The following is a 57,671-nucleotide window of genomic DNA, read 5'->3' on the forward strand; positions in this document are numbered from 1 at the left end:
TCTAAAAGTCCCTTTGGGAGTAGAAATTCCATCAACTGTCTATAGCTCTGATCCAAGTTTGTTGCTTCTTTAATGAGTTGCAAAGCAACAAATTTTTAGCATTCCCCCCAAGAATTCAACTTGATCCAAAAAATATGCAACTATCAATAATCCCCACCAATATCCCAATACAAAAAAGACCTCCAGATGATTCATCTGAAGGTCTTTAATCTTTTACCAAACCAGGCGGTTTATTTTGCGGACCAGACGGGACTCGAACCCGCGACCTCCGCCGTGACAGGGCGGCATTCTAACCAACTGAACTACTGATCCTTACACCCCGTTTCTCTATGTCGGGGGTGCAAATATATGCACTTTTATTCCAATTGCGCAAATTTTTTATATAAAAATCTTTCCGCTCCTGTAATCTCCATCTTTTCTTTAGCTTTACATCCTCCGGGGGCAAGAGCCTAAACGCTCTGTTTTTTAATTATGGATCGTATGCCATCAGATGAAGAAGTGCTGATCAAAATGAAGCAGGGAGATGAATCCGCGTTCTCAACGATCTACCGTCAGTACCATGCTTCTCTATACATATACCTATTACGGTTTTGCAAAATTCCTTCACTGGCAGAAGACCTCGTCCACGACGTATTTCTGAAAATCTGGGAAATCAGAGACCGTATCAATCCTCAATTGTCTTTTTCAGGATACCTGTACCGCATTGCCAGGAACCATGTAATTAAAACCATCGATAAACTGGCTACCGACCAGGCCATGCGCGAACAACTCTTCTCCCAACTCAATGAACCTGTCTCCGCTTCTCCCGAACAAATGGTTCGCGCCAAAGAATATGACAGGCTTTTTCAGGAAGCATTGGAACAAATGCCGCCACAACGCCTGAAAGTATTTCAACTCTGCCGCCAGGAAGGTAAGAGTTATGACGAAACTGCCGCATTACTCGGTATCTCCAGAAACGCAGTCAAAAAACATATGGTGTTAGGCATGCGCTTCATCTATGAATATGTACACCGCTATGGCGATATCATGGTTGCCGTTTATGTGGCACAGAAAATATTACCATAAGGCCCTCCAGCTCCCTCTAAGAAGAATCCCTCCACGTAATTCAATTCCCTCTTCAAAAAAAAAATAAAAAATATTTTCCTCCCGAGGTACCCTCAACAATTATTTCCGGATATTATATACAGACACCTATAATAACTGTATGTCATCAACCACGGAACATTACGAAAAACTGCTCACCAAATACCTTGACGGTCAATGTAATGCAGCTGAAACAGCTGAGCTGTACAACTGGCTACAAGCCTCCGGCTCTCACCGTGCGCTGTTAAAAACCATGCAGGAGGAATTTCAAAAAGCCCTCGAATCCCGGCAGGGAATTCCCGTGGAGGTTTCCGATCGCATCGAAACCAGGCTCCTCCAGTCTATCTCAAAAACAAAAACCAAACTCAGCAACCTCTGGTACTACGCCGCTGCTGCATCTATCGCTGCTGCCGTACTCCTCTTTATATTATTAAAACAACCTGCTCCCGCGTTAACCACACAGCCAGCTATCGCTGCCACTGCTATCACACCAGGCACCAACAAAGCCATCCTCACCCTCTCCAACGGCTCCACCGTCATCCTCGACAGTGCCGGCAATCAGGTCATCGCACAAGGTGCTACCACTGTATTACAAAAGAATGGCCAGTTGCAGTATGCTTCCAAAGCAAACAATGAGGCAACTGTTTATAACACACTCACCGTGCCCAGAGGAGGACAGTTCAATATCATCCTCCCAGACGGTAGCCATGTATGGCTCAATGCCGCCAGCAGCCTCCGTTATCCCATCTCCTTCAATGGAAAGGACAGAAGAGTGGATATTACCGGCCAGGGATACTTTGAAGTTACTCCCAACGCCAAACAACCTTTCATCGTCCAGGTCAATAACATGGAAGTACAGGTACTTGGTACCAGCTTCGACATTATGGCCTATTCAGACGAAAAAAGTGTAAATACGACCCTCATACAGGGTGCGGTAAAGGTGAATGACAAACGCCTCTTCCCCGGCCAGCAGGCCCTGATGGATCCTACTACCGGCAATATTACGATCCGTGAAGCAGACGTAGAACAAGTGATTGCCTGGAAAACCGGGTTCTTTGAATTTGATAATGCCCGCCTGTCAGACATCCTTCGACAGCTCTCCAGGTGGTATGATATAGATATTAATTACAAACAAACTGCGAACGAAAAATTGCTCGGCGGACGTATCAGCCGAAGCCTTCCCCTGTCTGATATCCTCCATATGCTGGAAGCAAATGGACCTGTATTTGAACTTGTTGGAAGAAAATTAACTGTTAAATAAGGCTGGTATTCCACGTAAAAACACCAGTTATTTTAAAACCTAAAACAACGTTATGGAAGTAGCTGAGACAATCTAACAAAAGTGTGCCCTATTCATAAAAAACCGGAAGCGCTTGCAACACTCCCGGTAAATAATGTCTGGGCCCAAAAAGAAAACAACATCCCGTTACGAATTATTGATTTCAAATTCCCAAACACTACAAAAGTATGGATTTTAACTTATGTGGTAGGGCTTCCTATTCCCGGAAGCACTCATCAACCAAAAAATATTTCGGAATCCACGTCTTCCGAAGTCAAATTTTACTCGTTATGAAACTGACCACCTTTTTGTTGCTCGTGGCTTGCCTGCAGATCAGCGCAAAAGGATTATCACAGCAAATATCCCTGTCTGAAACTAAAGCACCCCTCAAAAAGGTCTTAAAATCAGTAGCACGTCAGGCAGGTATTTCCATCGTTTATGATGAAGATTTGCTGGCTACAGCACATCCTGTTACGATAGAGGTAAAAAATGTCCCTGTACGCCAGGTGCTGGACATGGCTCTCGCCAACCAACCTTTCTCTTATGTTGTAGATGGCTCCCGGATTATTGTAAAGAGTCTGCCTGCATCGCTACCTGCTGCTGACACAACTATCACGGTTTCCGGCCGCATCACTGACGAAAAAGGTGAACCGGTTCCCGGTACCAGTATCCGCGTCAAAGACAGTAAAAGTGGTACGATCACCGATGCTAACGGATCCTATTCGCTCAAAGTACCTACAGGCGCCACCCTTATTGTGAGCGCTGTCGGCTTTGATCCTATCTCCTGGTCCGTGACTAAGCCATCTATGAGTTTTACACTGAAAGTGTCTCAGACAGCGCTTACCGAAACTGTGGTGGTAGGTTATGGTGTGCAAAAGAAAAGCGTGGTGACCGGCGCCATCTCCAGCGTGAAAGCTTCTGACCTGGAAAGCCAGCCTGTTACCCGCCTCGAAGGTGCCTTACAGGGTCGTACCTCCGGTGTTACCATCGCTGCCGGTTCCGGTCAGCCAGGTTCCAGCGCTACTGTTCGCGTGAGAGGTCTGACTACCTTCAATAATAACGATCCGCTGTATGTGGTGGATGGAGTAGTCGTTGACAATGGTGGTATTGGCTACCTGAACCAATACGATATTGAATCTATCGAAGTATTGAAAGACGCCGCCTCCCAGGCTATCTACGGTGCCCGTGCTGCTGCCGGTGTAATCCTCGTAACAACCAAGAAAGGCAAGGCAGGTACCCTGCAGGTTAACTACAACGGTTACTATGGTACCTCAGAACCTGCACGTAAACTGAAGCTCCTGAACGCTACCCAGTATGCTACCCTGCGCAACGAAGCATCTGTTGCTGCCGGCAATGGTATCGTGTACGCTGATCCAGCATCTTTAGGTAAAGGTACTGACTGGCAATCTCTCATCTTCAACAACAGTGCTGCCCGCCAGAACCATGAAGTGAGTGTAAGCGGTGGAAATGATAAGTCTACTTTCTATTCCTCTTTCGGTTACCTGAAACAGGATGGTATCGTAGCGACCGATATCTCTAAATATCAACGTGTCAACCTGCGCCTGAACTCTACACACAAGATCTCGAAATACGTGACCTTCGGCGAAAACGTTGGCTACGCTTACGACAAAGCCCTGGGTGTTGGTAATACCAACAGTGAATTTGGTGGTCCGCTCAGTTCCGCTATCAACCTGGATCCAACCACACCCGCTGTGATCACGGATCCCGCTGTAGCTGCTGCAGCTCCTTATAACAATGCCGGTATCCGCCGCGACAAGAACGGCAACCCTTATGGTATTTCCAGCGCGGTAGGACAGGAGATCACTAACCCGCTCGCCTATATCTCCACGCGCCTGGGTAACTATGGCTGGTCTCACAACATCGTAGGTAATACTTACCTGGAAGTGGTGCCCATCAAAGGACTGAAGCTCCGCTCCACACTTGGTTCCAAAATTGCTTTCTGGGGATCTGAGACTTTCACGCCCATCTCTTACCTGAACTCATCTACCATCTCTTCCCGTACTTCTTTTTCACGTAATCAGAATTCAGGATTTGCATGGAACGTTGAGAATACCGCATCTTACACAAAAGATATCAATAAGAACTCTTTCACCATCCTCGTGGGTCAGGGTGCTTATATGGATAACCGTACCAGAGCAACCACCGTTACTTTCTACGACGTGCCTGCCAACACTTTTGAAGATGCAAGCATGAACTTTAAAGTAGCCTCCGACAACCGTACTTCCGATGGTAGTGAGGGTGCTGACCACAGGATATCTTCTCTCTTTGCCCGTGTGAATTACGCTTATGACGAGAAATACCTGGTAGAAGGTATCGTACGTCGTGACGGTTCTTCCCGCTTTGGTGCCAATAATAAGTATGGTATCTTCCCTTCCTTCTCTTTGGGATGGAATATCTCTAAAGAAGGTTTCTGGCCACAGCAGAACCTCGTAAACTTCCTCAAACTGAGAGGTGGTTACGGTGTGGTGGGTAACGATAACATTGGTGACTTCGCTTACCTGTCTACCATCGGTAGCGGCAGAAACTATGCCTTCGGTAATTCCGGTAGTTACCTGATCGGTTACAGCCCCAATGCACCTTCTAATCCTGATCTGAAATGGGAGTCTACCAGCCAGGCTAACATCGGTTTTGAAGCCACTGTATACAATGACTTCAATGTGACCTTCGACTGGTATAAAAAGGTGACGAAAGATATCCTCCAGAACCCACGCATCCCTTCATACGTAGGTGCGATCTCTAACCCTGCTGCAAACGTAGCTGATATGGAGAACACCGGTGTGGAACTGGAAGTAGGCTATCATAAAAAACTGGGTGAAGTAAACCTGTCCGTGAATGCGAACGTTTCTTATACAACCAACAAGGTAACAAACCTCGGTACCGGTATTAATTACCTCTCCGGTGGCCAGAACTTCCAGTCTTCCAGCTATCCTATTACCCGTACTGCTCTGGGCCAGCCGCTGAACAGCTTCTTTGGTTTCAAAACCAATGGCATCTTCCAGACACAGGCAGATGTTGATAACTATGTAAGCAAAGCAGGTGGTAAAATTCAGCCTGATGCAAAACCCGGTGATTTCCGTTGGGTTGACACCAATGGCGATGGGGCAATCACTGAAACAGACCGCCAGTTCCTCGGTAACCCTACGCCTACCTGGACATATGGTGGTACAATCAATGCCGCTTACAAAGGTATAGACGTTGTTGTATTTGTACAGGGTGCTGCCGGCAACAAGATCTTCCAGGGCCTTCGCCGTCTGGATATCCTCAACGCCAACTGGCAAACCAAAGCCCTGGGTCGCTGGACCGGCGAGGGTTCTACAAACGATTATCCAAGGCTGATATCTACTGATCCTAACAGGAACTTTACCAATCCTTCCGATTTCTACCTGGAGAATGGCAGCTATTGCAGGATTAAATCTTTACAACTGGGTTACTCCATTCCCAACACCATTACAAAGAAAGTAGGTATTGAGAAATTCAGGGTATATGTAATGAGTGAAAACCTGCTCACCTTCACGAAGTACACCGGTTACGATCCTGAAATCGGAGGTGGCGTATTCAGCATCGACAGAGGTATCTATCCTCAGGCAAGATCATTCATGCTGGGTATTAACGCTACTTTCTGATAAACTGATAAAAGCAAATTACAATGAAGAAGAAATACATTCCACATATATTGACGTTCGCTATAGGCCTGCAACTGATGAGCGGCTGTAGCAGTAGTTTCCTTGAAGTAAAGCCAAAAGGTACCAACCTCGAAGCGAACTATTACAAAGATCAGACAGAGGCTTTCAATGGCCTGGTGGCTATCTATGATGTAGTAGGCTGGCAGGGTGGTAACTATGTCACCAAAGTTGGTGCGATGAACGCAGGTTCTGATGATCACTACGCTGGTGGTGGCGGTGCCAATGACGTAACAGCCTTCCAGGTATTCTCCAATTACACACTTACGCCCGACCAGGGACCGCAGGATGAACTCTGGAAGAAAGGTTTCTCCGGCATCTTCCGTGCCAATACCCTGCTGGAGAAGTTGCCTGGTGTACCCATGGATGCAGCAACCAAAGCCCGTTATACAGCAGAAGCAAAGTACCTCCGTGCCTTTTTCTACTTTGACCTGGTACGTCTGTTCAAAAATATCCCCCTCTTCACAAAGCCTGTTTCTACCAGTGAAATGTACAATGTAACACAGGCTACTCCTGAAGAAGTATACAAACAAATTGAAACAGACCTGCAGGACGCCATTGCAGAAACCAATCTGCCGGACCAGGTACCAGTCGCTACAGAAGGCGGCCGTGCTACCAAAGGTGCTGCCCATGCACTGTTAGGTAAAGTATACCTGTATGAGAAAAACTATACGGCTGCTGCCGCAGAACTGGCAGAAGTAAATGGTACAAATCCGGGTGCTATCAATGCCAAATATGGTTACAGACTGTTGACCAACTTTGCCGACCTCTGGAAGTCTGACAACGGCAGTAAATTCAACAGCGAGTCTATCTTCGAAGTGGCGTTCACATCAACTTCCGCCGGCTCCTGGGACTGCGTAGGCTGTACTGAAGGGAATGTACTGAACATCATGGTAGGCCCGAGAGGTTACAAAGCGCTGAAAGCAGGTGCGCCTGATTATGTATCCGGCTGGAGTTTCCTCGTGGTAACAAAGGAACTGTTTGATGCCATTCACTTTGATCCCCGTTATCACGCTACCGTTGCTAACCTGGATAGCTTACAGGCCAATGGTATCGCGAGCTATGAACCCGGTTATAAAAACACCGGTTATTTCCTGCAGAAGCTCATTGGCTTTAACTATAATAAAACAACCGGTGGTGGTAATATTGAGTTGAACTTCCCACAGGATCTGTACGAGATCCGCTTAGCCGATACCTACCTCATGGAGGCTGAAGCACTCGTAAAAGGTGGACAGGGCAGTGGCCCGGGTACCCGTGCTTACCAGTTGCTGAATGCAGTACGTGCACGTGTAGGTCTGACTGCCATAGAAGCGACTGACGACAACATCTTCAATGAAAGAAGACTGGAACTGGCAGGTGAAGGTCATCGCTGGTTCGACCTGGTACGTACCGGCAGAGCGGCTTCCGTATTAGGACCCCGCGGCTTCATTGCCGGTAAAAATGAGATTCTGCCAATTCCATTGTTAGAATTGGAAAATACCAAGCTGGAGCAAAGTAAAGAATGGGGAGGAACTAAATAACATATCAAACTGCATTACATGAAACGCTATATAGGTACTTTGGCAGTGGCAGCTATGTTGTCCTGCGTTATACCGGCCTGTACGCCGGAGTCATCTACAAAGGAGCTGGGGCCTTTGCCTACTGCTTCTTTTACCGCTACACCATTATCGACTAATCCGAATAGGGTAGTGGTGACTTCTACCACCCAGGGTGGCTTTATCTGGAAGTGGAATGTCAGCGACGGGACCACTGCCACAGGGGCATTCGACACACTGCATTTCTCCAAAGCAGGAGAATATACCGTGCAGCTCACCGTTTTCACCAAAGGTGGGTATGCGACGACTGCACAGAAAATCAACATTGCAAACAATGCTCCGACGAAAGACCTGTTGAATGCAACAGACTGGACGATCCTGAATACGGGGGGTACACAAACAACGATTACCAATACCAATGGTTCCATTAATTTCTCCAATACCGGTAATACAAATGGAGCCATCTTCCAGAAGGTGACCGTCAAAGCTCACACGCCTTATACCCTTGTTGCAAACATCAAGGGAGCGGGTGCGACCAATAGCTGGCTGGAAGTATATTGCGACACTGTTCCGCCGGTACAGGGTAAAGATTACGGTGGAAAAAAATTCATCGCTATGAATACCTGGTCCGGTTGCGGTACAATTCCATTTGATGGGAACATTGCTGAAATAGGTTGCGATGGCGACGGAAAAGGCAAGAACGGATATATGGAGTTTTCCCAGGCCGGCAATGTGTGGATCCTCATTAAAGGAGGCAGTTCCGGCGGTACATTGGGTACCGGCGGTATGACACTTTCCGGCATTCAATTCCTCGAAGAACAATAATTCACTATAGGAGACAGCAGCGAATAGCTGCTGTCTCTATAATACCACGCTTATGCTCGCAAGATATCTCCCTTTTTTTCTCCTGCTCATCTTCACATCCTGCTCCGGCAAGGGGAGTACTGATACCACCACTACCGGTCCCGCTACACCAGGTACACCCGTTGATAGCGGCTGGACGTTTGAATCCACTCCTGTCTGGGCAGATGAATTTAACTACACGGGCGCACCCGATGTCTCCAAATGGGGCTACGACCTGGGTGGCAGTGGCTGGGGAAATAATGAACTGGAATATTACACCAATAGCACCGACAACGCCAGTGTGGCAAACGGTGTACTGACCATCACTGCCAGGAAAGAAACCAAAGAAAACAGGAATTACACCTCTGCAAGAATGGTGACCACCAATAAAGGGGACTGGCTCTACGGTCGCTTTGAAATCAAAGCAAAGCTCCCCGCTGGCAAAGGAACCTGGCCCGCCATCTGGATGCTGCCCACTGACTGGGCATATGGCGACTGGCCTAAATCAGGTGAGATCGACATCATGGAACATGTAGGGTACGATCCCGGCAATGTGCATATCAGTGCTCATACAGAAGCTTATTACTTCAAAATAAATACCCAGAAGACAAGTACTAAAAAGGTCGATAACGTTTTCAGTGAATTTCATACTTACAGACTGGACTGGACGCCTTATGCACTCAGGGGGTATATTGATGACATGCTGGTATTCCAGTTTGTAAATGAAGGGAAAGGATATGCTGTATGGCCGTTTGACAAACGCTTCCACCTCCTTCTCAACCTCGCTGTAGGTGGTGATTGGGGCGGTGCACAGGGGGTAGACGACAGCATCTTCCCGGTAGCTATGGAAGTTGATTACGTGAGGGTATATAAAATGAAAAATAAATGAGACTACACCATATATGCTTCTCCCTGCTATTCTGCTTTGCCAGTTGTAAGGGAGGGGGTAATGATACTACGAACATCATCGTGCCACCTCCTACGGGAGACTTACCGACTGATGTCACCTTTTGGTTGACCAAATCAGATAAAAGTGTGCTGCTGAAAAAGCAAAATGTCAGCCTGCTCTTCAAAGATACGGTGAATGTATACCCGACTATCAAAGTAGACGACGGTACCACTTATCAAACCATCGATGGCTTTGGATACTGTCTTACAGACGGCAGCGCTACGCTGATCAGTAAATTACCTGCTACCACGCAGGATGCTTTGCTCAAAGAACTGTTCGGCACAGATAGCACATCCATCGGCGTGAGCTACCTCCGGGTAAGTATCGGTGCCTCAGACCTGAGTGCTACGACATATACCTACGATGATATGCCGGCAGGTCAGACGGATGTAAACCTGGATCACTTCAGTATCGGAACACAGCAATCCGACCTGATGCAGATATTGAAAAAGATCGTCGCCATTGCGCCAAATATTAAAATACTGGGCTCTCCCTGGTCTGCACCTGTATGGATGAAAGACAATGGAAGCTTTGTAGGTGGCAGTCTGAAGCCTGAGTATTACGCAACCTATGCACAGTACTTCGTTAAATACATTCAGGCGATGAAAGCGGAAGGTATCACCATCGATGCCATCACTCCGCAAAATGAACCTTTACATGGGGGCAATAATCCCAGCATGGTCATGCAGGCTGCGGACCAGGCAACATTTATAAGAACGGCTTTAGGTCCCGCATTTAAATCAGCTGGTATTACGACGAAGATCATCTGCTACGATCACAATGCCGACAGACCTGACTATCCCGCTACAGTACTGCAGAATGCAGGTGCCAAACCCTATGTGGATGGATCTGCATTCCACCTGTATGGCGGTGATATCAGTGCATTGACGCAGGTGCACAACGCATTTCCCGATAAAAATATATACTTTACAGAGCAATGGGTGGGTGCCCCCGGTGATTTTGCCTCAAACCTGCAATGGCATATGACAAATCTCATCATTGGCGCTACCCGCAACTGGAGCCGGAATGTGCTGGAATGGAACCTGGCCTCCGATCCTAATTACGATCCACATACTGCAGGTGGTTGTAGTACCTGTATGGGTGCGCTCACCATCAGTGCCGACGTTACGAGGAATGTATCTTATTATATTATAGCACATGCTGCAAAGTTCGTGAAACTCGGTTCCACACGGATCGCTACCAATGTTACCAGCCAGCTGGACAATGTGGCGTTCAAAACGCCTGACGGGAAAAGGGTATTAATTGTAATCAACAATGCCAGCACTCCCCAGTCGTTCAATATCCAGTTCAATGGTAAGGTCGTCACACCCACTTTGACGAATGGTGCGGTAGGTACTTATATCTGGTAAGATGAACACGTTTAAACTGGTAATAATTATAACCATGAAAAGAGCAATTTTGGCTGGACTGTTGCTGGCCACTTACGCTGGCTATGCAAAAGGCCCTCAACCGGGAGATTCCCTTTCCCGCAAGACGGTAACTGTATACACGACAGCCGCAGGTACAAAGTTAAGACTATCAGCTACGGACAAGTTATCGTTCACCCCCGCAAAGCAACCGCTGGAAACAGAGGTCTGCATCTTTGTAGACCCTGCAAAATCGTTCCAGACCATGACTGGCATTGGAGGGGCACTGACAGATGCAGCTGCAGAAGTGTATGCAAGACTTCCGAAGGAGAAGCAGTCGGAGTTACTGAAAGCTTATTTTGATCCCGTGAATGGTATTGGTTATACGTTGGCCCGTACCAATATAAATAGCTGCGATTTTTCGAGCGACAGCTATACTTACATTGAAGAAGGAGACAGCACGTTGAATACCTTCAATGTAAAGCATGATATGACTTACCGCATACCATTTATCAAAGCAGCGATTGCAGCGGCAGGTGGTAAGCTGCCTCTTTTTGCAAGTCCATGGAGTCCGCCTGCATTCATGAAAGATAATGGAAGCATGTTGCATGGGGGTAAACTATTGCCGCGTTATTATCAGGCATGGGCAAATTACTATGTGAAATTTATTAAAACATATGAATCACTCGGTATTCCGGTATGGGGTTTAACTGTACAGAATGAACCGATGGCTAAGCAGATCTGGGAGTCCTGCAACTTTACTGCTGAAGAAGAAAGAGATTTCATCAGGTATTATTTAGGCCCCACCCTGCAGCGCGCAGGTATGAGCACGAAGAAGCTGATTGCCTGGGATCACAATCGTGACCAGATCTATCAGCGTGCCAGCACGATTCTCGAAGACCCGGTTGCTGCAAAGTATGTATGGGGTATCGGCTATCACTGGTATGAAACATGGACAGGCAGCACCATGGAATTTGAGAATGTACGCAAGGTGAAAGAAGCATTTCCTGACAAGAACCTCATCTTCACAGAAGGCTGTGTAGAATCGTTCAAACTGGATAAAGTAAATGACTGGGCACTCGGTGAGCGATATGGTTCTTCTTTGTTGAATGACTTCAATAATGGCACCGTAGCATGGACAGACTGGAACATCCTGCTGGATGAAAAAGGTGGTCCCAATCACGTCGGTAACTTCTGTTTTGCCCCTGTGCATGCAGATAGCAAAACAGGTGACCTGATCTACACCAATTCTTATTATTACCTGGGGCATTTTTCTAAATTCATTCGCCCGGGAGCAAAGCGTATCATTGCTTCTTCCAACAGAACTGACCTTCAGACAACTGCTTTTGTAAATAAAGACGGGAAGATGGTGGTAGTGGTGTTGAATACAAGTGATAAGGAGCTGGATTATAAGTTGTGGATCAAAGGTAACGGTGCAGCTGTTAAAAGCCTGCCTCATTCAATAGAGACACTGGTTGTAAACTAATAAAATCAACCGGGAGATAAAGAAACACAAAGCCCCGTCTCAACCGAGACGGGGCTTTTACTATTGAATACATCACATGACCTTAGTTCTTATCCCACCATAAGTGAGTAGCTGCATTATCAGCATTACCCAACAGTGAAATGCCTTTATTCAGTTCTGTTGCATTGGTATTGTACTCCTGTTGTGGATAAGGCAAACGTCTTACACCACCAGCATCCGTTACCACACCAGCGCTTTGATTATGCGCTACAGGGAATAACTTAGGATACCCTGTTCTTCTGTGTTCTGTCCATGCTTCCTGGCCTTCAGGGAACATCGCAATCCATTTCTGTGTCATTACACGCTCCATCTTCACCTCAGGAAGAGCAGCCTCATCCCACTGAATTGTAATAGTAGATTGTGCCGCAATATCATTGCTGCTATTCTTAGGATCTACATAAGCCGCCGGCTTACTGGTTGCATCACTCAGGTAAGCTGGGGCAGCAGCTGCAACACCCCATTGTGTCATGGAAGTGGTCACACCCTGGTTATACATTTCCTGTGCCGTACCACCGGCATTCGCCCACCCACGCAGCGCAACTTCCGCCTGCAGGAAATATACTTCAGCAGCCGTCATGATCTGTACAGGTGTAGACAGTGAAAATGCACTACCTAATGCAGAATAGCCGATATAATCATCTTTCGTGTTAGCACTGGTTACCGCGCCTAAGCGAATACCGATGTATTGAGAAGGTATGTTTTTGTCTGTAGACATTCCTAAATAAGCACCGATCCTTGGGTCATTATAACCTTTCAGGTAACAGGCAATGTCAGCACCGATGCGGGTATCGCCCCAGTTTCTGTCGATATATACCAGTGGGTTGGTAAAGCTACCTCCCACCTGTACAACCATGTTCCCACTGTTAGCAGTGATCACACCACCATTGGAAGGATTCAGGGCTTTCTCTGCCTGTGTCTGTGCAGTGGAAGCATCAGCCTTCACAATATGCATTGCCAGTCGCAGCCGCAGTGAGTTGGCAAACTGCAACCACTTAGTGAAGTTTCCATTGTAGACCAGGTCAAAGTTCGCAAAAGAGAAAGGCAGTGTTTTACCACTATTGATAAAGCTCTGCAGGTTAGTGGTGGCAGTATCCAGCTCGAGGAAAAAGCGTTTGTAAATTTCTTCCTGGCTGTCATATGGCAGATCCGTTTTGGAACTACCTGCCTGGCTGTATGGAATAGGACCGTAGATGTCCGTTACCCGGCTCATACCTGCTACCCGTATAATCTGTGCCACCGCCCATACAGCAGGATATGCCGTATCAATACGGTTAGAACGCAGTTTAGAGATAGGCGACATGATATTCAGGTAACCTACTTTGAAAGCTTCCCCATTCCAGCCGGTCATCATAAAATAGTTGGTGTTGTTCCGGCCACCATTGAATGGGTTCGGTGACATAAAATAACCAGAAAAGAGATCCGCATTCAGGTTCTGCTGTACCTGGTAGGAGTTGGGATCACCACCACCCGAAAAGTTGATGATAGAACGCTCTGCCTGCAACAGGTAAATACCTACGTCATTGAAGTCAGGTTTTAGCTGACCGGTAGATACACCGGTATTATCCGTATTGTATTCCTCAAAGTTCTTGGTACAGGCGGTAGCACCGAAAAGCAGTACCGCAATAATAATATAATAACGTTTCATTTTTTTGATCAGTTTTTACTGTTAGAAAGTAGCATTCAGACTCAGACCATAGCTGCGCAATGCAGGCTGCATGAAAATATCTACACCAGATAAACCATTTGCAGTAGACATGGTCAATTCAGGATCAAACGGTGCTTTCTTATAGAAATAGATCAGGTTACGTCCTGTCAGGGAGAACTTCAGTGCCTTGATAAATACATCTTTCAGTGGAACTGTATAACCCAGAGCTACCTCGCGCAGGCGAACGGTTGTTGCGTTGTACATATATTCTCCGGAAACAGCTTCACGGCCACCTATAGTAGAATACCAGGTCTGTGCAGCAACAGAAGTCACTGCGTTGCCATTCGGATCAACCCCGTTTATTTTTACACCACCGGCGTCTCTTGCATCACCGGATGCTTTAGATACACCGTACAGGTCCATCATAGACTGGGTCACAGACATTACCTGGCCACCGAATTTACCATCGATCAGCATAGAGAGGGTGAAGTGTTTATAGCCCAGGTTGTTGTTCCAGCCCAGTTGGAATTTAGTGTTGGAGTTACCAATGTACACCATATCGCCGGTCTGCTTGATAGGCGTACCGGCTGCGTCTACCATGATCCTGCCTTGCTGGTCTCTCTTCAGTACAGTACCGTAGATGTCGCCAAATGAACCACCTACTTTGAATTTAGACGCATAGTTGGAACCGGAAGCACCTGTCAGGGTAAAGTAGTCTACACCATCAGCCAGTTCAATGATCTTATTCTTGTTGGTGGCGAAGTTCACACCGGTATTCCAGGTGAATTTACCATCGCGTAATACATCGTAACGCACCACTGCTTCCACACCCTGGTTCTGGATGTTACCAGCGTTGATATAATAAGAGTCATAATAAGAAGCCTGGCTGGCAGCGATCTGCAAAGTCTGGTTCTTAGTATTGGTTTTATAATACGTTGCATCCACGCTCAGCCTGTTGTTGAAGAAGCGCCACTCGGTACCGAATTCCAGTGAATTTGTTTTCTCTGGTTTCAGGTCAGTGAAGGGAGCGGTGGTATTACCGATGATGGATCCACCTGCACCCAGCGTATTCTGTGCAGGGAAAGACTGGTAGGCTAAAGGTGCATTACCTACCTGGGCATAAGAACCACGCACTTTGGCGAAGCTCACCCATTCAGGTAATTTGGTTACAGAACTCAGGATGACATTAAGACCGACTGAAGGATAGAAATAAGAATAGGTTGGCGTAAAGGCCAGGTTGGATGACCAGTCATTACGGGCAGTCAGATCCAGGTAGAACCAATCTTTGAAAGAGATGTTAGCACTTCCGAATACAGACTGGAACTGGCTGTGGTTGTTTGGCAGCGTACCGGAATTGGCTGCATTCATCGCAACAAAATTTTGCAGCGTGAAGATGTTTGGAATATGCAGGCCCTCTTTACCGGAATTGAATTTCTCTCCGGTGGTTTTTACATCACGGATGGCACCGCCTACCACACCTGTTACACGCCAGTCTTTACCGATAGGCACATTGAAGTTCAGCAACAGGTCACCGTACTGTTGGTTGGTCGTGAGGTTCTGGTATACATACCCACCGCTGGAATCTGCTACGTAAGAGGCGTTGTCAGCATATACTTTCTGGTCATACACGTCATTGATCCTGTCAATGCTTCCTCTTGCCTGGATATTCAGGTATTTATTGATTTCATATTTCAGGCTTGCATTCAGCAGGATACGGTTCCTGTTCAGCTGATTAGGATCGCGGTACAGGATCCACCATGGGTTCTGCTGTACGTCTTCATGAAAAGGCCAGTTCTGTACCATCAACCCGTTTCTGCCCGGATCAGCTACTTCAAAGTTATGTTTGTACTGAGACAGGTTGCTGCCACGAGGGTAGAGGTACAAGCCAGTCAGTGGGTTGAAATAGAAGCCGGAGAGCGGTGTATTATCAATCTTCTGGGTGATGTAGTTTACATCAGCTTCAGCAGTCAGCTTATCGTTCAGGAATTTACCTGTTTCTTTAAAGCTGATGTTATTACGACCCAGTTTATTGGTCGGCTGAATACCTCTTGCGCTGGTATTCGCATAAGAGAAATAAGTCTGGGTCTTCTCAGTACCACCAGCCAGGCTGATAGCGTTGGTTACGTTATTGCCAGTCTGGAAGAAGTCGTCCAGGTTATTATGTGCCTTCGTAGTCAGTTTATCACCCCAGCTCTGGGTGCTACCTTCTTTTGTCTGGCCATAAGAATGCTGGAATTCCGGTTTGTAAGCTGCCTGGCTCAGGGTAAGACCAGAAGAGAAGTTGATGGTAGTACGACCTGCTTTACCACTTTTGGTAGTAATCAATATCACTCCATTTGCACCTTGGCTACCATACAGTGCAGCAGCAGAAGCACCTTTCAGGATAGAGATGCTCTCGATATCTTCAGGGTTCATGTTAGAGATAGGGTCACCACCATCATAAGCGGTACTACCACCATATGCACTGTTGGGCTGGTTCGTGAGGGTATTGTTCATAGGCACACCATCAATTACATAGAGTGCCTGGTTATTGCCCAGACCAGATTTAGCACCACGCAGTATCACCTTTGCAGAACCACCTACCCCGGAAGAGCTGCTGGAGATAGTCAGACCAGCTACCTTACCGTTCAGGGTATTCATCAGGTTGGGATCTTTGGCTTTGGTCAGTTCCACACCGCTTACCTGTTGGGTAGCGTAGGTGATAGATTTCTCAGAGCGCTTGATACCTAACGCAGTCACCACCACAGTACCCAGTTGTTTGTTGCTTTCAGCGAGTTTGATAGTCAGGTTGGTATTGCTGCCAACGGTGATTTCCATTTTGTCGAAGCCGATGTAGCTGATGACCAGTACATCAGTCGGTTGAACATCCAGGGAGAAGTGGCCGCTTGCGTCGGTCATAGCCCCTCTGGTAGTACCTTTTACCTGGATACTCACATTCTGCAGCGGATGCCCAGCAGAGTCAGTAACAGTACCAGTGACAGGAGTTGCAGCAGGGGGAGCGGGGGCCGGGGCGACTTCCCGGATCGCTTTTTTGGGACTGATCACGATGATCTTGTCCATAATGGAATAAGTCAATGCTTTGTCGTTCAGGCACTTATCCAGTACGTCGGTCAGGTTTTGTCCCTGTGCATTGATATTAATAGTCCCTTTGCCGTCCAGCAATTTGGCATCGTATACAAATTCATAGCCTGTCTGCTTGCTGATGGCGTTGAACACTTCATACAGTGAAAGGTGTCTTCCTGAGATGCTGACAGTTTGGGAATAGGTTTTAGCAGATAGCTGGAGTGTAAATATCAGCGTTAAAATGGCAGTTAATTTCATAACTAACAACAGTTTTCTGTGCAAAAGACTCACTCCTCCGCGGGAGGGAGTTTTGCATGAAGCGCATAGTTCCATACTTTTGTTTCCTGGCTTTTTTAGTTAATCAAATTTTTCTTGAGTCAAAGAGAAATTGGTAGCCATGTTGCCGGGTTCCGATGGCAGTCGGGCCCGGTTTTTTTATATCAGACGTGGCAGCGTCATTTACAAATCGTGGTACCTTTTCATTACTGTTCACATAATAGTGATACGCTCTACGTGGTCATAACGGAATTGGTTTAAAAATTGACAATATATATTCCCCCCTTTAGCCGGGATGATTAGTGCGACGTGGCGGGTGAAACGGTCACATTGTGGCCATTCACCTCAAAATGAACCCTTTGGGTAGCTTCGAGTGCTTTGAGCAGTTTACCGGCATCTTCCCTGCGGGAGATAACACCTGTCAGGTCAATGTCGGATACATCCCCGTTGTAAGCCACATCCATATCATACCACCTGGATAGCTGTCGCATAATGGTTTTGATATTGGTACTCCTGAAGCGGAACTTCCCATCTTTCCAGGCAAGGGTTTGTTCCAGGTCAGCCGGAGCGATGGCAAAGGTGTTGTCTGCCAGGCTGGCTTCCAGCCCGGGCTTCAATACATTTTTCTGGTTGCCGTGCTCAACCTGCACCGCGCCGTCAACCAGGGCAGTTTTCACCATTTGTTCATCGGCATAGGCCATGATGTTGAAACTGGTGCCCAGTACTTTTACCGTCATTTCTTTCTCAGCAGCCTTCACCAGTACAGAAAACGGGTGATCGGACTGCCGGGTGACTTCGAAAAATGCTTCGCCGGTAATGCTTACCTGTCTTTCCTTTCCGGTAAATGCGGTCGGGAAGCGGATGCTACTGGCGGCATTGAGCCAAACCTTGCTACCATCGGCAAGGGTGAGCTGATATTGGCCTCCGTGAGGGGTAGTGACGGTGTTATACATCACTTCACTGCCTCCGTTTGCCTGGTAACTCAGGTTACCATTGGTGTTGCTGATCTGTGTATTTCCCTGTTGAGCAAGGGCGCCGTTAGCAGCGCTGTCGAGAGGGATCTGAGTACCATCAGCGAGGGTAAGCATGGCTTTGTTTGCGCCCGGGGCCAGTACCTGCGTTTTAGCAAGGGTAGGGGCCTTCTGCGTGTCTTTCTTCTTATATATAAAGCTCGTGGACAATATAATACCGGCAGTTACAGCGGCTGCGGCATAGCGGTAGAAACGGCGTTTGTTATTGACAACAGTCATGGTATCAGGTTGTTCCGCCTGAAAAATAGCCTCGAGTATAGCGGCATGGTCCTCATTTTCCCAGCCGGCAGCAGGAACACTGCCTTGCAGGGATTCAAGGATGTCAGCATGCAACAGGTCGTCATGCCCGCCATGCTGAATGGCATTGAACAGACGATCTCTTTCGTCTGAGGTAAGGACGTTCTGCTTATACTTGTCAAGCAAGAGTTTTAATTCCTGTGCTGTCATAATGGTAAAGACGACGATGAAGAATAAAAGGAGTAATCGGAAAGAAAAAAAAATTAACTTTTTTTCTACATAGCAGGTGGAAGGGGAGACCTATATACTTTTCCTGACAAAATTTCTCACCGTTTGCAGGGCGATCTGCATTTGTTTTTTCACGGTATGGATGGATATGTTGAATTTATTTGATATCTCTTCATTGCTAAAACCATCTTTCCGGGCGATATACACCTTTTTCCGCTCCGGGGGTAACGCTGCAATGGCCTTTTCCACGATCACAGCATATTCCCTGTCCTTCACCCTGTAATCGGTGTCATTCACCATCACCGGCTGTTGCTGGAACAGGCGATCATAGGCCTTCATTCGCACGGCATGCTTTTTCAGGCCATCGAACACATGATTACGGGTGAGTATAAATAAATAGTCAGAAAAATCGTTGATTTCAGGCAAAACTTCCCTCTTCAGCCAAATCTTTAAAAAAACCTCCTGCACTACTTCCCGCGCCGCCAGGTTGTCTTTAAGATAAAGCATGGCCACATCAAACACCTGTTTACTATATTGATTAAAGACAAGTGTATAAGCAGACTGGCTTCCTTCTCCTATCTGCCGCAATAGATCCCGTTCCTCCTGTTTGAATGAATCTTGCAAAATTCAATCGTTTGAATGCTGTAATTCCTCGCTAAAATTAGGAAGTTAGCCCGGATATGCCCAAATATTTATTTTTTTAGTATTAATGGAAATATTAATTGAACGTGCGGTAAGTGCTGTGCTTCAATACCTTTCGGACCAGGGAAAACCATTCCCCCCAAATCTGGCAATGGGAAGATAAAACGCCTATCTTGTGATTTATTTTCAAACAGGAATCAACTCACTATGAGAAAGGCAATCACGTTATTACTCGGGGCCATCGCCCTCGGCAACCCGCTATCTGCTCAAAAAAAGCTAACCTCCGGCAACCCAATTATTCAAGGATGGTATGCCGACCCGGAGGCGGTTGTATTCGGCAAAGAATACTGGATCTTCCCGACCTATTCTGACAAGTATGAGAAGCAGGTCTTCTTCGACGCTTATTCATCTAAGGACCTGGTTCACTGGGAGAAACACCCAAAGGTACTTGACTCTTCGAATGTAAAATGGGCGAACCGCGCCATGTGGGCCCCTGCTATTATCAAAAACAAGGGAAAGTATTTCTTCTTTTTTGGCGCCAATGATATTCAGAACAATGATGAGAAAGGCGGAATCGGGGTGGCAGTTGCCGATAAACCCGGTGGTCCCTACAAAGACTATCTTGGCAAACCACTGATTGACAGGTTCTACAATGGCGCACAACCCATAGATCAGTTCGTATTTCACGACAAAGACGGTCAGTACTATATTATCTACGGAGGTTGGCAACATTGTAATATTGCCCGCTTAAAATCAGATTTTACAGGTATAGTGCCTTTTGCTGATGGGGAAACCTTTAAAGAGATCACCCCAAAAGGATACGTAGAGGGCCCGTTTATGTTCATCAGGAATGGTAAGTACTATTTTATGTGGTCCGAAGGCGGCTGGACAGGTCCTGATTATAGTGTAGCCTATGCGATTGCTGATAGTCCGATGGGACCATGGCAGCGCATTGGCAAGATCTTACAGCAAGATACTGCCATCGGTAAAGGTGCAGGGCATCACTCCGTTATTAACGTGCCTGGAACCGATAAATGGTACATCGTTTATCACCGTCGCCCACTCACTGAGACAGCCGCAAATAACCGTGTTGTCTGCATTGACGAAATGCATTTTGATGAAGCAGGAAATATTCTGCCGGTTAAAATGACGAAAGAAGGCGTAAGTGCAGTAAAGGTAAAATAGAAACATTCCGAAAGGAAGTGCAATACTCAGTAAACATTGCTGAATGTTAATTGTTATAAAAAATAAAGCAAACGTTTACAAAGAGTTACACTATAAAATGGGGGTACTTTTTGTATCCCCTTTTTGTTACATGGTGTTCCATTTTTTGGAATTTTACAGGGGTTTTCAAGTGTTGAAAATACCCTTATACACCCTCTTTTGCTAAAACGGTTTACATACAGCCAGAACTGGGTAAAATAGTATTTGTTTAACAGCGTAAATGGTGATAATTATGTACAACTTCTTGGTGATTGTATGAAATGTTAAAATTTATGTACTTTGGAACCAGAATTCAGCGCCGTGAGTAAATGAAATCTACAACGTGAAAAATGAAAAACTACCGTCGTGAAAAATGCAGTGAACTGAAAGGTGTTTAAACGGTAATTGTATATAAAACGTAAGTAAACCAAAAAAACAGTGTTGTCATTTTAAGACTTGTCATTTTAAAATGTAAGACAGCAGAAGTGACAGTGAAACAAAAATTTCCAGAAAAACGTAACAACAGCAAATTGCCCCTCTTTAACTATTGATATTAACAACTATTGAACGAGGGCCAATTCGGGAGTATTCAAGGGGAGAACATGTAGCTGACCAGATCTGAGATCGTAACGTAACAATGAAAAGCATTCTTAAATCAAATTTTCTTTTGTGGTTTTAAACTACTGGTCTTACTGTGCACGTACGTGTAGCACCAGGTACATTCATGCGCGGTAGCGGGTAGTTACTACTCTACAACATACTGTAATCTGCAATTCCTATCCATGTGATAGATGAAATTCTCTTGCCTTAAAAGGAGGTGAGCCAACCACGTATTTTCTAAAACGAAAATTTTATACAGAAACCAAAATGAAATGTAGAACAAATACGGCGCCGCTAGCCCGTTGTCAATCTGAGAAAGGAGTGCACATCACTCATTTATTACCTAACCAAAAACTAATTCGATAATGAGACAACTTCGTTTGCTGATCATTGCAATGCTGCTTTCAACGGTAGCATTTGCACAAACTAGGCAGATTACCGGGAGTGTTAAGGATAGCAAATCCGGAGCTGGTCTTCCGACTGTAACTGTACTGGTTAAAGGAAAAAGTGTAGCAACGGTTTCTGGTGGAGATGGCTCTTTCACACTGAAGGGGGCACCGGAAGGCGCTTTTCAATTACAACTTTCACTCGTTGGTTATACAACAAAAACAATTCAGGTAGCTGCAGGGCAAAATTCTGTTACCACTACGCTCGAAGAATCTGCTACTCAACTGGGAGAACTGGTGGTAACAGCATTGGGTATCGCAAAAGATAACTCAAAGTTAGGTTACTCAGTTGCAAAAGTAGGTGGTGAGCTGATGACCAAAGCACGTGAAACAAACGTTGCACTCTCTCTGGGTGGCCGTGTTTCCGGTTTGAATGTACACGGTTCAAGTGGTGGTCCTGGCTCTTCTGCACGTATCCTGCTGCGTGGTATGCCTAGCATGAACTCAGGTGGTGCGCCACTGTTCGTTATCAACGGTGTACCGATGGATAATACACAACGTGGTGCTGCTGGTGAGTGGGGTGGTGCTGATGCCGGTGATGGTATCGGAAACCTGAACCCGGATGATATCGAAGATATGACAGTCCTGAAAGGTCAGGCTGCATCTGCGTTGTATGGTTCACGCGCTTCAAACGGTGTGATTATCATCACTACCAAATCTGGTAAGAAAGGTACTTTCTCCGTTGATTATAACATGAACTATGCGGTAGACAAAGCGATCGACTTCACCGACTGGCAGTATACCTACGGTCAGGGTACCGGTGGTGCTAAACCTGCCAACGCTGCTGGTGCACAAGGTACTACCCGTTTAAGCTGGGGGGGTAAACTGGATGGTTCTTCCTTCACCCAGTTCGATGGTAAACAATATGCTTATTCCGCATATAAAGATAACATCGCTAACTTCTACCGTCCAGGTCCAACCTTTACGAACACAGTGTCTATGTCTTCAGGTACTGATAAAGGAACTTTCCGCTTGTCAATGTCTAACCTGGATAACCAGGCAATCGTTCGTAATTCTGGTCTGAACAGAAAATCCATTAACCTGAATGTTGAGCAGAATATCAGTCCAAAACTGAACGTGAAGGTAATGGCTAACTACATCGATGAGCTGCAGAAAAATAAACCGCAGCTGTCTGATGGTCCGCTGAACGTTAACAACGGTCTGTTCCTCGCTAACAACATCAATGAAAAGATCCTCGATCCAGGCTATGATGCAAATGGTGCGGAAGTACTCTGGACGGATGATAACTACGTAACTAACCCTTGGTTCGTTATCAACCGTTACATCAACAACATCGGTCGTAAGCGTCTGCTTTCTGCTGTAACCATTAAATATAACCTGACTGACTGGTTATATGCAAGTGGCCGTGTTGGTTACGATTATGAGAATGACCGCATTCTGAAAATCGAGCCTACAGGTACTGACTATACAAAAAACAAGAACTACAATAACCAGACTGGTAGCTATAACCTGCAGACACCGTTTGCTTCCCAGCTCAATGGTGATGTATTCCTGGGTGTAAACAACAAGAACATTACCAAAGACCTGGTAATTAGTGGTGTAGTAGGTGCTAACATGCTGAAAAATAATACTGAAAACATTACTATCAGCGGTGGTCCGTTCATCGTTAACTACCTGTATACACCTACCAACGTATACAATTTTAACAGAGCCTACGCTTATACTAAGAAGGAGTCTCACTCTGCTTACTACTCAGTTGACTTAAACTGGAAGAGTTACCTGACATTGAGCACAACAGGTCGTTACGACGCCTTCTCAACACTGGCTGGTAAAGGCATTCCTACAAGCCAGATAGGTATCTTCACACCATCAGTTTCTGGTAGCTTCGTGTTCTCTGAACTCGCCAAGATGCCTAAAATGAGCTATGGTAAATTACGCGCCAGCTACGCACAGACAAGTGGTGAGCCGGTAACGCCTTACCAGACAATGGTATATTATGGCCTGGAAAGCACTATCAACGGTATACCAACCGGTCGCTTCAGCAACAACCTGCCTTCTGGTCTCCTGAAACCTTTCACCGTAACAGAAGTAGAAGTTGGTGCGGAATTGAAATGGTTTGACAACAGATTGGGCCTGGATATCGCTTACTTCCACCGCAAGACCAAGAATGAAATCATGAAGGCTAACTTCAGCCTTGCTACTGGTTACAGCGCTGGTTATGTACCAACAGGTAGCACAATGAATAAGGGTCTGGAATTAATGATTAACGGTACGCCTATCACTAACAAAGATTTCAACTGGAACGTATCTTTCAACTTAACATCTGTTAAGAACCAGATCCTCCATACTGATAACTTTAATAACACTATTACCCTGGGTACTGACCGTCCTAACCACGGTGCTATTTATACTGCTTACGAAGTGGGTAAATCCGGACCACAGATCCTGGGTTATGACTACAAGTGGGATGGTAAAGGCAACATGGTCGTAGATGACGGTGGTCTTCCTGTACAGGGTGATCTGAAATCATGGGGTACTGTTCTGCCTACCCTGTATGGTGGTCTGAACAACGATTTCAGCTATAAAAACATCACATTATCTTTCCTGATTGACTATAACTATGGTAATAAGATCATCTCTGCTACCAAAGCATATAGCATCTACCGTGGTCTGAACAAGGAAACACTGAATGGCCGTGAAGGTGGTATTACTACCGGTGTAACTGCAAGCGGTGCACAAAACACTGTCACTGTAAGTTCTCAGGATTACTACCAGGCTATTTTCAGCAGAAACATCACTGGTCCGCTGAGCGTACTGAATGGCGACTACATCAAATTACGTCAATTAACACTGGGTTATACCCTGTCTGAAAAACTGTTCGGTAGTGTGCCTTTGATCCGTTCAATCAACGTTTCTCTGGTTGGTCGTAACCTCTGGACTATCATGAGAAGATCTGGCATCATCGATCCGGAAGCTGGTTTCTCTACCCTGGTTTCCTATGCAGGTATTGAAGGTACAAGTGTTCCTTCTGCAAGGACTTATGGTGTGAACGTTAATGTCAAATTCAAATAAGATAAGTCATGAAAAGATACTTCATTTATATAGGTCTGGCTGGTTTGTTAATGCAATCAGCTTCTTGTACCAAGAACTTCGAGGAAATCAATACGGACCCGACGCAAACAAGCGCAGATCTGTATAATCCGAACTACCTGCTCACGAGTGCGCAGCATGCTTTCAGCTCCCAGGGCTATAACATGTTCCTGTTCGAGGGATTCTGGACGCAGATCATGGCGTCTACGTCTTCCCTGACATCGAACTACCTGTCTAACGGCGACAAGTATGTAGCTACCAGCGGTACTTCCGATTATCAGGGCCGTATCTGGAATACAGACTATGGTGCTACCGACCAGTATTATACCGGTGCCGGTAACCTGGTTGCTGAAGCCATTGCTCTGACTAAAGATGATCCTACCAAAGTGAACGTGACTGCTACCTGTATGATCATGAAAGCCATGATCCTCCAGCAGGTAACAGATGTATATGGTGATGTGCCTTATTCCCAGGCATTCCAGGGTAAACAAGGTATTACTCAGCCTGCTTACGATACACAGGAGCAGATCTACACTTCTATCTTCAATGATCTGACCACCGCTATCGGTATGTTCGATGCCAGCAAAGCTGTAGCTAGCGGCGACCTTTACTATGGTGGCGATATCACTAAATGGAAAAAATTCGCTTACTCCCTGATGCTGCGTGCTGCGATGCGTCTTACCAAAGTATCACCTTCTACTGCACAGACATGGGCAGAGAAAGCTGTGGCGGGTGGCGTATTCACCAGCACTGCTGATGATGCTTACATCAACGTTCAGAACACCAATGGTCACGACAACGCACAGGCAAGAGTATATGGTACTGACCTGTATCAGACAAGATGGAGCAAAACGCTCATCGACTACCTGAAAGCCAGCAACGACCCAAGATTAGGCGTTGTATCCGAAGTGCCTCAGGCTGGTCTGGCTGCTAACAGCGCTACTACCGCAGGTAATACCAATGCTACTGACCAGCTGGGTTTACCAAATGGTTATGACCTGAACGGTGGTGCTACTGACGTAACCAAAGCGCCAAACTATGCTGGTTCTACCGGTACCGGTGCTGATGAAACTACGCTCGGTAAATATTCCCGCCCGGTGGCATCCGTATATACCAATCTGAACTCTCCCATCTTTGTGCTCACTTATGCACAAACTGAATTGCTGCTGGCGGAAGCTGCTGCAAGAGGTTGGAACGTAGGTGGTACTGCTGCTACTCACTATGCTGCTGGCGCTGTTGCTGGTATGACTTCCCTGGCTACCCTGGGATCTGCATTGACCATCTCCTCTGCTACTGCAACTACCTGGGTAGCTTTGCATCCGCTTGATATTACATCTACCGCTGCTTCCCTGAAGCAGATCAATGAGCAGTACTGGGCTACTACAGGTATCCAGTTCAACTACATCGAAACATGGTTCAACTGGCGTCGTTCCGGTTATCCTGTACTGACTCCTGTTGTATACTCAGGCAACTTCTCCGGCGGTCAGATTCCGAGAAGACAACTGTATCCTTTGACAGAAGCTACCCTGAATGGTGCAAACTATAAAACAGGCGTAAGTCATCTGTCAGGCGGTGATACCTGGACATCCCGTGTATGGTGGGATCCGGCTTCCTGATAATTTTTGTTCATGACTAGTTAGATACTGAAGAGTTAATGTGGCATACCGCTGCATTAACTCTTCAACTTTAAGAATGGGAACACTTGAAAACTATTTATCCATGCGTTATTCCACCTCCCTGCTGGCCCTCATGATGGCATCCTGCATCTCCACTGCCATCCATGCACAACAAAAGCTTTTCCAGCAGCTTCCTTCCAAATCTACCGGCATTAAGTTCTCTAACTCCCTCAATGAAACAGAAGGGTTGAACGTATTGCAGTATGAATACTTTTATAACGGTGCCGGTGTGGCCGTAGGTGACCTGAACAACGACGGATTACAGGACCTGTATTTCACTGCGAACATGCAACCCGGTGCACTCTACCAGAACATGGGCAACATGCAGTTCAAAGACATCACCAAAGATGCAGGCAAAGGTATCGGGGGCAAACCCGATAGCTGGAAGACCGGCGTTACCATGGCTGATGTAAACGGTGACGGACTACTCGATATCTATATCTGCTACTCCGGTAAGCGCGATGATGCTGCCCGCCGCAACCAGCTCTTTATCAACCAGGGCAATATGAAATTTGTGGAAAAAGCAAAGGAATATGGCCTCGACGATCCCGGTTACAGCACCAATGCTGTCTTCTTCGATTACGACAACGATGGAGACCTGGATATGTTCCTGCTCAACCACAGCACTAACAAGATTGATAACATGGAGTTTGCAAAATACAAGGCACTGACTGACTCCCTTGCCGGTAACAAACTCTATCGTAACGACAACAACCACTTCACTGACGTTACACTCAAAGCCGGTATCATTCAGAATCCACTCACCTTCGGTTTGGGTATCGCAGTGGCAGATATCAACAAGGATGGCTGGGAAGATATCTACGTGACCAACGACTACAACGAACCTGATTATCTATACATCAACAATCATGACGGTACGTTCAGCGAACGTACAAAAGAAACTTTCAAGCACCTGTCTCACTTCTCTATGGGAGTAGACATTGCTGACTATAACAACGACGGTTTACCGGATGTGCTGACACTCGATATGCTCCCTGAAGACAACAAACGCCAGAAATTGCTGCAGATGGAAGAAAGCTACGAGATGCACGACCTGATGAAGTCACAGGACCTCTATGAGCAGTATATGCGCAATATGCTGCAACTGAATAATGGTGATGGTACCTTTAGTGAGATCGGTCAGCTGGCCGGTGTATCTAATACCGACTGGAGCTGGTGTCCACTTTTTGCAGACTTTGACAACGATGGATATAAGGACCTCTTTGTGACCAATGGCTACCTGCGGGATTATACCAACAAGGATTTTCTGCGCTACTGGGGCGATTACAAGGTAAAGAAAGCGATGGAGCGTGAACCTATTAAGTTCATGGACCTGGTCACTGCCATGCCTGTCACTCCTTTGAAAAATTATATCTTCCGCAATAATCATGACCTCACCTTTGCCAATAAACAGCAGGAATGGGGCATTGATCAACCCGGCGTGTCCAGCGGAGCTGTGTATGCAGACCTGGATAACGACGGTGACCTCGATCTGGTGATCAACCGTATCAATGATCCGGCTGGCATCTACCAGAATATGACGAGAGAACAGCACAAGACCGCTTACCTCTCTTTCAAACTCAAAGGAGAAGATAAAAATACTCAGGCTATTGGCGCCAAAGTATATGTATATACTAACGGCATGCAGCAGTACCAGGAAGTAAACCCCGGCAAAGGCTATCTGGGTGCTGTATCTACCCAGTTGTTATTCGGCCTGGGAAATGCCGCTAAAGCTGATTCTGTACTGATTGTATGGCCCGGCAATAAAGAGCAGCGCCTGAAGGATGTGGCCGCGAACCAGTTATTGAAAGTTGAATACGCACCCAATGCTGCACTGCCTCCGGCTACTTTAATAAAACCTGTGTTCACCAAAACAGATGGCCTGCTTGACTACAAGCATGAAGAAATGCCTGCCAATGACTTCAAACGCCAGCTGCTCATGTTGTTCATGTATTCTAAAACAGGTCCTGTCATTGCTAAAGCCGATGTGAATAAAGATGGAAAAGAAGACCTGTATGTAAGTGGCAACGGTGAACTCCCCGGCCGTATTTATACACAGGCGGGCAACGGCAGCTTTGACATGAACAAAAGTATGAAGCTGGAAGATCCTGCAGAAAACTGTGTATCTGATGCTACCTTCTTTGATGCGAACGGCGACGGATACCCTGATCTGTACCTGGCCATGGGCGGTTACTTCAATTGCGATCCGAATACCCCGATGTTACAGGATCAGCTGTTCCTGAACAATGGAAAAGGTATCCTGGTAAAAGCCAGTGAAAACCTGCCTGATGTAAGCGCTAACAGCAAATCCTGTGTGCGCCCCTGTGATTTTGATAATGACGGGGATATTGATCTCTTTGTAGGCGGGCGTGTGATTCCGGGGCAATACCCGTTGTCACCGGTATCTTACCTGCTGATCAACAATGGTAAAGGGAAATTCACTGTAGCCGATGTGCCTTTTGCGAAAACAGGTATGATCACAGATGCCCAGTGGATCGACCTGGACAAGGATGGCCGCAAAGACCTGGTGGTGTGTGGAGAGATGATGCCACTGTCTGTATATATCAATAAGGCAGATGGCTTTAAAGACAAAACAGCCGATTATTTTGATCAGCCACAGCAAGGTTTCTGGTTTAGCCTGGCCGTAAAAGATGTGGACGGTGATGGCAACGATGATCTCATCGCCGGGAACCTGGGCCTGAATACACAGATCAAGGCCTCTGTAAAAGAACCGGTTGAACTGTATTACGCGGACTTCGATAAGAACGGTAATATTGATCCCTTCCTGAACTTCTATATCCAGGGCGTGAGTTATCCATATGTGAGCAGGGATGAACTGAATGACCAGATCTATCCGATGCGTAAGAAGTTCGCGTCTTACAAGAACTATTCTGATGCAACAATGAAAGATATCGTATCGCCCGATGATCTCGCAAAGGCCGGCAAGCTCACCGTCACTGAAACCCGCAGCGTATGTCTGCTGAACAGGAACGGAAAGTTTGTTGTATCTCCATTGCCAATGGAAGCACAGTTCTCAGTTGTCTCCAAAATCCTTACCGGCGACTTCAATGAAGACGGTAAGCCAGACCTGTTATTGCTGGGTAACCATTGCGACAACCGCCTGAAGCTGGGTAGTTTTGATGCCAGCTATGGTTGCCTGCTCAAAGGTGATGGGAAAGGCGGATTTGCTTATGTAGATCAGGCTGAAGCAGGTATTTGTATCAAAGGCGATGTTAAGTCCGCCAGCGAAATTGCCATCAACGGAAAGAACTTCGTGGTGGTAGGTGTTAATAACGAGGGTATCTCACTCTATAAAGAAAAGTAAATATGAAGAAACTCATCTTTGGGTTGTTACTCATTAGTCAGCTGGGACATGCACAACAGCAGTATGACAAGGCTCCCTTTACCGATTATATACAACCAGCCGTATTTTCTCTTTCAATGGTGATGATGCATGATGTGGTGAATCCGCCGGCTGCTACACGTTTTTACAGCTATGCAACATTGGCAGCTTACCAGATCATTGTAAAGCATAATGCTTCACTGCCAGGTGCAGCGGCTTTTATAAAATCTTATCCTGCTGTGAATGTACAGGATAGTGGCAGAACATACGATTACCGGGTAGCAGCGGTATATGCCATCCTGGAGGCAGGAAAGCAGTTACTACCATCCGGTTATATGCTCACAGAAGATGAGCAGAAGCTGATCGATCTGTATAAGAAGGACCAGGTACCTGATAGTATTATTAAGAATTCAGTTATGGTAGCCGAAGGAGTTGTAAAGCAAATTGTACAATGGTCGAAAGGAGACGGTTATGGTAAGCTGAGTACCTTACGCAGATATACACCCGTGAAGGGAGAGGGATACTGGTATCCGACTCCGCCCGCGTATATGGACGCAGTAGAACCTAACTGGCGTACCATCCGGCCGATGGTGATTGATAGTTGTACGCAATTCAAGCCTAAACCTATGGTGGCTTTCAGTAAAGACACTACCAGTGAATTTTACAAGCTCACCATGGAGGTATATAACTTCGGAAAGAATCCTACTAAAGAGGAAATGACCATTGCAGGTTTCTGGGATTGTAATCCTTTTGCAGTAAGCACCTATGGACACATGGCTATCGGATTCAAGAAAATTACGCCGGGTGGTCACTGGATGAATATTACAGGTATTGCCTGCCGCAAGGCAAAACTGGATTTTGATCATACCCTGCAGGCGCATATGCTGGCAGCCAATGTAATGATGGATGCGTTTATCAGTTGCTGGGATGCCAAGTACAGTACGAATCGTATTCGTCCGGAAACAGTTATTAATAAGTACATCGACGTGAAGTGGAAGCCCAATTTGCAGACGCCGCCATTCCCTGAGTATACCAGCGGTCACAGCGTCGTTTCTTCGGCTGTAGCTGTGATGCTGACTTACCTGTTTGGAGATAATTTCGAGTACACTGATAATTCAGAAGAGTTCTGGGAATTGACACCAAGGCATTTCACCTCTTTCTGGAATGCAGCGAAGGAAGCAGCAGTGTCCCGTATTTATGGTGGTATCCATTTTCGCGATTCAGTGGATAACGGCGTGGATCAGGGAACGCGTGTAGGCACCTTTGTCGTTGAGAAAATTAAGAAGGCGGGTATCGGGCCTTTGGCAAAAAATTAAGCACTTAAATTTTGCGGTAGCAAAATCCAGGAATACCCCTGTGAACATGTGTTCAGCAAATGCATGTTCACAAAGGTATTCCTGATGATGCCCCCCTTCACCTTTTCGATATTTATCAAACCCTTCTTATCTCTTTACTACCCCTGCCGTGACAGGTAAACAGTGTTGCTTATCTCCCTGACCTCCCAATGTCCATCACAAGTACCCCATAAAAGAACTCCTGCTCAAAAGTATCGCCACTGAATTTCTCCGCAACAAATCGCCCATTTACCTCAATTCATCCCTGAGAAGGTTAAACCGGTCCTTACATGGGCAGTCTTAAGTATAAACCAGTACAATTACATTTTTCTTTCACCAAAAATAAGAAGTATGCGAACAATCTATTTGCCTTTGACAGGCATTATGCTGGGTATGTTGTTATTTTCCTGCAGTAAGAAAGATGCTGGCACGACTTCTACAACAACAGATAGTACTGTGACTACTGATACTACTGCTACTGTGACCACAGATTGCAGTGCTGCTGCCAATACTACGGCCAGGGTGGTTTGCCTTGCGGAAGCTTTTGAGTCCACGCTTTCCAGTTCACAGCTTTCCTCTCTGGTCACGAGCTATTCCAGCACATATGCTATCAAATGGTCAAACTTACCGTGCGGTTCCAGTTGCCGGAACGGGTTGCAATATTCGTCACTTAGCAGTACGCAGCTGGCTGCTGCAAAAGCCGTCGTCGCAGCTGCGTCTGGTACTGCTGCTAATGAAGGGTATGACGAAATTACGCAGATTATAGCAGCAGATGATGTGCTGAATGCTGCGAGCAACAGCAGCAGTTATGGTTCCGGTATCTACTTTATCGCATTTGTGGGAACGCCATCTACTACCGGCACCTGGCAGTTACAATTTGGGGGGCATCACCTGGCTGTAAATATTACTTTCAGCGGCGGTGCCGTAATCGGAGCTACTCCAAGGTTTGAAGGAATAGAACCCAAAAGCTGGACATCCAATGGTACTACCTATGCGCCAATTGCACAGGAACAGGCAGCTATGTTAGCGATGTTGTCATCTCTCAGTTCATCACAGTTAGCCAGTGCATTGTTGACTACTAAATTCAGCGATGTGTTACTGGGCCCCAATGAAGATGGACAGTTTCCTGCTACGAAAGTTGGGTTAGCCGTTAGCAGCCTCTCTACTACACAGCAGGCCTTAGTACTGGCGGCAATGCAACCATGGGTGAATGATGCGGATAGTGCTACCGCTGCAAGTCTGCTCAGCACCTACAGCAGTGAGTTGAGCAGCACCTATATCGCTTACTCCGGCAATGCCACGTTGGCATCTAATGCGGACTATGTGCGAATCGATGGACCCAGTGTATGGATTGAGTTTGTATGCCAGACGGGCGTTGTATATCCTTCCCAGATACATTATCACAGCGTATACAGGGACCATAAAAGAGATTACGGCAATAGCTTTACCTTTTAATATTACTATATGCGATATTACCTTTTGCTCCTCATCTGCTGTGTATTTACACTGGATGCCAGGGCACATCCCATGCCGAACTCCATCATACTCCTGGATATTAAATCCAACGGAGTAGCTGCGGAGGTACAATTGCCAATCAGCGAACTGGAACTGGCGCTGGGGCACAAAGTAGTACCCGGCCCCGCGCTGCAGGCATATCTCCTGGAACATATACACCCGCAAAGCCTGGAAGGTAAACCATGGAGAGTAACGGTAAAGAACCTGTATATACAGCCTGGAGGGCAAACGTACACAGGGCCTTACAATGAAGTCATAGGTGAATTATGGATGGAACCTGTTGAGCAAACCTCCGTTCGTAATTTCAGTCTGCATTACGATGCGATTATTGCAGAAGTGAATTCTCACAAAGCGCTTGTATCTGTTCGTCAGGATTGGGAGCGGGGTAATTATGGAGAACAGACAACAGAAGTTGGTGTGATCAAACTGGACGTAAAGAGCGGTACCATAGCGCCATTGATAGTAAGCGAGGAGCAGGGAAGCCTTTGGTGGGGATTCAGGAGTATGGTGGCATTGGGTATGCAACATATTGCGGCAGGTACAGATCACCTGTTGTTCCTCCTCGTATTGTTACTACCTGCTCCACTGGTGGTGCGGCAACAACGCTGGGATGGTTATGGTGGTATAAAGTATTGCCTGATGAGATTAATACAGATCATAACAGCATTTACGATTGGCCATTCTATCACTTTGCTGCTGGGAGCTTTAGGATGGTTGCGATTGCCAGGGCAGCCGGTAGAAATACTGATCCCAGTATCTATCCTGGTATCGGCGGTTCATGCATTACGCCCCCTCTTCCCCGGCAGGGAATCATGGGTGGCAGCAGGTTTTGGACTTATACACGGAATGGCGTTTGCTGGTACACTTGCCAACTTACAACTGGATACCACAAGGATGGGACTGAGCATATTAGGGTTTAACGTAGGTATAGAATTAATGCAGCTGATCGTAATATTACTCGTAGTGCCCGGGTTGATATGGCTGAGCCGGATACCCACGTATAAGTATGTACGCGTAGCTGGTGCAATATTAGCCGGAATCGCAGCCACCGTCTGGCTTACTGAACGCATATAAATAAACTTCCGCTTTTGATCGTTAAAGAAGCGGAAGTTTATGTACTTTGAAAGTAAGACCAAAATCCAGCAATGAAATTATTACTCTTACTTTCCCTGTTTTCCAACTTACAACAGCAAGACACCACTATACTGAAGAATTTAGATAGCGTCACTGTTCATACCTATCGGATGAATAGTGCCAGCACCAGTCTGCCCGATGTATCAGGTACAATTATCTACGCCGGTAAACATACCAACCAGTTACAGTTAGATGGCAGTAAGGGGAACCTGGCACAGAATCTTGCCCGCCAGTTATTTGCACAGATTCCAGGTTTGCTTACCTGGGAAATGGATGGTGCAGGTACGCAGGTAAACATTGGTGTGCGGGGAACGGATGCTCATCGTTCCATTGAAATGAACATGCGTCAGAATGGTTATAATACGAATAGTGATCTCTTTGGATATCCTGAGAATCACTATTCATTGCCATTGCAGGCGGTACAATCTATCCAGATGGTACGTGGCGCTGCTGCCTTGCAATTCGGCCCGCAGTTTGGCGGTATGATGAATTATGTAATAAAACAGGGAGATAGTACCCGGCCTTTTGTGCTGGAGAGCGAGCAGACAATTGGCAGTAATAACCTGTTTAATTCTTATAATGCAATAGGAGGGACCAAAGGCAAACTGACCTACTATGCTTATTATGATTACCGGCACGGGGATGGCTGGAGAGACAACAGCCGCTTTGATTATCATGCTTATCACGCTAACCTGCAATACCGGCTGAATGATAAGGGAAGCCTCAGTTTCCAGTTCTCAGGAATGGATTATGTGCAGCAGATCGCAGGTGGATTGACAGATGCACAGTTTGCAGCAAGCGCTAAACAATCGTTCCGTAGCAGAAACTTCTTCCAACCCCGGATCTATATTCCGGCGCTCACATTCAAATATCAGTTCTCTGGAAATACAAAGCTGGAGATCACCTCCAATGCGTTGTCCGGAGAACGGAATAGTGTACAGTTTATCAACGCACCCAACGTGATGGATACGATCAATACCAGTCTCGGTACCTACAATCCAAGACAGGTGGACAGGGATTACTATACCGGCGTTACAGCAGAAGCCCGCCTGCTACATAACTATCGCATTGGTAAGGTACACAGTACATTGGCAGCAGGAATACGTTTTTCTACCAGCAAAACGAGGCGGAAACAGAAAGGAACAGGTACCACAGGAAGTGATTTTGACCTGCATCTCACCAAAGCATATGGCATAGACCTGCATCTCAACACTGAAAACTATGCGGCATATGCAGAGAACATTTTTCAGCTCACAAATCGATTTTCTGTTACACCTGGTGTAAGATATGAACGCATTAATACAGACCTGACAGGGGTGATTAATAATGGTAGTAGTGCGGTCAGCTACCAGGGTAATCGTCATTTCCCGCTGTTTGGAACAGGGCTGGAGTACAAGGTGAATAATTTTAGCCAGTTGTACGGCAACATATCACAGGCATACCGGCCTTATCTTTATGCCAGTGTTACACCGGCCGACAGGCTGGATCGGATAGACCCGAATCTGAAAGATACCAGGGGGTACGATATCGATTTGGGTTACAGGGGCCATGTTAGTGACCTGGTCCGTTTTGATATAAATGTGTTCTATGTATATTATGGTAACAGGATCGGTCTGATTACGTTCAAAGGAGATGATGCTGCCAGTCACTTACTGACAACCAACGTGGGCAATGCCTCCAATAAAGGTGTAGAAGCATATCTGGAATGTTCATTGTCCAGGTTATTTCATGTAGTGCGCGGTGTAAATGATGTACGTATTTTCAATTCCCTGGCTTATCAGCATGGTCGTTATAATAGTACAACTATCAACAATGCAGGTGTGAATACAGACATCAGGGGAAAGATGATAGAGAATACACCGGATTGGATCAATAAAACGGGGATTACTTTCCTGCACAAAGGCCTCTCTACGGGTATCCTGTTCAGTTACAATAGTAAAAGCTACAATGATGCACTCAATACAGCACATAGTAGCACCGGTGTCACGGGCCTTATACCTGGCTGGAACGTATTTGACTGGAGCTTTAACTGGCAGCTGGTCAAAGGGTATCATTTCTCCGCAGGTGTGAATAACCTGACGAATGAACATTATTTCAACCGCAGGATTACAATGTATCCGGGACCAGGTATTTTACCTGCTGATGGCAGAACGTTTTATATTACTGCAGGAATCAGCATTTAAACGATCGACGTAGCAAAACGGATCGATTGTAGTTGATTGCATGCCCTGCTGCCGGCAAGGCTTTCGAAAAGCATACCTGGGATTCTGGCGCATGCAAAAACCCCCAGGTGTGCTTTGATATCAAACCTTAATAGCCTGTTTCCGCCTTCCTTCCAGTATCCTGTAAAACGATCTCGTCCTGATCTCTTCCATTGTCAGGCCAGTAGCCAACACTTCCTCCTCCGATACCGCCCCGCAGTTAATCGCTTTCAGAAAGAAGTTTAACAATCCCTGTCCCGTTGCCGCATCGTCAAAGATGTCTTTCGTCAATGTGGATATTGCTGCCCGTTCCACAAACGTTTTCAACCTGAACAATGCGTCGTCATAATTACTGAGAAAGAAATGATAAGTGGCGGCATATCGCATCGGCAACTGTGCGGGGTTCAAATCCCATCCCTGGTAAAACCCGTTGATCAGTGAATGCATGGTATGATGATAGCCTGTCCGCCATGCCCGGTGCACATGCTCCCTGTTCTCTTCCAGTTCTGCATAAGATAAATGATCACCTTTGTGCAAAGCCACTGGTATTACATTAGTAGCACCGTCAGATAAGAATATCCCGGTCCCGCCCAATGCCACCTTTGTCATATGATGTGCAAAGTCGCATACCGGATGTGCCATGGTCTGATACTTTGCGGTAATGCCACAGGATGCAGTATAGTCATACGTGCCAAAATGTGCAGCAATACAACGTCCTTCGCTGGCCCTGATGATGCGCATCAGGGGATTGCGTCCTTCCTCATCCATAATGATCTGTGTCGCTTCCACCATCGTTTCCATTTGCAAAGTACCGGGGCGCAGCTGGTATACCTTTTCCAGTACTTCAAAGAACCGGACTAAGGTACTCACCTGTTCCGGGATGGTTACCTTCGGCAGCATCACCACAAAATGAGCAGGCAGTACCCCGTTTGTATGTTGTAATAAGGTCGTTAAAAACAGGTCGAGCGTGCGTACACTTCTATGCTTCAGGTCTTCTGTAAAAGGTTTGATACGTATCCCGATAAACGGAGAGATGGTCTCTGCCTGCATACCTTTAGCCAGTTCAATGGCAGCAGCGATAGCTGTAGCATCTTCCTCGTGGTCAGGCCTGTTACCGAAGCCATCTTCAAAATCGATTCTGAAATCCTCCACGGGTTCAGTCTGCAGTTTACGGATGATCCGGTGATAAATAATTTCGGATAAACGATCGTCCTTCCACTCGAGTGCATTGGCCAGCACGGTACTATCCGGTGCATAGCTATGGAAATGATGCAGGGCAATTTCGCCCATTCTGATACAGGTATCAGCTTTGAATAAGTTAGCACCGCCATACACGGTATGAACGGGCTGGCGGTCAGGTTTATCGCCGGGATAAGTATGTTGGAAGGCGACATTCGCTATTTTCAAAGTGCCTAGTAAGGCATGTTTGTCTGATTCGGGGATGGATGTTTGCATAGAATGATCAGTTTAAGAACCACGATAAGTGGAGTAACCAAATGGAGATAACAAAAGGGGCACATGATAATGTTCATGGCTGTTGACATAAAAAGCAATTTCTACAAAAGGGAAAAAGGTAGTGGTGAAATTGCGTTCAAAATATTCTTTCGTATTGAAATGAAGTTTGTATAATCCATGGTGGAGCAACGTATCAGCATGCAGCAGATCAGTAACCCGACCATCTGTGTTGGTGATACCGTTGGCTATTTCGATCCATTCTTTGTTGTCCAGTGCAAATAAAGTAACGGGTACATCACTGGCAGGGGTACCCAGGGAGGTGTCGAGTATATGTGTGGTTAGCTGGCTCATGAGAGTAATTTTTCAAGTCGTAAGTGTGTAATCTTACCTTGCTCTGCCATGGCGATCTTAATTTCTGCTGCCGGGGTATTATTCATTCTGTCTTTAAGCAGGGACAACATGTCCGTGGCGGATTTGCCGGTGGCGCATACGATGAAAATATAGCCAAACTTTTCTTCATAACGCATATTCAAAGCAGCCAGTTCTTCCAGTGTGGCAGTGGTGGCATTTACCACACCGGCCTGCTCCTGATGCATAGCAGGCCGGTCGCCAATGCGGGGATGATGACTAAATGCTTCCAGGCCATCAGCGGGCGAACAGGCCGCCCAATGCCTGTTCGCAGCATGTAGCAGGGCAGTTGTATCCGCCATTGGAAAATCAGCGATCATCCTTTCCACCCATTTATGAGCGCCACAACATTGTTGTAGAGCGGTATACAATTCCGGCTGGGGTAAATGATTGAGTGCTTCAAGTGTCATAGCTTAGCGGGCAACCTGTTGACATTTTTATAATAGATATACACGGCTGGTTCTTTGCCCATCGCTGTAAACCATTGCTGACAGTAGGGGGCCATCCAGATAGCATCTCCTTTTTTGACCGGGTACCACTGGTGATCCAGCATATATACGCCCTGTCCCTGCAGGTATAACAGGCCATGTTCCATAACATGCGTTTCTACAAAAGGGAGATGACCACCGGGATCATATGTGAAGATATTGATCGCCATGTCAAAAGACAGGTCTTCCGGCAGCAACACCTGGAGTCTTAAAGCGGGATCGCCTAAGAATGCAGGCCCGGGTACATTGGCACTATCCCCAAAAAGCAGCCGGGGTGTCGGATATCCTTCCAGCGGTTCGTACACCTTGTGGAAGGAAAGCAGCTTTGTGCCGGCACTGGCACTTTTCACCTGATAGTCTTCTCCCGGAGGAAAGTATACGAACTGGCCGGCGTTGAGAACGGTTTCATTCACCATACATACGCCTTCTATGACGTAGAAGAAGATCTGTGAAGCACCTGTTTTGCCACTTACCACACCTTCCGCTTCCAGGGTGATGAGCGTCTGACAAAGCCCGGCGCCCATCTGTTCGCTAATGAGCACATTCGTTTTACAATTGGTCCATCCCGGTATCACGCTGTTCACATGACCATCGGGGCAAATGAGTGCATGATTACTTTTTACAACGGAACGGGTAAGTGCTGAAATCTCCATATGTTTATCAGATAAGTTGAAGAATAAAGTTCCGCGCGATCTGTAGGGCCGCTTCAATATCATCGGCCTCCACATCTTCCAGCGGGTGATGGCTGATGCCTTTAAAACACCGGACAAAGAGCATGCACACCGGGGCAATGGTTGAAATAGCTACAGCATCATGCCCGGCGCCACTCACGAGTTTTACAGTTTGAATATGGGTAGACTGAATGGCCTTCTCCAGCAATCCGGATAATAGCGGATCACAATGCACCGGAGCCGTTTCCTGTACAGGATGCCATTCAAGACGGATATTCCTGTTCGTACAGATGGCAGACAGCAATTGCGATAATTCCTGGTACCCCTGTTTCAACATAGCCGCATCAGCAGAGCGGAGGTCAAGACTGCACGACACTTCTCCGGGAATTACATTGGAGGCGCCATGCACTACCTGCAGGGTACCTACAGTAGCTACGACATGCTCTCTGTGTTGCAGGGCCCATTGTTCAATCGCCACGATACATGCAGCAGCACAACATAACGCATCCTGCCGCATCTCCATGGGCACTGTGCCTGCATGCCCGGCCATTCCTTTAAATACAAGCTGACTACGTTGCTGGCCGGCGATCGCCGTCACGATGGCTGCCGGAATATGTTTTTCATATAAAACGGGTCCTTGTTCAATATGTATTTCGAAATATCCCAGCCATGCCGCTGCCGGGATACTGTCATTTTTGAGCTGATCAGTACATCCGCCTATCAGGTGAATTGCCTCCTCCAGGGTAATGCCTGCAGCATCTTTTAATGCCAGCAGCTGTGGATCAAAAGTGCCTGCTAATACTTTACTACCGAGGTAAGTGGTATGATATCGTACCCCTTCTTCATCACAAAAAGCCACCACTTCAATATGAAATGGTAAATCAATTGTAATGCCAATCACCGCATCCAATGCCATGAGTATCCCTAATGGTCCATCGAACCTGCCGGCATTTGTCACTGTATCAAAATGGGAACCTAATACCAATGTACGCGCATGTGGATTTTTTGAAACCAGCCGGCCCCGTACATTGCCGATATTGTCGATATAAGTAATTAACCCGGCCTCCCGCATCCACCCAGATATCAGCTGAGTGGCCCTGATAAAAGCCATAGAGCCAAAGGTGCGGGTCAGGCAATGGCTATCTTCACTAATAGTGGCCAGTTCCTGAATGCGTGCAAATATGGTGGCTGTACTCATGAACGTAAAATGTTTTCGCCCTGTGGGGGAGCAGTGTATATACCTTCATCATAGACCTTTATCCCTTTGAGGTAGGTTTGCAGCACTACCCCATCCAGCGTTTCATCAGCATACGGTGTAATGGGGTGTTTATGTTGCAGGTTTGCCGGAATCACTTTGAAAGATTGTTCGGGATTCCAGATTACGAGATCGGCATCATAGCCTTTGGCAATTTTTCCTTTGTATGTGTGTGTGCCGGTTAATAGCGTAGGAGCGGTACAAAGCCACTGTACAATTTGTGTCAGGGGTACCTGTCTTTTTTGAGCCGCCGTCCATAAAGCGGGCAAAGCGAGTTGTAATGAAGAGATCCCTCCCCACGATGTCAGGTAATCTCCCTGCTTCATATCCCCCGGGCTGGGAGAGTGGTCGGTTGCTACCATGTCAATAATACCCGATTTTAAGGCTTGCCAGAGCTGTTCATTGTTTTCCTGTTCTCTTATGGGCGGTGCACATTTAAAGGCCATATTGCCGTCCGGAATGTGCTCAGCGTCGAAATACAGGTAATGCTGCGCTGTCTCCACTGTCAGCGGCAGTCCCCGGGCCTTTGCCCGGATGATCTGTGGCAGTGCGGAAGCGGCTGAAAGATGTACAATATGCACCCGGCAATTGTAGGTTTCGCAAAGGCGGATTATCAGTGCTATCGCGTTTTCCTCCCATGCCGCGGGGCGTGAAGCGAGGTAGGCGGAATAGGTACCGGCTACGGATGCCGGCACAGGGGTGGACAATTCACAATGCACTAACAACGGCAGGCCATGTTTTGCAATGATCGGCATCGCTTTTTTCAGATCCTCGACGGTAACATTGGGAAAGTCATCAATGCCGGAATGGGTTAAGAAAGCCTTGAACCCCAGCACGCCTCTTTCAATCAGGGGTTCCAGCTCGCTGACATTGCCTGGTACAACACCTCCCCAGTATCCACAATTGGTATACAGGTTGGCAGATCTGATCTTTTGTTCCAGTGCGGCAACAGTGGTGGTAACGGGGTGTGCATTCAGGGGCATATCTACCAGGGTCGTGATACCACTGGCCAGCGCAGCACGGGTCGCCGTGGTAAATCCTTCCCAGTCCGTTCGCCCGGGTTCATTGATATGTACATGCGGATCTGTGATGCCGGGCATCAATACATGGTCGTGAATGTCAATTATTTTCTTAACAATATCGCCGGGTATAACATTGACAACATCTGCAATCAATCCATCTTTGATCAGTACCACGGCCGGTTGAATACCATCGGGAGTAATAATGCGGCTCCCTTTTATAGCCAGGTCAAACATAAATAAGTTCTTATTTAAAAATAGGCATTTAATTTTTTAAATTAGAGAAGTAAATGTTAACCATCATGATCAAACTAGGCGAAAACTCATATGGCAAAAATGCCGTGCAGTTGTCCAAAATCATCCGTCATCCGGACTACCACGAATTCAGGCAGATCACTGTCAACGTTTCCCTGCAGGGTGATTTTGAAACCGCTCACACATTGGGAGATAATACGAAGATCCTGCCTACGGACACACAAAAGAACACAGTGTATGCCCTTGCCAAAGACCACTTTACTACCAGCATTGAAGCCTTTGCCCTGCACCTGGCGGAGCATTTTGTGCACACCCAGCAACAGGTAGCCACAGCTACTATAGAAATCGCAGAAGCTGCATGGTCACGCATGACACCTCATGCCTACATCAGCGGCGGGACAGAAAAACGCACCACTAAAGTTGTCTACAATGCAGCTGCAACGACTATTACCAGTGGTATCACTGATCTGCTCATTCTCAAAACAACAGATTCCGGTTTTGAGCATTTTGTCAAAGACCCGTATACTACTTTAAAACCAGCCAGCGACCGCATTCTTGCGACACAATGTGAAGCCAGCTGGATCTACAACGGTGCCTTAAAAGATTACACAGGGATGTTCGATCATATCAGGGCAACCTTACTGGATACCTTTGCAGGACATAATAGTCTCTCTGTACAACAAACCCTGTATGCGATGGGAGAGGCGGTACTCCGGTCCTACCCGGAAGTGAAGGAGATCACCCTGAAAATGCCTAACAAACACCATATTCTTTTCAACCTGGAGCAATTTGGTATGAGCAATCAAAATGAGATCTTCATTGCAACAGACGAGCCTTATGGGTATATTACAGGCACTGTGATCCGGGAATAGCTGGCTGCAGCTGATCATAACCGGGGCCTACATCACCCGGTAGTAAAACCACTGCTATCCCTGGTTTTACCTCCTGCTCCCACATTAGCAGCTGGGCGTATTCCGCTCCCTGATTATTTCTGCTGCAATACTGACCGCAATTTCTTCCGGGGTCTGACTATTGATTGGTATCCCAACAGGAGCATGGATCCTTTGCAATAACTGTGGAGAGACCCCTTCAGCCTTGTATCTTTCAAACAACTGTGTGACCTTGGCCTGGCTGCCCAGCATACCCAGGTACCTGAATTGTTTATGCAGCAGTGCCCTGATGACAATATCATCACTGCGATATCCCATGGTCATTACAACTACATAGTGATGGTGTCCCTCGGGTATGATGTCTTTCAATTGACAGTAATCTTCCACCACCACTTTTTCGTGCGCATATTCATTTCCCTCGAATGTATTCAGCTGCGGCCTGTTGTCGTATACATGAATATAAAAATCCAGTGTGGCCATGATCCTGGAAAAAGCTAAAGAACAATGTCCGCCACCCACCAGGTATAAGTGATCTCTGTAACCCAGTCGTTCAGTATATACCCAGTCATCCACCGATTGCATGCTGAACCCGGTATGCCCTGGCGCTGTAATGAATTGTAGTCCTGCAGGTGATAGCTGCAATGCGCCATTGCGGGAATCAGCAAGGCAGGTGATGATCTGTTGAATCAACTGTGCATCATGCGATCGTACGCGGTACAGCAGGATCGTTTGTTCTCCTGAGCAGATCATCCCACTTTGATCTGCCGGACTGCTTTTATCGTGGACCTGTCTGCGTACCGCAGCGATGGTTGCTTCCTGCAGGAGTTGTTCCCGCGCCATCTCTACAAATTTGAATTCCATGATTCCACCGCCGATAGAGCCCGCGATGTTGCCCACAGCATTTACTGCCATGAAAAATCCCTGTCTGCCCGGACTGCTCCCGGCACTTTGTAATACATATAACAACATGACGGGGATACCTTGTTGCAAACTTTGGCTAATCAATTCCCAGGTGACTAACTTTTTCTTCATGTGCAGGTTTGCTTTCAGCAGATTGTTTGGAATACAACGCCATCAATACTCTCTCGGGTGTCATGGGGGCAGTAAATGGAATGGCGGCATCCGGGTGAAATGCCAGTATTGCATCCCGCAGGGCAAACCAGGCACCTATACCGTACATAAGCGGTGGCTCTCCTACTGCTTTGGAGCGGAAGATGGCCAGGTTATCATGGTCAGTATGTAAATGATCAATAAGGATTTCTTTGGGTGCTGCATAGATGTCGGGTACCTTGTACGTAGAGAGTGCATTGGATAATAATCTGCCCTGTTGGTTGTAGATCACTTCCTCCAGGGTCATCCAACCTATTCCCTGTACAATCCCTCCTTCAATTTGCCCCCTGTCAATGTCGGGATTCATGCTGATGCCAAAGTCATGCACGACTTTCACACTGTCTGTTTCGTAGGTACCACGCAGGCAATCAACTGTCACTTCAATGATAGCGGTACCGTATACATGATAGGAAAATGGATGTCCTTTGCCGGTTTCGTTATCATAATGAATGGATGGTGTTGCATAGTGACCATTTTCAGAAAGGGATACTCTTTGTACAAAGGCGGTGTTGACAAGGCGCAGCCAGTTCCATTCAGTAGGTGTGCCATTGAATAAGACCACTTCATTTTCAATTGTTAAATTTTCCGCAGCAGTACCCAGATCTTTTGCAGCCAGCGCCAGCAGTCTTTCCAGCAGTGTTTTGCAGGCCGTCCAGGTGGCTTTGCCATTCAGGTCGGCAGTGGCACTCGCGGCAGAGGGCGAGGTATTGGCGACTGTATAGGTACTGGTGGCGTTTATTTTCACCCGCTCAACAGCGATGCCCAATGTCCGGGCTGCTACCTGCAGGATTTTTGTATTCACGCCCTGTCCCATTTCCACAGCGCCGGTACTGATGCCTACACTACCATCACTGTAGATGTGTACAAGTGAGCGCGCGTTGTTCATCAGGGTATTGGTAAAAGAAATACCAAAACAGATCGGCATCACTGCCATTCCTTTTTTAAGGAGAAGGTGTTCCGTGTTAAAAGTATGGATAGCGGCCCGCATATTATCCAGGTCATACAATGACACTGCCTTATCCCAGCAGGCAATGGCTTCACTCTGGGCCAGTTGCCCATAGGGAAATGCCTCGTTTGTCCGGATTAAATTCGCTCGTTGAATCAGTGTTTTGTCAATATGCAAACCTGCGGCAGCAGCTGCAATAGCGGCTTCTATTACATACATACCCTGTGGCCCGCCAAAACCCCTGAAGGCCGTATTCGGGGGTAAATGTGTACGGCAACTAAATGCAGTCGCTGTTACGTTGGGTATATAGTAGGCATTGGTACAATGGAATAGAGTTCTCTGGAGTACGGCAGGAGAGAGGTCTGCGCTTGCACCGGCATTCTGAAAGAAGGTGACTTCGTATGCCAGTATTTTCAACGCATCATCCAGCCCTATTTTGAAATCGGCCATATAAGGGTGACGCTTACCGGTCATGGCCATATCCTCCATTCTATGCAAGGCATATTTTACCGGTTTATTCAGCACATGTGCTGCCAGTGCACACAGGGCGGCCCAGGTATTTGCCTGGTCTTCCTTGCCACCGAACCCGCCACCGAGACGGGTTACCACTACTTCCAACCGGTGCATGGGAATACCTAATACCCGTGCAATTGTTCTCTGAACCGCTGTTGGCCCCTGTGTGGAAGAATACACCTTCAGGGATCCATGTTCCTGCGGCAGGGCATAGGCGCCCTGTGTTTCAATATAAAGATGTTCCTGCCCGTTGATGTCAATCTCACCCTGAAAGATATGGGTACACTGTGCCCATGCGGTTTCTGTATCGCCATGTACCACAGATTTCGGCGGCATGATCAGGGCTCCTTGTGCCTGGGCGATTCGTGGGTTGGTGATAACTTCCAGCGGGTCGATGATGGCCCGGATCTTTTTCACAGCAGCACTGGCGGCATCCCTGCTTTGTGCAACCACCAGCGCCAAAGGCATCCCTGCAAAGTGGATATGGTGGTCGGCGAACAGCGGTTCATCAGGGATGATACCGCCGATCTGGTTCTCGCCGGGAATATCTTTTGCGGTGAGTATCCTTACGACTCCCGGCATTTGCAAAGCCTCGGTAAGCTCCAGCTGGTGCAGGATACCATGTGCCACCGGAGAGCCATAGGCCGCGGCAAAGAGTGTGCCCTGCAGTATTGGTAAATCGTCCAGGTATACGGAGGTACCGGTGACGTGTGTATTGGAGTCTATGTTTTTCATCGGATCAGGATAGCTGTTTCCAGTTGTGGAAACAGGGTGATGAAATGAGCCTTGAACAATTGTGACAGTAATAATCGCTTGTAATCTGCTGTGCCCCTGGCATCGGAGATGGGGGTGACTTCCGTTTGCAGGAGAAAACCTGCTTCCCTGATCAGCGATTCAGTCAATAATTTCCCTGTCATGAACCGGGCTGTTTCTTTTAGCAGCAGGGGCACAGGTCCGACCCCTCCCGCAGCAATGCGGATATCTTCAATGATATCGTATTGCATGGTGATGCTGATGGCAGTATTTACGCTGGCGATATCGAGGTGCGTGCGCTTACTTACCTTTTCAAAGTTGAATAATGTATGCTGAGAAGGCAGATAAAACCAGAGTCGGGTGATGAATTCATCGGGCGACTTGTTCAGTTGTTTATAGCCTTTGAATAATTGTCGAAGGGGGAGTTCTCTTTCTTTTACCCCGTCACTGAGTACGAGGGTCGTATCGAGGGCCAGGAAGAAAATAGAAAGGTCCCCAATGGGAGAGGCGTTGATAAAATTGCCGGCAATGGTAGCCATGTTTCTGATCTGGGTGGAGCTGACTTTTTTCAGGTAGTTACTCAGATAAGGAAAGTAGGCCTGTAGTAAAGGGGATGCCATCAGGTCAGCGACGGTGGTTGCTGCACCAAGGATACATGTATTGCCTTCCTGCCGGATGCCTTTGAGGGCAGGTTGGTCATAGAGGAATCTCAAAGCCTTTTGTTTGAGGGTATCATGATGCTGCACATAGAGGTCGGTACCTCCGCCAATGGGTTGAGCGGCTACGTCCTGGGCAGGTTCGAGGGTACTGTGAAGTGCCTGCAACCTGTCAGGAATATTTATGAAGTAGTCAGGTAATATATGTGTATTGGCAGCATATTGAGCCGGTATGGTGCCGTTCCTGGGTTCCAGTATTTGTGCTACTCTGGCAGCCGCTCTTTCTATGGATTTATAGCCGGTGCAGCGGCAGATGTTTCCATCGATAGCGGCCATGGCGTTTGAGAGGGTAGCCGCTTTTTGGCTGAGGCAGAATCCCGTGAGGGACATGACAAAGCCGGGAGTACAGAAGCCGCATTGGGTGGCGGTGCATTCGTGCATGGCGGATTGAACGGCGGTCAGGGAGCCGGAGAGGTTGATCCCTTCGATGGTGACTACGTGTTTGCCTCTGACATTGCCCAGTGGGGTAAGGCAGGAGGTAAAGGAGGAGTAGTGCATGGCGCCGTTTTGGAGTTCGCCGATCAGTATGGTGCAGGCGCCGCAGTCGCCCTCATTGCAGCCTGTTTTGGTACCGGGCAGGTGTTGGTGATAGCGGATGAAATCCAGCAGCAGCATACCTGGGGGGAGAGTGGTACCAATGTCGTCGTTATTGAGAATGAAGCGTAGCAATGGGGAATGCGGGTTTATTGGAAGATAATAAAAATCTGCCAGAAAAGCAATCCTTATTGCTCAGTTACAGCCAAATAGCTTCATTTCTCCAGTTTTCAGTAAATCCCATATGCTCACAGTCAATTTCAGGATGGCTATTTATAAGTTGTAGTAGGTTAGACTTAAACTTTGAACCAGGTTGAATCTTATTAATCAAATGAAGAATACAACATACAGTTGCATATAGACTGTTAGGATCAATACTGTCAATATCATTTACGAATTGATGTTTTTTCCTTGACGGGAAGATGATTGTTTTTGCCGTGGATCTATATACAATTCTTCCATGGTGAGCACATCTGTTTCTCAACTGGTTAATACAATGAAGCCAGTTATTAAGAATCGTATCAGGCAAATTAAATTTACTGCATATATTCAGTTTGATATCTCTGGCACCCAGGTGCTCAAACATTTTCGACATCCTGCCAAAAGAAATAATTTCCATTATCATCCAACATGGAGGTAGCGTTGGCGTATCATACGATCTTCTATAATGCTTGATAGCGGCTTCGTCAGCTTCTTTTACTTCGGATTCTATTGCGGACGAAAATTCATCAAAATCAAATTTTGGCAGAAAGCAGCTTCTACTCATATACCAATGTGCGCCAAAGCGCTGCGCCATCGAATTTGATAACACTGTCTTAAAAGACACTTCGATTGTTTCAATTGCATCAAATAGTATAAATTTTAAATCTCTATCAAACAAATAGAGGTCGATTACCTGACTAAATTTAGTATTGGGTATAAAGTTGCTTTTAGTAAAATCTTTGAACCTGTTTGTATAATGTTTGAGTCTGAAATAGCTAACATGTGACAACCAATGGGCTAAATCATCTACAGGTTCAATATTGAGTCCTTTCTCCTGAAGTAGCTGAATTTGCTCCTCAATCGAAAGAGGTGGTGCTGTAAAAACGTTCATAAGAAATAAAAACTTTGCCTGTAAGAATTTTTGGGGGTAAATGGCCAGGCTGCGACGTGGACTTAAAATAAAATAGCCTGCCAAATTTGCCCTTGCAAGCAGAGGGGTGGCAGACTGTGTTGTTACAAATTTACCGAAAAATCCCTTGAATGTAAAAATATCTCAATCACTTTTTTTGAGGTGTCGCTTCCAATAACGAATTAGGTTATCTCCCGGCTTCGCCCCTTCTTCGCCTCCAATAGCTCACTAAAAGGTCACTAAAAGGGCACCTCTATATCTCCGGGATATTGAAGTGATATTCAAGTGCCCTTTTAGTGCCCTATCTGTACCCTTTTAATATCGAATTTTCACTATCATTATACTATGAAGTCTGCATTCCTTTTCATTGTCTCCCTCCTGTACATCACAGCGGGTTTCTCCCAGAAGATCCTCGCCTTCTACACCGCCAGGGAAGACCAGGCCCACATCAGCTTTGTCCACGAAGCCAACAGATGGTTCCCTGCCACCTTTTCCAGGTACAACTGGACCTACGACTCGACCAGCGACTGGTCTAAATGCAACCCGGATACTTTAGCTAAGTACAACGTCATCCTCTTCCTGGACACCCGTCCTGAAGCTCCCGCTCAAAGAGCCGCCTTTCAGCATTATATGGAACATGGCGGTGCCTGGATGGGATTTCACTTTTCCGCCTTCGCGCTGACACCTTCTGCCTACAACCAGGATTGGGACTGGTACCACAATACCTTCCTGGGGTCAGGATCGTATGGCAGCAATACCTGGCGGCCAACTTCCGCCGTTTTAAGGGTAGAAAACAAACAGCATGCAATCGTTCACGACCTGCCGGATACCTTCCGGTCAGCGCCTAATGAATGGTATAGATGGTCAAACGACCTCAGGAAGAACAGGGATATCACCATCTTATTGTCAATTGACCCCGCCAGTTTTCCACTGGGTACCGGCCCTAAACCCAGCGAAATATGGCATAGTGGCTACTATCCGGTAGCCTGGACCAATCGGCACTATAAAATGGTTTATGTAAATATGGGGCATAATGATATTGATTATGAGCATGGTACCAATAAGGAATTGTCTTATACTTTCTCAAACCCTGACCAGAACAGGTTTATAATCAACTCTCTGTTTTACTTAATAAATTCAAGTAGAATATTACCCTAATTATGACAATTTTTTGATCAATTAGTGCAATTTTTCCTGACAGAATCAGGTTACCTTTGACTCCGGAATGCTTACGAGTGATTCGCGTGTAAATACGCAAACATTTACTTCTGATGATGCCTTTGACCTGATATATCCAAGAGGGATGCAACAATTGTCAAAGCGGCATTGGACCCCGCTTCAGATCGCTACTGCGTCTGCAGCGTTCCTGGCGCATAAGCCAGGTACCAGAATCCTGGATATAGGTAGCGGAGTCGGTAAATTCTGCCTGATAGGGGCACATTTTCATCCAAATTCTTACTTTTACGGAATAGAACAACGAGAAGACCTGTATCTGCACGCCAGAACCGCTAAAGAAGTATTGAAGGTGGAAAATGCCGATTTTATACTGGGCAACTTCACCCGTTTTAACGCAGACCAGTACGATAGTTTTTACTTTTACAATTCATTTTTTGAACATCTGACACCGGAAGATGGTATTGACCAACAGATAGACTTTTCTACCAATCTTTATGATTATTATACCCGATATATGCAGGATATAATGGACCAAAGGGGTTCAGGCACCCGGCTAGTCACCTATTACAGTATGGGAGATGAGGTGCCGGATAGTTATCAGCTGGTAGACGCTTCCGACGATATGCTTCTTAAGATGTGGATAAAACGTTAACGGAAAAATTGATTAATGACATGAAAACAGCAGAATTAGCGTCGAAGATAATCGTCCAACTAAAAGATGCAAAAGACGACGACGCAGTCGAAGCGTTATTAGATGCCTCCCTGAAGGAAATGGAAGCCAGCAGGATTTCCATTAAACAACTGGAAGAAAAACTGGAAGGAGTGTCACCTCTGGATGTAGATAGTGTACAATGGATGAACCTGCGTTACACCCGTATCTATCTCCGCAGACAAGAGGAACTGCTAGAAATTTAATAAGCAGGGCCCCGGCAGAAGTCGGGGCCCTTTTATTTCTTGTGATTTATAGTGAGTAGTGAGAAAATACTTTGTTTGTTGCTTAATGACCATGTCTGCCATGATCTCCACCACGGCCACCGCCATCCCAACCGCGACCGCCGCCGTCACGACCATGTTCACCACCGTACCAGCCACGACCACCCTCATCATGACCACGTCCACCACCGTTCCAACCAGGGCCGCCGCCTTCATGACCACGTCCATGGCCATTGTTCCAACCCGGGCCACCACCTTCATAACCACGTCCGCCATAATAGCCACCACTATGAGGCTGTGCTGCGAAGTAACGGGGATTACGTGAATCCCTGATCACCGCCTGACGCCCCCATGCACCTCTGTAGCCTGCATATCTTTCCCTGCAAATACCAGGGTGCAGGTAAGGACGGGGATCATTTACCACCACTTTATAACCGCGATACAGGTCATAATGGAAGCGAGGAGGCAATGCAGGTGCAAACACCCATCTGCTGCCTTCCAGGTATATAAACTGGCGTTCAGGTACGTAATAATATGCGTCGATATCAGGCATGTAGTAATACTCAGCATAGTCGTAACCCACAGGTCCCCACGCTGGCTGGCTGCCAATATTCACATTCACATTAAACCTCACCTGTGCGTCAGCCTTATAACCGTATATTGAACCAATGGCTACTAAACAGGTAATAAGAACTATCTTTTTCATAACAAGTTGTTTTATACCTATCAATAGCCAAATAGGATGCCAAACTGTAAGGATCCGCTGGAATCCTTATCTGTAAAGGGATTTGATTGAAGAGCCGAGGCGCTCCCCCATGAAAATTCATTCGGCCTGAGAGCGGCGATCCTTTAAAATAGGATTGAGCCGTTTCGATATGATTCTCAGTTTTAGCATAAGTTATCTGAACAGGTAAATGCTGTCAGGATCATTTTTATTTTTTAATATACTTATCACCGTTAGATAACTGAGTATTTGCTCCCCGGGAAAAATACGCCATCGGTTATGAGACCCTGACAGGTTTGGTGAAAAATGCCTATATTCAGTACGGGAATTGAATCAAAACCACGTATTAAGACCCAATAGAACAACCCCCGTTTTTAACTTTGCAGAAGCCCAATGAAATATTTGTCCTACTTTTTTTATATCGGTTGGCACTGGGGTATTACTATGGCATTTTTTATCATCTGGTATGAGATTCGGGGAGAGAAGTATTACGGTGTGAAGACGATTGGTACAGATGACCTGGTGACACACTTACCGGCAGCGGAGCTGGAACATGCATCTATGTACGAACCTGTCAACTATTATACAGGGAGCTGGTTGCTCGATCACGTGGAGCGACATGAGCTGAATACAACATTCCTGGATGTGGGTTGTGGAAAGGGCCGGGTACTGGCCATTGCTGCCGCATACGGTTTCAGGAACATCGCCGGGATTGATTTCTCGCCAAAACTTTATGGAGATGCCCTGGCGACTGCCGCTGCCCTGGAAACCAGGTATACGGGCTGCAAAGTAGATATTGTTTGCGCTGACGCCAGGAAATACGATATCCCGGACCAGGTAGGAGTGATCTTCCTCTTCAATCCTTTTGACGAAGTGATCATGGATGAGTTTATCAACCAGGTAATGGAAAGCCTGATCAGGCACCCCCGGCCGTTAAAGATCTTATATGCTAATCCACAATGCAAGCAACTCTGGCTGGATGCAGGCTTTAAGGAGTTGGACAACTTCCAGAAACTGAAATACCTGAAAGGATCAGTATTGACATTTTAACCCAGGTTAAAATTTTTGCACCCTAAAAGTTTCAATTTTACATCATCAAACAATACACAAAAAATCTAAAAACGAGATATTATGAAAAGAACAGCAAATGCACATTGGAATGGTAATTTAAAAGAAGGTAAAGGCAATATTTCTACCCAAAGCACAGTATTGTCTAATACACAATATTCTTTTAACGCCCGTTTTGCTGAGGGACCTGGTACCAATCCTGAAGAACTGCTGGGTGCTTCCCATGCAGGTTGTTTTACCATGGCGCTGAGCGCCGCACTGACACAGGCTGGTTTTACAGCTGGCGACCTGGATACGAAAGCGACCGTAGAACTGGATCCTTCTATTCCCGGCATCACCGGCATTACACTGGACCTGGTAGCTGCAAAAATTGATGGTGTTAGCGAAGAGCAGTTCAACGCCATTGCCAAAGGGGCAAAAGAAAATTGTCCTATTTCAAAGGCGCTGGCTGCTACACCCATCACTTTGAATGTAACTTATAAGTAATAAAAACATGCATGAAAGAGGGAATTCGCCCACCGGAGTGAAACCTGTTTTCAGAGAAAAAGGGCCTGTATCTTTTGCTGATACAGGCCCTTTCTGTTTGGGTACCTGAGGGAAACAAGTATCGTTTTTATCAGGTGTTCGGGACATCGTTGTTATGACAATACATCCCTCTCTTTTAATTCTTTGCAGGTGTGATCTCGTCTGCTTCGGGCGTAGGATTTAACACATACTCCTTTTTCTTCGGATCGTACATAATGTACAGGTAACCGCCTCTCTTTCCTACGTCATTCCACACTGTAATATCTTTGTTACCATCATTATTGATATCATCCACAATTGTATTACCATAAATAATGGTCCATACATTTCCGCTGGCAGTTTTTACTTTTTCAAAATCAATCTCCTGCGTCACCTTGTTAGTGACCTTGTCGACGATCTTCAGCTTACGCATAACGGCTTGTTTACCAATTGTCTTCTTGCTGTATACGCCCACCAGGTATTTGTCTTTCAGACTGGCACTCTGGATAATGTCAATCGGGTCGATCTTTGCGCTGGCCACTGTATCGATCAGCTCCCCCGTTTTTTCCAACTCCAGGGTTTCCGGCGACATCTTGTTTTTCAGGGACATCCAGGTGCCTTTCATTTTATTCCCGTAAAACAGGAAGTCCATCATAGCATTCGGCTGGTTATTAATGGTTTCTTTTAAAACCATATGGGTACGCTCGTTGAGAATACCATTGATGGGAATCGGCTCGTTCAGGTTATCGTACATATATACCCCTTTCACAGTAATAGCTTCCGGATCATCTCCATATCCGCGCAACAGCTGGATGGAGAGATGGATAGGACGGTCTCCGATCTTCCCTTTGAAATTATAGCAAACATACCAGCCTGCATGACTGGTGCCGGCAAATAGCAGGCATAGAAGCAGGGATAGGATAGATTTTTTCATAGGTGCTGGGTTTGGATAGTGCAAAGATACCCCAACTTATTGAGATTTTTCATATATGAGGATATTTCAAGAAATAGTTATTACATTTACGTAACCAGTTACGTAAATTATATCAACCATGGAATTCTTTAAAGAAGCAGGCAAAATGGCACTTGGCAGCCGACTCCGGTTGCTCACGGAAAAGATCACAGAAGATGCTGCACAGATCTATCGCCTTTATGGTGTAGACATGCAACCCAAGTGGTTCCCGGTGTTCTACGTACTTTCCAAAGGCGAAGGCAAAACCGTCACTGCCATTGCAAAAGAAATTGGTCACACCCATCCTTCTGTGAGTAAGATCACGGCGGAGATGGTAAAAGCAGGTTATCTTACTGAAAAGAAGGATAAAAGTGATGGTCGCAGGAACCTGGTACAGCTTTCTAAAAAAGGAAAGGAAACCGTCATCCGGATGGCTGATCAGTTAAAGGATGTGGAACAGGCCATTGATGAAATCTCTTCGCAGACGACAAATGACCTTTGGAAAGCGATCGGGGAATGGGAATATTTACTGGAAGAAAAAAGCCTTCTCCGCAGGGTACTGGAAACGAAGAAGCAAAGAGAAGGTCATGCGATTCGTATTGTAGATTATACACCAGCTTATCAACAGGCTTTCCGGGATCTGAATGAAGAGTGGATCACTACTTATTTTAAGATGGAAGCAGCTGATTACAAAGCGCTGGACCATCCGGACGAATACATTCTTGACAAGGGAGGGTATATATTGGTTGCACTGGATGGCGAGGTGCCTGTTGGCGTATGTGCCCTGATCAAAATGGATGATCCCCTATATGAATACGAGTTGGCAAAGATGGCGGTATCGCCCAAAGCCCAGGGTAAGAGTGTGGGATATAAGTTAGGTAGTGCGATTGTGGAAAAAGCCCGTTCCCTGGGTGCGAAGAACCTTTACCTGGAAAGTAATACGATCCTCAAACCTGCTATCGGATTATACCAGAAGTTAGGGTTTAAAAAAGTGGCAGGTCGGGCTACCCCTTATGAAAGATGTAATATCCAGATGGAACTGATCTTGTAAAAACCGGAGGTTGTATCAAACGTATTTTGCCGGTATGAGCATGCTGTTACTGTTGATACAACCTCATGATAATTTTATTATTTCAGATCCTTGATCACTGAAATATAAGGTGAGTTGGGTCTTTGAACGATTTTCATCTCATTATTCAGTCTTACTTTCTTTTTCCTGATCGAATCACTTTCATTACCTCCAATGGTCATTACATAATGCCCGTTCAGATCAGTTCCTTTTTCAACTACGATGGCGGAATGTGATGGATAAGCATCATGTTTTTTAGCATAAGCAAAATCGTACTTATTGCCACCCCTGTTATTTTGAATGATATCGCCGAGTTCAGGTTGTACTGCTGTGATATCGAATCCTTTAAAAACACCTGTATTGTTTTCGGCGTTCTTAATGGCAAAATGTACGAACTGGGAATGGGAAGGCGCAAACAGGAACTCCTGGCTGATAGCGCCGGCGCTCTTTACGCAATAAGATATAAATACTGCAGACCAGGGCACAGCTGTGCCGGGAAAACTAAGTCCCAGGTACTCCCAGTAATTTTTAATTTGTTGGGATAAATTTACATCGTCTTCACTTTCGAAGTGGTATTTTTCATACTGACCATTAGTAAGTTCTACCAGGGTTTTTACATATTCTGTAACCATACTCAGTTAAGTTTTTTGGGGATGAACTATAAAACGTAAAACTAGGTCTTTATGGTACCTGTATCAATACCAACTAGTTTGTATTTTTCTATTAAAGGCATTAAAAAAGGCCGGAATTACTCCGGCCTTTCTCTTTAATTATTCACTAATTTCATCGCCCCCGGCAGGTATCTTTCGCCCAGGTTCGGATATTTTAATAGTAATGCATCGATGGCTGCCAGGTCATTTGCATACAATGCAATATCCACTGCCTTCGCGTTTTCTTCCAGGTACCTGATCCTCCTGGTACCGGGAATTGGAATGATGTCTTCTCCCTGTGCCAGTACCCATGCCAGTGCCAGCTGTGCAGGTGTACATTGTTTGCCTGCCGCGAGTGCTGCAAATTCAGCTACCAGTTTCGCGTTGTTTTCCAGGTTTTCTTTTTGATAGCGGGGCAGTCCTTTCCTGAAATCACCTTCTGCAAGTTGATCAGCACTGGCATTGATCAATAACCCTCTTGACAAGGGGGAGTAAGGTACGAGTGAAGTACCCAGTTCCCTGGCGGTATTGAGAATATCGCCTTCCACATCTCTTGTCAGTATGGAGTATTCTGTTTGTAACGCGGCTATAGGATGCACTGCATTTGCTTTTCTCAGGGATGCAGCAGAAGCCTCGCTTAGTCCGAGATACCGTACTTTTCCTTCCTGCACGAGTTCAGCCATTGCGCCTACCGTTTCTTCGATAGGAATATTGGGATCTACGCGATGTGCATAATACAGGTCGATCGTATCTATGCCCAGTCTTTTCAGGCTATTTTCCACAGCTGTTTTAATCCATGCGGGAGATCCGTCAAAAAAGGTGTTGGTAGTGCCACTCGGTCCTGCCTGTCCATCTCTGAACCGAAAGCCAAACTTAGTTGCGATGAAAATTTTATCCCTGTTGGGGACTAGTACTTTTGAAATGAGAGATTCGTTTGTACCAGCGCCATACATGTCTGCCGTATCCCAGAAGTTGATGCCGAGGTCCAATGCTTTGTGCAGGGTGGCTATGCTTTCTGTATCATTGCTGGGGCCGTAAGCGAAGCTCATGCCCATGCAGCCCAGTCCTGTGGCGGAGAGCTGTTCGCCGGTATAACCAAGGGTTCTGTACTTCATATTTGTGCGTGTTTTGTAGTCACAAAGGTAGGAGCACGGGAGCAGGCGGTCGTTACCGGAATCAAACAGGAAGTTATAATTTTCAAACAAGTACGGCTCCATTCCGGAGTTCACCCGGCGATACACCGGCATGCTTGCGGAAGAAGTTGGTGAAGTAAGGAGGAGATTCAAAACCCAATGCATACCCTATCTCTGCCACATTCCAGTCTGTATGCTGTAGCAGGGCGGTTGCTTCGCGGGTGATGCGGGCGGCGATATGGGCGGTGGTAGTTTTGCCGGTGATCTCCTTTACGGATCGGTTCAGGTGATTGACGTGTACTGAGAGACTTTGGGCAAAATCATTAGCTGTCTTTAATTTCAGTGCCGCTTCCGGCGTATCAATGGGGAACTGCCTTTCCAGCAATTCCAGGAACAGACTGGAAATACGCGTAGAGGCATTGGTATGTTTTTCAAATGAGCCTGCGGGTGTCAGTTTCATACCTTCGTGAATGAGCAGCTGGACACAATTGCGGAGTACACTAAACTTATGCACATACTCACTGTTCATTTCCCGGACCATTTTCTCAAAAATGTTGGAGATCTCTCCAATTTGCGCTTCTTCAGGAAAGAAAACGGGGTGCGGTGTACCAATACTGAACAGGGGAGAATCCTGTAACTTTTCTATCTGCGACAGGAAAGATTCGGTGAAAATGCAGTACCAGCCCCGCTGATCCGGGTCTTCAGTTTCCCACGAATAAGGCACCATGGGATTGGAAAAGAGTAGGGCAGGTCTGTCAATATTGATCCAGGTATCAGCATAATGGATCTTGCCGGTTCCAATGATGAGCGATATCTTATAGAAGTCACGGCGGCTATATGGACTGTTGGTCACACATGCCTGGCGCATGAAGATGTTAAAATGTCCAGGGCCGTTTTCGCTCAGCGGTGTTGCTTCGGGATGGCGATTGTAGAAATCCTGGATGCTTTCGACGTGTTTCATACTATAAAGTTATAAAATTCAAACAGGAGTACTACCTATTGCCCGGCGGTTAACATTCTCTATTTTAAAAAATAGCTACTCGTTGCGCATGGTAGGATTATTCGCATGCAGCAGCCGGCAGGTAACCAGGTCATAGAGGTACACAGATCCTGGAAGAAGGGGGATGTGGTGATACCGGAATTACCGATGCACCTGTATAATCAGCGCTGGTATGAAAACAGTATCTCAGTAGAAAGAGGCCTTTGGCATATACGTTGAAGATAGTAGACGAGAGAAAGTATACCTTATGGTTGTACACATCTTCGTATTGCTCAATTCCCTTTAGTCAACAGATAGGCGTCGTATTATGCCTGGCAATTGTCGGATTTGCCCATTATTGAAATAAATGACTTAACTTAAGTTTGTAGTATAAAAATCAAACACCATGAGCGCGATCACCATCAAAACCACGGTTAATGCACCTGTAGAAA

At 46.4% G+C, this 57,671-nt stretch carries 43 protein-coding genes and 1 tRNA gene (1 of these 44 running past the window's edge); 24 read left to right on the forward strand and 20 right to left on the reverse strand.

Translation table 11 applies throughout. The features are described from left to right. Positions 1–238 precede the first annotated feature (238 nt). Positions 239–312: transfer RNA gene (locus ABDW33_RS21490), tRNA-Asp, on the reverse strand. A 168-nt stretch (positions 313–480) separates the two neighbouring features. Here ABDW33_RS21490 and ABDW33_RS21495 point away from each other — a divergent pair. The 8 genes from ABDW33_RS21495 (at position 481) to ABDW33_RS21530 (ending at position 12,243) form a co-directional block, all read left to right on the forward strand. After that, positions 481–1,065, forward strand: coding sequence for an RNA polymerase sigma-70 factor (locus tag ABDW33_RS21495; RefSeq protein ID WP_343692159.1), 585 nt, complete (start codon positions 481–483; stop codon positions 1,063–1,065). 139 nt (positions 1,066–1,204) lie between these two features. Beyond that, a complete protein-coding gene (locus tag ABDW33_RS21500; protein ID WP_343692160.1) occupies positions 1,205–2,344 on the forward strand; it encodes a FecR domain-containing protein in 1,140 nt (379 codons plus the stop codon). A gap of 308 nt (positions 2,345–2,652) precedes the next feature. After that, positions 2,653–6,006, forward strand: coding sequence for a TonB-dependent receptor (locus tag ABDW33_RS21505; protein WP_343692161.1), 3,354 nt, complete (start codon positions 2,653–2,655; stop codon positions 6,004–6,006). Positions 6,007–6,029: 23 nt separating this feature from the next. Further along, positions 6,030–7,583, forward strand: coding sequence for a RagB/SusD family nutrient uptake outer membrane protein (locus ABDW33_RS21510; RefSeq protein ID WP_343692162.1), 1,554 nt, complete (start codon positions 6,030–6,032; stop codon positions 7,581–7,583). 18 nt (positions 7,584–7,601) lie between these two features. Beyond that, positions 7,602–8,423 (forward strand): PKD domain-containing protein, encoded by an 822-nt coding sequence (locus ABDW33_RS21515; RefSeq protein ID WP_343692163.1) that lies wholly within the window; start codon positions 7,602–7,604, stop codon positions 8,421–8,423. A gap of 52 nt (positions 8,424–8,475) precedes the next feature. Continuing rightward, a complete protein-coding gene (locus ABDW33_RS21520) occupies positions 8,476–9,330 on the forward strand; it encodes a glycoside hydrolase family 16 protein (protein WP_343692164.1) in 855 nt (284 codons plus the stop codon). Continuing rightward, complete coding sequence (locus ABDW33_RS21525) at positions 9,327–10,760, forward strand: glycoside hydrolase family 30 beta sandwich domain-containing protein (RefSeq protein ID WP_343692165.1); 1,434 nt, start codon at positions 9,327–9,329, stop codon at positions 10,758–10,760. The genes ABDW33_RS21520 and ABDW33_RS21525 overlap by 4 nt, the downstream gene beginning before the upstream one ends. 34 nt (positions 10,761–10,794) lie before the next feature. Continuing rightward, positions 10,795–12,243, forward strand: a complete 1,449-nt coding sequence (locus ABDW33_RS21530; protein WP_343692166.1) for a glycoside hydrolase family 30 protein — start codon at positions 10,795–10,797, stop codon at positions 12,241–12,243. Between the two features lie 82 nt (positions 12,244–12,325). Here the strand turns inward: ABDW33_RS21530 and ABDW33_RS21535 are convergent, their stop codons facing one another. The 4 genes from ABDW33_RS21535 to ABDW33_RS21550 all read right to left on the reverse strand — a co-directional run bounded on the left by ABDW33_RS21535 (position 12,326) and on the right by ABDW33_RS21550 (position 19,386). Further along, on the reverse strand, positions 12,326–13,927 hold the full coding sequence (locus ABDW33_RS21535; protein WP_343692167.1) for a RagB/SusD family nutrient uptake outer membrane protein: 1,602 nt from the start codon (positions 13,925–13,927) through the stop codon (positions 12,326–12,328). Between the two features lie 21 nt (positions 13,928–13,948). Continuing rightward, entirely contained in the window at positions 13,949–17,248 is a 3,300-nt protein-coding gene (locus tag ABDW33_RS21540) for a SusC/RagA family TonB-linked outer membrane protein (protein ID WP_343692168.1), read from the reverse strand. A gap of 317 nt (positions 17,249–17,565) precedes the next feature. Then, positions 17,566–18,744, reverse strand: a complete 1,179-nt coding sequence (locus ABDW33_RS21545; RefSeq protein WP_343692169.1) for a FecR domain-containing protein — start codon at positions 18,742–18,744, stop codon at positions 17,566–17,568. 90 nt (positions 18,745–18,834) lie between these two features. Beyond that, positions 18,835–19,386, reverse strand: a complete 552-nt coding sequence (locus tag ABDW33_RS21550) for a sigma-70 family RNA polymerase sigma factor (RefSeq protein ID WP_343692170.1) — start codon at positions 19,384–19,386, stop codon at positions 18,835–18,837. A gap of 225 nt (positions 19,387–19,611) precedes the next feature. Between ABDW33_RS21550 and ABDW33_RS21555 the strand changes: the two genes are divergently transcribed. The 8 genes from ABDW33_RS21555 (at position 19,612) to ABDW33_RS21590 (ending at position 35,889) form a co-directional block, all read left to right on the forward strand. Further along, a complete protein-coding gene (locus ABDW33_RS21555) occupies positions 19,612–20,589 on the forward strand; it encodes a glycoside hydrolase family 43 protein (protein WP_343692171.1) in 978 nt (325 codons plus the stop codon). A 983-nt stretch (positions 20,590–21,572) separates the two neighbouring features. Next, on the forward strand, positions 21,573–24,686 hold the full coding sequence (locus tag ABDW33_RS21560; RefSeq protein ID WP_343692172.1) for a SusC/RagA family TonB-linked outer membrane protein: 3,114 nt from the start codon (positions 21,573–21,575) through the stop codon (positions 24,684–24,686). 8 nt (positions 24,687–24,694) lie between these two features. Continuing rightward, the gene (locus tag ABDW33_RS21565; protein WP_343692173.1) at positions 24,695–26,320 is read left to right on the forward strand and encodes a SusD/RagB family nutrient-binding outer membrane lipoprotein; all 1,626 of its coding nucleotides are present in this window, start codon (positions 24,695–24,697) and stop codon (positions 26,318–26,320) included. Between the two features lie 103 nt (positions 26,321–26,423). Continuing rightward, a complete protein-coding gene (locus tag ABDW33_RS21570; protein WP_343692174.1) occupies positions 26,424–29,705 on the forward strand; it encodes a VCBS repeat-containing protein in 3,282 nt (1,093 codons plus the stop codon). Between the two features lie 2 nt (positions 29,706–29,707). After that, positions 29,708–31,039 carry a vanadium-dependent haloperoxidase gene (locus ABDW33_RS21575; RefSeq protein WP_343692175.1) on the forward strand — a complete coding sequence of 444 codons (1,332 nt, stop codon included), beginning with the start codon at positions 29,708–29,710 and terminating at the stop codon, positions 31,037–31,039. 369 nt (positions 31,040–31,408) lie between these two features. Continuing rightward, the gene (locus tag ABDW33_RS21580; RefSeq protein ID WP_343692176.1) at positions 31,409–32,512 is read left to right on the forward strand and encodes a DUF3500 domain-containing protein; all 1,104 of its coding nucleotides are present in this window, start codon (positions 31,409–31,411) and stop codon (positions 32,510–32,512) included. Between the two features lie 9 nt (positions 32,513–32,521). After that, positions 32,522–33,646, forward strand: coding sequence for a HupE/UreJ family protein (locus ABDW33_RS21585; protein ID WP_343692177.1), 1,125 nt, complete (start codon positions 32,522–32,524; stop codon positions 33,644–33,646). A 71-nt stretch (positions 33,647–33,717) separates the two neighbouring features. After that, positions 33,718–35,889, forward strand: a complete 2,172-nt coding sequence (locus ABDW33_RS21590; protein ID WP_343692178.1) for a TonB-dependent receptor — start codon at positions 33,718–33,720, stop codon at positions 35,887–35,889. Positions 35,890–36,009: 120 nt separating this feature from the next. On the opposite strand, the gene ABDW33_RS21595 is transcribed toward ABDW33_RS21590, so the two are convergent. From ABDW33_RS21595 to allB, 6 genes are read right to left on the reverse strand one after another with little or no spacing between them, the layout of a single operon-like run. Beyond that, positions 36,010–37,362, reverse strand: coding sequence for a phosphoenolpyruvate kinase (locus ABDW33_RS21595; RefSeq protein ID WP_343692179.1), 1,353 nt, complete (start codon positions 37,360–37,362; stop codon positions 36,010–36,012). Positions 37,363–37,374: 12 nt separating this feature from the next. Further along, positions 37,375–37,713, reverse strand: a complete 339-nt coding sequence (gene uraH / locus ABDW33_RS21600; RefSeq protein WP_343692180.1) for a hydroxyisourate hydrolase — start codon at positions 37,711–37,713, stop codon at positions 37,375–37,377. After that, entirely contained in the window at positions 37,710–38,180 is a 471-nt protein-coding gene (uraD, locus tag ABDW33_RS21605; RefSeq protein WP_343692181.1) for a 2-oxo-4-hydroxy-4-carboxy-5-ureidoimidazoline decarboxylase, read from the reverse strand. The genes uraH and uraD overlap by 4 nt, the downstream gene beginning before the upstream one ends. Further along, positions 38,177–38,911 (reverse strand): (S)-ureidoglycine aminohydrolase, encoded by a 735-nt coding sequence (allE, locus tag ABDW33_RS21610; RefSeq protein ID WP_343692182.1) that lies wholly within the window; start codon positions 38,909–38,911, stop codon positions 38,177–38,179. The genes uraD and allE overlap by 4 nt, the downstream gene beginning before the upstream one ends. Before the next feature lie 7 nt (positions 38,912–38,918). Further along, positions 38,919–40,127, reverse strand: coding sequence for an allantoate amidohydrolase (locus tag ABDW33_RS21615; protein WP_343692183.1), 1,209 nt, complete (start codon positions 40,125–40,127; stop codon positions 38,919–38,921). Further along, positions 40,124–41,440, reverse strand: a complete 1,317-nt coding sequence (gene allB / locus ABDW33_RS21620) for an allantoinase AllB (RefSeq protein ID WP_343692184.1) — start codon at positions 41,438–41,440, stop codon at positions 40,124–40,126. Before allB ends, ABDW33_RS21615 begins: the two co-directional genes overlap by 4 nt. Before the next feature lie 65 nt (positions 41,441–41,505). Here allB and pucL point away from each other — a divergent pair, with 65 nt between their 5' ends. Further along, positions 41,506–42,330 (forward strand): factor-independent urate hydroxylase, encoded by an 825-nt coding sequence (gene pucL, locus ABDW33_RS21625; protein ID WP_343692185.1) that lies wholly within the window; start codon positions 41,506–41,508, stop codon positions 42,328–42,330. Positions 42,331–42,414: 84 nt separating this feature from the next. On the opposite strand, the gene ABDW33_RS21630 is transcribed toward pucL, so the two are convergent. The 4 genes from ABDW33_RS21630 to ABDW33_RS21645 all read right to left on the reverse strand — a co-directional run bounded on the left by ABDW33_RS21630 (position 42,415) and on the right by ABDW33_RS21645 (position 48,097). After that, a complete protein-coding gene (locus tag ABDW33_RS21630) occupies positions 42,415–43,380 on the reverse strand; it encodes an XdhC family protein (RefSeq protein WP_343692186.1) in 966 nt (321 codons plus the stop codon). Continuing rightward, on the reverse strand, positions 43,346–45,652 hold the full coding sequence (locus ABDW33_RS21635) for a molybdopterin cofactor-binding domain-containing protein (RefSeq protein ID WP_343692187.1): 2,307 nt from the start codon (positions 45,650–45,652) through the stop codon (positions 43,346–43,348). The genes ABDW33_RS21630 and ABDW33_RS21635 overlap by 35 nt, the downstream gene beginning before the upstream one ends. Continuing rightward, positions 45,649–47,001 (reverse strand): FAD binding domain-containing protein, encoded by a 1,353-nt coding sequence (locus ABDW33_RS21640; protein WP_343692252.1) that lies wholly within the window; start codon positions 46,999–47,001, stop codon positions 45,649–45,651. Before ABDW33_RS21640 ends, ABDW33_RS21635 begins: the two co-directional genes overlap by 4 nt. 118 nt (positions 47,002–47,119) lie before the next feature. Next, the gene (locus ABDW33_RS21645) at positions 47,120–48,097 is read right to left on the reverse strand and encodes an Abi family protein (RefSeq protein WP_343692188.1); all 978 of its coding nucleotides are present in this window, start codon (positions 48,095–48,097) and stop codon (positions 47,120–47,122) included. Between the two features lie 279 nt (positions 48,098–48,376). On the opposite strand from ABDW33_RS21645, the gene ABDW33_RS21650 reads away from it, so the two are divergent. From ABDW33_RS21650 to ABDW33_RS21660, 3 genes are all read left to right on the forward strand, one after another. Then, entirely contained in the window at positions 48,377–49,189 is an 813-nt protein-coding gene (locus tag ABDW33_RS21650) for a ThuA domain-containing protein (protein WP_343692189.1), read from the forward strand. 67 nt (positions 49,190–49,256) lie between these two features. After that, entirely contained in the window at positions 49,257–49,859 is a 603-nt protein-coding gene (locus ABDW33_RS21655; protein ID WP_343692190.1) for a class I SAM-dependent methyltransferase, read from the forward strand. Between the two features lie 20 nt (positions 49,860–49,879). Next, a complete protein-coding gene (locus tag ABDW33_RS21660; RefSeq protein ID WP_343692191.1) occupies positions 49,880–50,122 on the forward strand; it encodes a hypothetical protein in 243 nt (80 codons plus the stop codon). A gap of 82 nt (positions 50,123–50,204) precedes the next feature. Here ABDW33_RS21660 and ABDW33_RS21665 read toward each other — a convergent pair whose 3' ends face one another. Then, positions 50,205–50,846: a hypothetical protein gene (locus ABDW33_RS21665; protein WP_343692192.1), complete on the reverse strand. Its 642-nt coding sequence runs from the start codon at positions 50,844–50,846 to the stop codon at positions 50,205–50,207. 411 nt (positions 50,847–51,257) lie between these two features. Between ABDW33_RS21665 and ABDW33_RS21670 the strand changes: the two genes are divergently transcribed. Both ABDW33_RS21670 and ABDW33_RS21675 read left to right on the forward strand, forming a co-directional pair. Then, a complete protein-coding gene (locus ABDW33_RS21670) occupies positions 51,258–51,914 on the forward strand; it encodes a class I SAM-dependent methyltransferase (protein WP_343692193.1) in 657 nt (218 codons plus the stop codon). A gap of 81 nt (positions 51,915–51,995) precedes the next feature. Beyond that, the gene (locus ABDW33_RS21675) at positions 51,996–52,418 is read left to right on the forward strand and encodes an OsmC family protein (RefSeq protein WP_343692194.1); all 423 of its coding nucleotides are present in this window, start codon (positions 51,996–51,998) and stop codon (positions 52,416–52,418) included. A gap of 175 nt (positions 52,419–52,593) precedes the next feature. Here ABDW33_RS21675 and ABDW33_RS21680 read toward each other — a convergent pair whose 3' ends face one another. Beyond that, complete coding sequence (locus ABDW33_RS21680) at positions 52,594–53,370, reverse strand: hypothetical protein (RefSeq protein ID WP_343692195.1); 777 nt, start codon at positions 53,368–53,370, stop codon at positions 52,594–52,596. 118 nt (positions 53,371–53,488) lie between these two features. Here ABDW33_RS21680 and ABDW33_RS21685 point away from each other — a divergent pair, with 118 nt between their 5' ends. Next, a complete protein-coding gene (locus tag ABDW33_RS21685; RefSeq protein WP_343692196.1) occupies positions 53,489–54,439 on the forward strand; it encodes a bifunctional helix-turn-helix transcriptional regulator/GNAT family N-acetyltransferase in 951 nt (316 codons plus the stop codon). Positions 54,440–54,516: 77 nt separating this feature from the next. Here ABDW33_RS21685 and ABDW33_RS21690 read toward each other — a convergent pair whose 3' ends face one another. From ABDW33_RS21690 to ABDW33_RS21700, 3 genes are all read right to left on the reverse strand, one after another. Beyond that, positions 54,517–55,089: a DUF2272 domain-containing protein gene (locus tag ABDW33_RS21690; RefSeq protein ID WP_343692197.1), complete on the reverse strand. Its 573-nt coding sequence runs from the start codon at positions 55,087–55,089 to the stop codon at positions 54,517–54,519. A gap of 134 nt (positions 55,090–55,223) precedes the next feature. After that, positions 55,224–56,222, reverse strand: coding sequence for an aldo/keto reductase (locus tag ABDW33_RS21695; RefSeq protein ID WP_343692198.1), 999 nt, complete (start codon positions 56,220–56,222; stop codon positions 55,224–55,226). An 82-nt stretch (positions 56,223–56,304) separates the two neighbouring features. Beyond that, positions 56,305–57,201 (reverse strand): AraC family transcriptional regulator, encoded by an 897-nt coding sequence (locus ABDW33_RS21700; protein ID WP_343692199.1) that lies wholly within the window; start codon positions 57,199–57,201, stop codon positions 56,305–56,307. 424 nt (positions 57,202–57,625) lie between these two features. Here ABDW33_RS21700 and ABDW33_RS21705 point away from each other — a divergent pair, with 424 nt between their 5' ends. Beyond that, on the forward strand, positions 57,626–57,671 hold the 5' portion of the coding sequence (locus ABDW33_RS21705; protein WP_343692200.1) for an SRPBCC family protein. It continues 365 nt past the right edge of the window; the window shows 46 of its 411 coding nt (coding positions 1–46); its start codon is at positions 57,626–57,628; its stop codon lies beyond the right edge, outside the window.

Source organism: Chitinophaga sp. (assembly GCF_039596155.1).
Lineage (GTDB): Bacteria > Bacteroidota > Bacteroidia > Chitinophagales > Chitinophagaceae > Chitinophaga.

Excerpts from the sequence above, each read along its gene's own strand:
- ABDW33_RS21495 (WP_343692159.1), top strand. The coding sequence starts at position 481 with ATGCCATCAGATGAAGAAGTGCTGATCAAAATGAAGCAGGGAGATGAA.
- ABDW33_RS21500 (WP_343692160.1), top strand. The coding sequence starts at position 1,205 with ATGTCATCAACCACGGAACATTACGAAAAACTGCTCACCAAATACCTT.
- ABDW33_RS21505 (WP_343692161.1), top strand. The coding sequence starts at position 2,653 with ATGAAACTGACCACCTTTTTGTTGCTCGTGGCTTGCCTGCAGATCAGC.
- ABDW33_RS21510 (WP_343692162.1), top strand. The coding sequence starts at position 6,030 with ATGAAGAAGAAATACATTCCACATATATTGACGTTCGCTATAGGCCTG.
- ABDW33_RS21515 (WP_343692163.1), top strand. The coding sequence starts at position 7,602 with ATGAAACGCTATATAGGTACTTTGGCAGTGGCAGCTATGTTGTCCTGC.
- ABDW33_RS21520 (WP_343692164.1), top strand. The coding sequence starts at position 8,476 with ATGCTCGCAAGATATCTCCCTTTTTTTCTCCTGCTCATCTTCACATCC.
- ABDW33_RS21525 (WP_343692165.1), top strand. The coding sequence starts at position 9,327 with ATGAGACTACACCATATATGCTTCTCCCTGCTATTCTGCTTTGCCAGT.
- ABDW33_RS21530 (WP_343692166.1), top strand. The coding sequence starts at position 10,795 with ATGAAAAGAGCAATTTTGGCTGGACTGTTGCTGGCCACTTACGCTGGC.
- ABDW33_RS21535 (WP_343692167.1), bottom strand. The coding sequence starts at position 13,927 with ATGAAACGTTATTATATTATTATTGCGGTACTGCTTTTCGGTGCTACC.
- ABDW33_RS21540 (WP_343692168.1), bottom strand. The coding sequence starts at position 17,248 with ATGAAATTAACTGCCATTTTAACGCTGATATTTACACTCCAGCTATCT.
- ABDW33_RS21545 (WP_343692169.1), bottom strand. The coding sequence starts at position 18,744 with ATGACAGCACAGGAATTAAAACTCTTGCTTGACAAGTATAAGCAGAAC.
- ABDW33_RS21555 (WP_343692171.1), top strand. The coding sequence starts at position 19,612 with ATGAGAAAGGCAATCACGTTATTACTCGGGGCCATCGCCCTCGGCAAC.
- ABDW33_RS21560 (WP_343692172.1), top strand. The coding sequence starts at position 21,573 with ATGAGACAACTTCGTTTGCTGATCATTGCAATGCTGCTTTCAACGGTA.
- ABDW33_RS21565 (WP_343692173.1), top strand. The coding sequence starts at position 24,695 with ATGAAAAGATACTTCATTTATATAGGTCTGGCTGGTTTGTTAATGCAA.
- ABDW33_RS21570 (WP_343692174.1), top strand. The coding sequence starts at position 26,424 with ATGCGTTATTCCACCTCCCTGCTGGCCCTCATGATGGCATCCTGCATC.
- ABDW33_RS21575 (WP_343692175.1), top strand. The coding sequence starts at position 29,708 with ATGAAGAAACTCATCTTTGGGTTGTTACTCATTAGTCAGCTGGGACAT.
- ABDW33_RS21580 (WP_343692176.1), top strand. The coding sequence starts at position 31,409 with ATGCGAACAATCTATTTGCCTTTGACAGGCATTATGCTGGGTATGTTG.
- ABDW33_RS21585 (WP_343692177.1), top strand. The coding sequence starts at position 32,522 with ATGCGATATTACCTTTTGCTCCTCATCTGCTGTGTATTTACACTGGAT.
- ABDW33_RS21590 (WP_343692178.1), top strand. The coding sequence starts at position 33,718 with ATGAAATTATTACTCTTACTTTCCCTGTTTTCCAACTTACAACAGCAA.
- ABDW33_RS21595 (WP_343692179.1), bottom strand. The coding sequence starts at position 37,362 with ATGCAAACATCCATCCCCGAATCAGACAAACATGCCTTACTAGGCACT.
- uraH (WP_343692180.1), bottom strand. The coding sequence starts at position 37,713 with ATGAGCCAGCTAACCACACATATACTCGACACCTCCCTGGGTACCCCT.
- uraD (WP_343692181.1), bottom strand. The coding sequence starts at position 38,180 with ATGACACTTGAAGCACTCAATCATTTACCCCAGCCGGAATTGTATACC.
- allE (WP_343692182.1), bottom strand. The coding sequence starts at position 38,911 with ATGGAGATTTCAGCACTTACCCGTTCCGTTGTAAAAAGTAATCATGCA.
- ABDW33_RS21615 (WP_343692183.1), bottom strand. The coding sequence starts at position 40,127 with ATGAGTACAGCCACCATATTTGCACGCATTCAGGAACTGGCCACTATT.
- allB (WP_343692184.1), bottom strand. The coding sequence starts at position 41,440 with ATGTTTGACCTGGCTATAAAAGGGAGCCGCATTATTACTCCCGATGGT.
- pucL (WP_343692185.1), top strand. The coding sequence starts at position 41,506 with ATGATCAAACTAGGCGAAAACTCATATGGCAAAAATGCCGTGCAGTTG.
- ABDW33_RS21630 (WP_343692186.1), bottom strand. The coding sequence starts at position 43,380 with ATGAAGAAAAAGTTAGTCACCTGGGAATTGATTAGCCAAAGTTTGCAA.
- ABDW33_RS21635 (WP_343692187.1), bottom strand. The coding sequence starts at position 45,652 with ATGAAAAACATAGACTCCAATACACACGTCACCGGTACCTCCGTATAC.
- ABDW33_RS21640 (WP_343692252.1), bottom strand. The coding sequence starts at position 47,001 with ATGCTGCTGCTGGATTTCATCCGCTATCACCAACACCTGCCCGGTACC.
- ABDW33_RS21650 (WP_343692189.1), top strand. The coding sequence starts at position 48,377 with ATGAAGTCTGCATTCCTTTTCATTGTCTCCCTCCTGTACATCACAGCG.
- ABDW33_RS21655 (WP_343692190.1), top strand. The coding sequence starts at position 49,257 with ATGCTTACGAGTGATTCGCGTGTAAATACGCAAACATTTACTTCTGAT.
- ABDW33_RS21660 (WP_343692191.1), top strand. The coding sequence starts at position 49,880 with ATGAAAACAGCAGAATTAGCGTCGAAGATAATCGTCCAACTAAAAGAT.
- ABDW33_RS21665 (WP_343692192.1), bottom strand. The coding sequence starts at position 50,846 with ATGAAAAAGATAGTTCTTATTACCTGTTTAGTAGCCATTGGTTCAATA.
- ABDW33_RS21670 (WP_343692193.1), top strand. The coding sequence starts at position 51,258 with ATGAAATATTTGTCCTACTTTTTTTATATCGGTTGGCACTGGGGTATT.
- ABDW33_RS21675 (WP_343692194.1), top strand. The coding sequence starts at position 51,996 with ATGAAAAGAACAGCAAATGCACATTGGAATGGTAATTTAAAAGAAGGT.
- ABDW33_RS21680 (WP_343692195.1), bottom strand. The coding sequence starts at position 53,370 with ATGAAAAAATCTATCCTATCCCTGCTTCTATGCCTGCTATTTGCCGGC.
- ABDW33_RS21685 (WP_343692196.1), top strand. The coding sequence starts at position 53,489 with ATGGAATTCTTTAAAGAAGCAGGCAAAATGGCACTTGGCAGCCGACTC.
- ABDW33_RS21690 (WP_343692197.1), bottom strand. The coding sequence starts at position 55,089 with ATGGTTACAGAATATGTAAAAACCCTGGTAGAACTTACTAATGGTCAG.
- ABDW33_RS21695 (WP_343692198.1), bottom strand. The coding sequence starts at position 56,222 with ATGAAGTACAGAACCCTTGGTTATACCGGCGAACAGCTCTCCGCCACA.
- ABDW33_RS21700 (WP_343692199.1), bottom strand. The coding sequence starts at position 57,201 with ATGAAACACGTCGAAAGCATCCAGGATTTCTACAATCGCCATCCCGAA.